The sequence below is a fragment of the Rhizobium leguminosarum bv. trifolii WSM2297 genome (genome assembly GCF_000271845.1).
The window spans coordinates 238,945-295,467 of record NZ_JH719392.1 but is presented as its reverse complement, the minus strand read 5'-3'; the positions used below and the strand labels follow the sequence as shown (position 1 = coordinate 295,467).

51 protein-coding genes (1 of these 51 only partly in view) are annotated in these 56,523 nt (G+C 62.1%); 29 read left to right on the top strand and 22 right to left on the bottom strand.

Translation table 11 applies throughout. From position 1 onward, the window contains the following. Nucleotides 1–91: the 3' portion of a carboxymuconolactone decarboxylase family protein gene (locus RLEG4DRAFT_RS01310; RefSeq protein ID WP_003574763.1), read on the top strand. The gene continues 368 nt to the left of window position 1, outside the view; the window shows 91 of its 459 coding nt (coding positions 369–459); its start codon lies beyond the left edge, outside the window; the stop codon is at nt 89–91. 65 nt (nt 92–156) lie between these two features. Here RLEG4DRAFT_RS01310 and rhaI read toward each other — a convergent pair whose 3' ends face one another. Both rhaI and RLEG4DRAFT_RS01300 read right to left on the bottom strand, forming a co-directional pair. Continuing rightward, nucleotides 157–1,449 (bottom strand): L-rhamnose catabolism isomerase, encoded by a 1,293-nt coding sequence (gene rhaI / locus RLEG4DRAFT_RS01305; RefSeq protein ID WP_003574761.1) that lies wholly within the window; start codon nt 1,447–1,449, stop codon nt 157–159. Between the two features lie 215 nt (nt 1,450–1,664). After that, entirely contained in the window at nt 1,665–3,761 is a 2,097-nt protein-coding gene (locus tag RLEG4DRAFT_RS01300) for a bifunctional rhamnulose-1-phosphate aldolase/short-chain dehydrogenase (protein WP_003574759.1), read from the bottom strand. A gap of 197 nt (nt 3,762–3,958) precedes the next feature. Between RLEG4DRAFT_RS01300 and RLEG4DRAFT_RS01295 the strand changes: the two genes are divergently transcribed. From RLEG4DRAFT_RS01295 to RLEG4DRAFT_RS01255, 9 genes are all read left to right on the top strand, one after another. After that, nucleotides 3,959–4,768, top strand: coding sequence for a DeoR/GlpR family DNA-binding transcription regulator (locus tag RLEG4DRAFT_RS01295; RefSeq protein WP_003574757.1), 810 nt, complete (start codon nt 3,959–3,961; stop codon nt 4,766–4,768). A gap of 46 nt (nt 4,769–4,814) precedes the next feature. After that, nucleotides 4,815–5,810, top strand: a complete 996-nt coding sequence (gene rhaS / locus RLEG4DRAFT_RS01290) for a rhamnose ABC transporter substrate-binding protein (protein ID WP_003574755.1) — start codon at nt 4,815–4,817, stop codon at nt 5,808–5,810. 74 nt (nt 5,811–5,884) lie between these two features. Beyond that, the gene (locus RLEG4DRAFT_RS01285; protein WP_003574753.1) at nt 5,885–7,420 is read left to right on the top strand and encodes a sugar ABC transporter ATP-binding protein; all 1,536 of its coding nucleotides are present in this window, start codon (nt 5,885–5,887) and stop codon (nt 7,418–7,420) included. Between the two features lie 10 nt (nt 7,421–7,430). Then, a complete protein-coding gene (locus RLEG4DRAFT_RS01280) occupies nt 7,431–8,432 on the top strand; it encodes an ABC transporter permease (RefSeq protein ID WP_003574750.1) in 1,002 nt (333 codons plus the stop codon). Further along, nucleotides 8,429–9,436: an ABC transporter permease gene (locus RLEG4DRAFT_RS01275; protein ID WP_003574749.1), complete on the top strand. Its 1,008-nt coding sequence runs from the start codon at nt 8,429–8,431 to the stop codon at nt 9,434–9,436. Before RLEG4DRAFT_RS01280 ends, RLEG4DRAFT_RS01275 begins: the two co-directional genes overlap by 4 nt. Next, nucleotides 9,433–9,753 (top strand): L-rhamnose mutarotase, encoded by a 321-nt coding sequence (gene rhaM, locus RLEG4DRAFT_RS01270; RefSeq protein ID WP_003574747.1) that lies wholly within the window; start codon nt 9,433–9,435, stop codon nt 9,751–9,753. The genes RLEG4DRAFT_RS01275 and rhaM overlap by 4 nt, the downstream gene beginning before the upstream one ends. Beyond that, nucleotides 9,750–11,129 carry an FGGY-family carbohydrate kinase gene (locus tag RLEG4DRAFT_RS01265; RefSeq protein ID WP_003574745.1) on the top strand — a complete coding sequence of 460 codons (1,380 nt, stop codon included), beginning with the start codon at nt 9,750–9,752 and terminating at the stop codon, nt 11,127–11,129. Before rhaM ends, RLEG4DRAFT_RS01265 begins: the two co-directional genes overlap by 4 nt. A 78-nt stretch (nt 11,130–11,207) precedes the next feature. Beyond that, nucleotides 11,208–11,966, top strand: coding sequence for a fumarylacetoacetate hydrolase family protein (locus tag RLEG4DRAFT_RS01260; protein ID WP_003574743.1), 759 nt, complete (start codon nt 11,208–11,210; stop codon nt 11,964–11,966). Nucleotides 11,967–12,121: 155 nt separating this feature from the next. Further along, nucleotides 12,122–12,901, top strand: coding sequence for an ABC transporter ATP-binding protein (locus RLEG4DRAFT_RS01255; protein ID WP_003574741.1), 780 nt, complete (start codon nt 12,122–12,124; stop codon nt 12,899–12,901). Between the two features lie 8 nt (nt 12,902–12,909). On the opposite strand, the gene mmsB is transcribed toward RLEG4DRAFT_RS01255, so the two are convergent. The 7 genes from mmsB to RLEG4DRAFT_RS01220 all read right to left on the bottom strand — a co-directional run bounded on the left by mmsB (nt 12,910) and on the right by RLEG4DRAFT_RS01220 (nt 20,104). Next, entirely contained in the window at nt 12,910–13,791 is an 882-nt protein-coding gene (gene mmsB / locus RLEG4DRAFT_RS01250; RefSeq protein WP_003574739.1) for a 3-hydroxyisobutyrate dehydrogenase, read from the bottom strand. Between the two features lie 9 nt (nt 13,792–13,800). Next, nucleotides 13,801–15,396 carry a GMC family oxidoreductase gene (locus tag RLEG4DRAFT_RS01245; protein WP_003574738.1) on the bottom strand — a complete coding sequence of 532 codons (1,596 nt, stop codon included), beginning with the start codon at nt 15,394–15,396 and terminating at the stop codon, nt 13,801–13,803. A gap of 130 nt (nt 15,397–15,526) precedes the next feature. Further along, nucleotides 15,527–16,516, bottom strand: a complete 990-nt coding sequence (locus tag RLEG4DRAFT_RS01240) for a branched-chain amino acid ABC transporter permease (RefSeq protein ID WP_003574736.1) — start codon at nt 16,514–16,516, stop codon at nt 15,527–15,529. A 1-nt stretch (nt 16,517) separates the two neighbouring features. Continuing rightward, complete coding sequence (locus RLEG4DRAFT_RS01235; RefSeq protein ID WP_003574735.1) at nt 16,518–17,405, bottom strand: branched-chain amino acid ABC transporter permease; 888 nt, start codon at nt 17,403–17,405, stop codon at nt 16,518–16,520. A gap of 4 nt (nt 17,406–17,409) precedes the next feature. Then, the gene (locus RLEG4DRAFT_RS01230) at nt 17,410–18,111 is read right to left on the bottom strand and encodes an ABC transporter ATP-binding protein (RefSeq protein WP_003574733.1); all 702 of its coding nucleotides are present in this window, start codon (nt 18,109–18,111) and stop codon (nt 17,410–17,412) included. Beyond that, entirely contained in the window at nt 18,111–18,893 is a 783-nt protein-coding gene (locus tag RLEG4DRAFT_RS01225) for an ABC transporter ATP-binding protein (protein ID WP_003574731.1), read from the bottom strand. The genes RLEG4DRAFT_RS01230 and RLEG4DRAFT_RS01225 overlap by 1 nt, the downstream gene beginning before the upstream one ends. 5 nt (nt 18,894–18,898) lie before the next feature. After that, entirely contained in the window at nt 18,899–20,104 is a 1,206-nt protein-coding gene (locus tag RLEG4DRAFT_RS01220; protein WP_003574729.1) for an ABC transporter substrate-binding protein, read from the bottom strand. A 175-nt stretch (nt 20,105–20,279) separates the two neighbouring features. On the opposite strand from RLEG4DRAFT_RS01220, the gene RLEG4DRAFT_RS01215 reads away from it, so the two are divergent. Next, complete coding sequence (locus RLEG4DRAFT_RS01215; protein ID WP_003574728.1) at nt 20,280–21,242, top strand: LysR family transcriptional regulator; 963 nt, start codon at nt 20,280–20,282, stop codon at nt 21,240–21,242. Here RLEG4DRAFT_RS01215 and RLEG4DRAFT_RS01210 read toward each other — a convergent pair. Continuing rightward, nucleotides 21,235–21,573, bottom strand: a complete 339-nt coding sequence (locus RLEG4DRAFT_RS01210; RefSeq protein WP_003574726.1) for a cupin domain-containing protein — start codon at nt 21,571–21,573, stop codon at nt 21,235–21,237. The two genes, RLEG4DRAFT_RS01215 and RLEG4DRAFT_RS01210, sit on opposite strands and share 8 nt — an antisense overlap. Before the next feature lie 173 nt (nt 21,574–21,746). Here RLEG4DRAFT_RS01210 and RLEG4DRAFT_RS01205 point away from each other — a divergent pair, with 173 nt between their 5' ends. The 4 genes from RLEG4DRAFT_RS01205 to RLEG4DRAFT_RS01190 all read left to right on the top strand — a co-directional run bounded on the left by RLEG4DRAFT_RS01205 (nt 21,747) and on the right by RLEG4DRAFT_RS01190 (nt 25,460). Then, entirely contained in the window at nt 21,747–22,934 is a 1,188-nt protein-coding gene (locus RLEG4DRAFT_RS01205) for an acyl-CoA dehydrogenase (RefSeq protein WP_003574724.1), read from the top strand. 92 nt (nt 22,935–23,026) lie between these two features. Then, entirely contained in the window at nt 23,027–23,488 is a 462-nt protein-coding gene (locus tag RLEG4DRAFT_RS01200; protein WP_003574723.1) for a DUF4126 family protein, read from the top strand. Further along, entirely contained in the window at nt 23,485–24,846 is a 1,362-nt protein-coding gene (locus tag RLEG4DRAFT_RS01195; RefSeq protein ID WP_003574722.1) for an FAD-containing oxidoreductase, read from the top strand. Before RLEG4DRAFT_RS01200 ends, RLEG4DRAFT_RS01195 begins: the two co-directional genes overlap by 4 nt. Before the next feature lie 41 nt (nt 24,847–24,887). After that, nucleotides 24,888–25,460: a DedA family protein gene (locus RLEG4DRAFT_RS01190; protein WP_003574720.1), complete on the top strand. Its 573-nt coding sequence runs from the start codon at nt 24,888–24,890 to the stop codon at nt 25,458–25,460. A 13-nt stretch (nt 25,461–25,473) separates the two neighbouring features. Here RLEG4DRAFT_RS01190 and RLEG4DRAFT_RS01185 read toward each other — a convergent pair whose 3' ends face one another. Next, entirely contained in the window at nt 25,474–26,517 is a 1,044-nt protein-coding gene (locus RLEG4DRAFT_RS01185) for an NAD(P)-dependent alcohol dehydrogenase (protein ID WP_003574718.1), read from the bottom strand. A gap of 500 nt (nt 26,518–27,017) precedes the next feature. Here RLEG4DRAFT_RS01185 and RLEG4DRAFT_RS01175 point away from each other — a divergent pair, with 500 nt between their 5' ends. The 8 genes from RLEG4DRAFT_RS01175 to RLEG4DRAFT_RS01140 all read left to right on the top strand — a co-directional run bounded on the left by RLEG4DRAFT_RS01175 (nt 27,018) and on the right by RLEG4DRAFT_RS01140 (nt 36,431). After that, nucleotides 27,018–27,380, top strand: a complete 363-nt coding sequence (locus RLEG4DRAFT_RS01175) for a copper resistance CopC family protein (RefSeq protein WP_003574717.1) — start codon at nt 27,018–27,020, stop codon at nt 27,378–27,380. A gap of 309 nt (nt 27,381–27,689) precedes the next feature. Then, entirely contained in the window at nt 27,690–27,779 is a 90-nt protein-coding gene (locus RLEG4DRAFT_RS01170) for a K(+)-transporting ATPase subunit F (RefSeq protein WP_003547774.1), read from the top strand. Nucleotides 27,780–27,848: 69 nt separating this feature from the next. Further along, nucleotides 27,849–29,552, top strand: coding sequence for a potassium-transporting ATPase subunit KdpA (gene kdpA / locus RLEG4DRAFT_RS01165; RefSeq protein ID WP_003574715.1), 1,704 nt, complete (start codon nt 27,849–27,851; stop codon nt 29,550–29,552). Between the two features lie 58 nt (nt 29,553–29,610). Beyond that, on the top strand, nt 29,611–31,671 hold the full coding sequence (gene kdpB, locus RLEG4DRAFT_RS01160) for a potassium-transporting ATPase subunit KdpB (RefSeq protein ID WP_003574713.1): 2,061 nt from the start codon (nt 29,611–29,613) through the stop codon (nt 31,669–31,671). Between the two features lie 49 nt (nt 31,672–31,720). Beyond that, complete coding sequence (gene kdpC / locus RLEG4DRAFT_RS01155) at nt 31,721–32,290, top strand: potassium-transporting ATPase subunit KdpC (RefSeq protein WP_003574711.1); 570 nt, start codon at nt 31,721–31,723, stop codon at nt 32,288–32,290. A gap of 202 nt (nt 32,291–32,492) precedes the next feature. Next, nucleotides 32,493–35,195, top strand: a complete 2,703-nt coding sequence (locus tag RLEG4DRAFT_RS01150; RefSeq protein WP_037093135.1) for a sensor histidine kinase — start codon at nt 32,493–32,495, stop codon at nt 35,193–35,195. Nucleotide 35,196: 1 nt separating this feature from the next. Next, nucleotides 35,197–35,889 carry a response regulator transcription factor gene (locus RLEG4DRAFT_RS01145; protein ID WP_003574708.1) on the top strand — a complete coding sequence of 231 codons (693 nt, stop codon included), beginning with the start codon at nt 35,197–35,199 and terminating at the stop codon, nt 35,887–35,889. 86 nt (nt 35,890–35,975) lie between these two features. After that, nucleotides 35,976–36,431 carry a PTS sugar transporter subunit IIA gene (locus tag RLEG4DRAFT_RS01140; RefSeq protein ID WP_003574706.1) on the top strand — a complete coding sequence of 152 codons (456 nt, stop codon included), beginning with the start codon at nt 35,976–35,978 and terminating at the stop codon, nt 36,429–36,431. Nucleotides 36,432–36,490: 59 nt separating this feature from the next. Here RLEG4DRAFT_RS01140 and RLEG4DRAFT_RS01135 read toward each other — a convergent pair whose 3' ends face one another. Further along, complete coding sequence (locus RLEG4DRAFT_RS01135; RefSeq protein WP_003574704.1) at nt 36,491–37,507, bottom strand: porin; 1,017 nt, start codon at nt 37,505–37,507, stop codon at nt 36,491–36,493. Nucleotides 37,508–37,865: 358 nt separating this feature from the next. Between RLEG4DRAFT_RS01135 and RLEG4DRAFT_RS01130 the strand changes: the two genes are divergently transcribed. The 5 genes from RLEG4DRAFT_RS01130 (at nt 37,866) to RLEG4DRAFT_RS01110 (ending at nt 42,671) form a co-directional block, all read left to right on the top strand. Continuing rightward, the gene (locus tag RLEG4DRAFT_RS01130; protein ID WP_003574702.1) at nt 37,866–38,891 is read left to right on the top strand and encodes a sulfate ABC transporter substrate-binding protein; all 1,026 of its coding nucleotides are present in this window, start codon (nt 37,866–37,868) and stop codon (nt 38,889–38,891) included. A gap of 8 nt (nt 38,892–38,899) precedes the next feature. Beyond that, entirely contained in the window at nt 38,900–39,757 is an 858-nt protein-coding gene (cysT, locus tag RLEG4DRAFT_RS01125) for a sulfate ABC transporter permease subunit CysT (RefSeq protein ID WP_003574700.1), read from the top strand. Further along, the gene (cysW, locus tag RLEG4DRAFT_RS01120; protein ID WP_003574699.1) at nt 39,747–40,619 is read left to right on the top strand and encodes a sulfate ABC transporter permease subunit CysW; all 873 of its coding nucleotides are present in this window, start codon (nt 39,747–39,749) and stop codon (nt 40,617–40,619) included. The genes cysT and cysW overlap by 11 nt, the downstream gene beginning before the upstream one ends. Before the next feature lie 10 nt (nt 40,620–40,629). Beyond that, nucleotides 40,630–41,670 carry a sulfate/molybdate ABC transporter ATP-binding protein gene (locus RLEG4DRAFT_RS01115; protein WP_003574697.1) on the top strand — a complete coding sequence of 347 codons (1,041 nt, stop codon included), beginning with the start codon at nt 40,630–40,632 and terminating at the stop codon, nt 41,668–41,670. A gap of 158 nt (nt 41,671–41,828) precedes the next feature. Further along, entirely contained in the window at nt 41,829–42,671 is an 843-nt protein-coding gene (locus RLEG4DRAFT_RS01110) for a cell wall hydrolase (RefSeq protein WP_003574695.1), read from the top strand. A 38-nt stretch (nt 42,672–42,709) separates the two neighbouring features. Here RLEG4DRAFT_RS01110 and pepT read toward each other — a convergent pair whose 3' ends face one another. From pepT to RLEG4DRAFT_RS01065, 9 genes are all read right to left on the bottom strand, one after another. After that, nucleotides 42,710–43,942 carry a peptidase T gene (gene pepT, locus RLEG4DRAFT_RS01105; protein WP_003574693.1) on the bottom strand — a complete coding sequence of 411 codons (1,233 nt, stop codon included), beginning with the start codon at nt 43,940–43,942 and terminating at the stop codon, nt 42,710–42,712. A gap of 111 nt (nt 43,943–44,053) precedes the next feature. After that, the gene (locus tag RLEG4DRAFT_RS01100) at nt 44,054–44,797 is read right to left on the bottom strand and encodes a metallophosphoesterase (RefSeq protein WP_003574691.1); all 744 of its coding nucleotides are present in this window, start codon (nt 44,795–44,797) and stop codon (nt 44,054–44,056) included. A gap of 71 nt (nt 44,798–44,868) precedes the next feature. Then, the gene (locus RLEG4DRAFT_RS01095) at nt 44,869–45,927 is read right to left on the bottom strand and encodes an ABC transporter ATP-binding protein (protein WP_003574689.1); all 1,059 of its coding nucleotides are present in this window, start codon (nt 45,925–45,927) and stop codon (nt 44,869–44,871) included. A 4-nt stretch (nt 45,928–45,931) separates the two neighbouring features. Further along, nucleotides 45,932–46,762, bottom strand: coding sequence for a carbohydrate ABC transporter permease (locus tag RLEG4DRAFT_RS01090; RefSeq protein WP_003574687.1), 831 nt, complete (start codon nt 46,760–46,762; stop codon nt 45,932–45,934). 4 nt (nt 46,763–46,766) lie between these two features. Further along, the gene (locus tag RLEG4DRAFT_RS01085; RefSeq protein ID WP_003574686.1) at nt 46,767–47,702 is read right to left on the bottom strand and encodes a carbohydrate ABC transporter permease; all 936 of its coding nucleotides are present in this window, start codon (nt 47,700–47,702) and stop codon (nt 46,767–46,769) included. Nucleotides 47,703–47,946: 244 nt separating this feature from the next. Further along, nucleotides 47,947–49,206 carry an ABC transporter substrate-binding protein gene (locus RLEG4DRAFT_RS01080; RefSeq protein WP_003574684.1) on the bottom strand — a complete coding sequence of 420 codons (1,260 nt, stop codon included), beginning with the start codon at nt 49,204–49,206 and terminating at the stop codon, nt 47,947–47,949. Nucleotides 49,207–49,240: 34 nt separating this feature from the next. Next, entirely contained in the window at nt 49,241–50,413 is a 1,173-nt protein-coding gene (locus RLEG4DRAFT_RS01075; protein WP_003574683.1) for a PLP-dependent transferase, read from the bottom strand. Next, nucleotides 50,410–51,132, bottom strand: a complete 723-nt coding sequence (locus tag RLEG4DRAFT_RS01070) for a FadR/GntR family transcriptional regulator (RefSeq protein ID WP_003574681.1) — start codon at nt 51,130–51,132, stop codon at nt 50,410–50,412. The genes RLEG4DRAFT_RS01075 and RLEG4DRAFT_RS01070 overlap by 4 nt, the downstream gene beginning before the upstream one ends. A 177-nt stretch (nt 51,133–51,309) precedes the next feature. Further along, nucleotides 51,310–52,140, bottom strand: coding sequence for an SDR family oxidoreductase (locus RLEG4DRAFT_RS01065; protein WP_003574680.1), 831 nt, complete (start codon nt 52,138–52,140; stop codon nt 51,310–51,312). 109 nt (nt 52,141–52,249) lie between these two features. Here RLEG4DRAFT_RS01065 and RLEG4DRAFT_RS01060 point away from each other — a divergent pair, with 109 nt between their 5' ends. Further along, the gene (locus RLEG4DRAFT_RS01060) at nt 52,250–53,158 is read left to right on the top strand and encodes a LysR family transcriptional regulator (RefSeq protein ID WP_003574679.1); all 909 of its coding nucleotides are present in this window, start codon (nt 52,250–52,252) and stop codon (nt 53,156–53,158) included. Between the two features lie 1,070 nt (nt 53,159–54,228). Here RLEG4DRAFT_RS01060 and RLEG4DRAFT_RS01050 read toward each other — a convergent pair. Further along, nucleotides 54,229–56,523 (bottom strand): BID domain-containing protein (locus tag RLEG4DRAFT_RS01050; RefSeq protein WP_003574677.1); only part of this gene is annotated, 2,295 nt, incomplete at its 5' end.

The following is a 56,523-nucleotide window of genomic DNA, read 5'->3' as shown; positions in this document are numbered from 1 at the left end:
TGCCGCCCTCGTCATCGCCATCGCCAATATCAACGTCTGGAACCGGCTGAACATCGCCACCCGGCAGATCGCCGGCGCCTGGAAGCCGTAAACGGCGATTGCCGGCAGTGCATCACCCCTGCCCTGCCGGCAACCCTACTTAGTTTACGCAGAAGCTCAGATGATACCGCCGCCACCGGCAGCCGAAGCCGGGCGCTCGGCCGCCACCTTGTTGCGGTAGCCGCTGGCCCGGTAAGCGGCGATCGGATCGATCGCACCGCCGGCCCTGCGCCGGGCTTCCGCCAGGATCGGCTCGACATCGGCGCGGTAGGCGCACTTCAGAGTTTCCGACGCCATCAGCGCGTCATTGTCGTCCTGGTAGCCGGAAAGCGCCTTGCGGTCGACGATCAGCGCCTGCGCATAGGCGCGGCGGATTTCGTTGGCGCTGTTGATCAGGCTTTCGATCGGGTCGGTGACATTGTGCGACTGGTCGATCATATGAGCCGGATTGAAATCGTTGACGCCGCGCTGTTCGGCATCGACCAGTTCGTTGAAGACGAGGAACAGCCGGTAGGGATCGATGACCCCGGCGTCGAGATCGTCGTCACCATATTTCGAATCGTTGAAGTGGAAGCCGCCGAGCTTGCCGAAGTGGATGAGGCGGGCGACGATCATCTCGATATTGGTATTCGGCGCATGATGGCCGAGATCGACGAGGCAATAGGCCTTGGGGCCAAGCGTCTGGGCGATCAGGTAGTTGGTGCCCCAATCCTGCACGATCGTCGAATAGAAGGCCGGCTCGTACATTTTGTGCTCGGAGAACAGCTTCCAATCGTCGGGCAGCGCCTTGTAAATGTCAGCCATCGAAGCGAGGTAACGCTCGAACGCCTTGGTGAAATTGCTCTGGCCGGGGAAGTTCGAGCCGTCGCCGATCCAGACCGTCAGCGCCTTGGAGCCGATCGCCTTGCCGATTTCGATGCATTCGAGATTGTGTTCGACCGCCTGCGCCCGCGTTGCCGCATCGGTATGGCTGAGCGAGCCGTATTTGTAGGAATGGGCTTGTCCCGGCGCATCGGAGAAGGTGTTCGAATTCATCGCATCGAAACCGAGGCCGAGCGCATCGCCCTTGGCCTTCAATTCCTTGGCATCCGCCTTGTCCCAGGGGATATGCAGTGAGACATTCGGGGTTGCCCGCGTCAGCTGGTTGATCACGGCGCAATCGTCGAGCTTGTCGAAGATACCGCGCGGCTCGCCGGTGCCCGGGAAACGGGCAAAGCGCGTGCCACCGGTGCCGACGCCCCAGGAGGGAACGGCGACGAAGAATTCCGCTACCTTGCGGGTAATCGTCTCGATATCGATGCCGCGGCGCGCAAGTGTTGCACCCAGCGCCTCGTAATCGGCTTTCAGCGCCGCTGCCCGCTTGTCGTTGTCGCTCGCGACCAGATCCTGCGCGATCCTGAACTCGGCCATTTTTTCCTCCCGGTTATGCAATGTCTACATTGGGACTGCCGTGCGGCCGCCCCTCATCCGCCTGCCGGCACCTTCTCCCCGTTCAGACGGGGAGAAGGGGATATGCCGCGCCGTCTCCGTCCTTCCCAACATCTCGTTGGGCAAGTCCCCTCTCCCCGTCGCGACGGGGAGAGGGTTAGGGTGAGGGGCAGACACATCCGCCGCCAATCATAAAATTACCGCGTAAAACTCTGCACGTTGCCGGCATCGACGTTGATGATGTTGCCGGTCGATTTTGCCGAAAGGTCCGATGCCAGGAAGTAGATCGCCTCGGCGATATCTTCCGGGAACACGTTGAGCTTCAGCATCGAACGCTTGCGGTAATGTTCCTCGAGATCGTCCACCTCGATCTTCGAGGAGGCGGCGCGCTGTTCGCGCCATTCGCCGCTCCAGATCTTCGAGCCGCGCAGCACCGCATCCGGGTTGACGGTGTTGACGCGGATGCCGGCATCGGCTCCCTCCAGCGCCAGGCAGCGCGCGAGATGGATTTCGGCGGCCTTTGCGGTGCAATAGGCAGAAGCATTCGGCGAAGCCGCAAGTCCGTTTTTCGAGGCGACGAAGACGATGTTGCCGCCGAGCGCCTGACGGCGGAACAGGCGGAAGGCTTCGCGCGACACCAGGAAATAGCCGGTCGCCAGGATGTCGATATTGCGGTTCCACGTCGCAAGCTCGGTGGCTTCGATCGGCGCGGAAGAGGCAATGCCGGCATTCGAGACAAGGATATCGATGCCGCCGAATTCCACCGAAGCTTCCGCGAAGGAAGCGATCACCGCATCCTCCTTGGTGACGTCGAGCCGGACGCTGCGTACGGCGTCGGCGCCGTATTTCTTGACGAAATCGGCTTCGGTGCCTTCGAGTGCGGTCTGGTCGATATCGGCAAGCACTACGCAGGCGCCCTCGCCGACGAGGCGCGCAGCCGTCGCCCGGCCGATGCCGCCGGCGCCGCCGGTGACGAAGGCCACGCGGCCGGCAAGGCTCTTCGGCTTCGGCATGCGCTGCAGCTTGGCCTCTTCGAGCAGCCAGTATTCGATATCGAAGGCTTCCTGCTCCGGCAGGCCCTGATATTCCGAAACCGTCGAAGCGCCGCGCATGACGTTGATGGCGTTGACGTAAAATTCGCTGGCGATGCGGGCCGTCGCCTTGTCGCGGGCAAACGACAGCATGCCGACGCCGGGAACGAGGAAGATGACGGGATTGGCGTCGCGCATGGCGGGCGAATTGTCATGCTTGCAGTCGTTGTAATAACGGGCGTAATCGGCGCGGTAATCCTCCAGCGCCTGGTCGAGACCGGCAACGATCGCATCGACATCCGGCCGGGCCGGGTCGAAATCGACGATCAGCGGACGGATTTTGGTGCGCAGGAAATGATCCGGGCAGCTGGTGCCGAGCGCGCCCAGCGGACGCAGATCATTGGAGTTGACGAATTCGAGCACGGCGTCCTGATCGTCGAAATGGCCGAGCTTGCGCTCCTGTTTGCCGATGCGGCCGCGGATCTCCGGCATCAGCCGGGCGGCGATGGCGCGGCGCTCGGTGACGGGCAGGCTCTGCGTCAGCGCGCCGCCGAAAATCGTCTTGCCTTCGGTCTTTTCGGCAAACCAGACGATTGCCTTGTTGATGATCTCGAGCGTCAGCTCGTAGCAGGCCTTGGCATCATCAGCCCAGGTGAAGAGGCCATGGCTTTCGAGCACGACGCCCTTGGCATGCGGGTTGGCCTTGACGAAGGCTTCGAGATCGAGACCGAGCTGGAAGCCCGGACGGCGCCAGGGCAGCCAGCCGATCGCATCGCCGAAGATCTGCTGCGTCAGTTCCCGGGAGTTCTTCGAGGCGGCGATCGCGATGATCGCATCGGGATGCATGTGATCGACATGGGTGAACGGCACGAAACCATGCAGCGGCGTGTCGATCGAGGCAGCGCGGGCGTTGAGATTGAAGGTGCAGTGCGGCAGGTAGCCGACCATGCGGTCCTCGTCCTCGACACCCTTGTAGATGCCCTTCAGCGCTTCCAGCTTGTCCTGGTAGAGCGTGGCGAAACCGTCGAGCTTAATGGTGCCGACATCGCCGCCCGAGCCCTTGACCCAGAGGACGTTGACCTTGCTGCCATCAAGCGGGTCGGTTTCCATCACCTTCGCCGAGGTGTTGCCGCCGCCGTAATTGGTGATGCGCTTGTCGGCGCCGAGCAGATTAGAGCGATAGAGAAGCTTGCCGGGCTCGTCGAGGCCTGCCGCGTAGCCATCATCCCACCGGTTCTCCAGAAGCCGGACGTTCGCCGCCATGTCATCCTCCCATACAGGCTTGTGAGGCGCAGCGATCAGCGCGCCCTTTCGCTCACGGTATCGCGCATCAAAAGTGTGCTTGTCAATCGAAAACGATCAAATTCGATTATGCTGCATCGCAATATGAAAATTTATGATCGTTTGTGATTGACAGTGTTTAACGGATACGAAATAAATACGACAAGAGGAGGAGCCCAATGCACGAACGCGAACGCCATCGCATTATTCTAAGCGCCGTTCAGGAAAAGTCCGTGGTAACGATCCAGGACATTTCCGAGCTGACGGAAGCTTCCGAAGCGACAATTCGGCGCGACATTGCGGCTCTTCATGTGCAGGGCAAGATCCGTCGTGTCCGTGGCGGTGCGGAAGCGGTGCATCCGCCGCAGCTCGGCAATCTTGCCGGCCGGCCCTTTCGAGTTTCAGAATCAGTCAACATCGATAAAAAACGCGCAATTGCGCGGGCGGCCGTCGACCTCTGCGAGGCGGGCGATGCCATTATCATCAATGGCGGCACGACGACCTTCCAGATGGTGCATTACATGGCCGGCCACCGCATGCAGGTCATGACCAACTCTTTCGCGATCGCCGAACATCTGGTGAAGCATTCCAAAAATTCGGTGACGGTACCGGGCGGCGCGATCTATCGCGAGCAAAGCCTGATCCTGTCGCCCTTCGACAATGACGCGATCCGCAATTTTTATGCGCGGCGCATGTTCATCGGCGCGCAGGGTGTCGGCCCGCTCGGCATCATGGAGGCGGACGCCCTCATCATCCAGAGCGAGCAGAAACTGATGCACCAGGCCGACGAACTCGTCGTCATGGTCGATTCAAGCAAATTCAGTCGCCGGTCGAGCCTCATTCTCTGCGCGCTCGACCGCGTTTCTGTGGTCATCACCGATGACGGGATTTCGGAAGAGGCCGCTCGCATGATCGAGAGTGCCGGCGTCCGGCTCGTCGTTGCGAGCCCGGTGGCCCAGGTGAAGGAGGATTCCTCGTCGGTCGCATGAGGCGCCGCCGAGGTGTGGAAGTCTAATCTTAATGGGAGGAAGTAACATGAAACTTGCAAAGTCACTTGCGCTCGGCGTAGCGCTCGCTGTCGCCATGATGGCCGGCACCGCCAGCGCCAAGGACATCAAGATCGGCCTGGTCGTGAAGTCGCTCGGCAACGGCTTCTTCGACGCCGCCAACAAGGGCGCCCAGGAAGCGGCCAAGGAACTCGGCGGCGTTGAAGTGATCTACACCGGTCCGACGTCGACAACGGCCGAAGGCCAGATCGAAGTCATCAACTCGCTGATCGCCCAGGGCGTCGATGCCATCGCCGTCTCGGCCAACGATCCCGACGCGCTCGTTCCGGCGCTGAAGAAGGCTGCACAGCGCGGCATCAAGGTCATCTCCTGGGATTCCGGCGTCGCACCCGAAGGCCGTATCCTGCAGCTCAACCCGTCGTCCAACGAGCTGATCGGCAAGATGTGCCTGACGCTCGTCAAGGACCACCTCGACGGCGGCAAGGGTGATTTCGCCATCCTGTCGGCAACGACCACCTCGACCAACCAGAACATCTGGATCGACCAGATGAAGAAGCAGCTCAAGGATTTCCCGGGCCTCAACCTCGTCACCACGGTTTACGGCGACGACCTCTCGGACAAGTCCTATCGTGAAGCCGAAGGCCTGCTGAAGTCGAACCCGAACGTCAAGGTCATCGTCGCTCCGACAACGGTCGGCGTTCTCGCCGCTTCGAAGGTCGTCGAAGACAAGGGCCTTGTCGGCAAGGTCTACGTCACCGGTCTCGGCCTGCCGTCCGAAATGGCCGGCGCGATCAAGTCGGGCGCGACCAAGGAATTCGCCATCTGGAACCCGATCGACCTCGGCTATTCCGCAACCCAGATCGCCTATCACCTGGCAAAGGGTGATACCGACGGCAAGCCGGGCAGCGAAATCGAAGCCGGCCGCATGGGCAAGATCAAGATTGGCGACAACGGCGAAGCCGCCATGGCCGACCCCTTCGTCTACAATGCTTCGAACATCGACCAGTTCTCCAAGGTCTTCTGATCCGGAGCAACAACAGAAAAGCCCGGCGGTCCGATGGCCGCCGGGATTTCCCATTCGACACTGGTAGAAATCTGATGAACGCCGCCTTTCAACAAACCGCCACGGATAGCAAAACCGGCGATGCGACCGCCATTCTGGAAATGCGCGGCATCTCCCAGATCTTTCCGGGCGTGAAGGCGCTCGACAATGTCAGCATCGCGCTGCACCCCGGCACGGTAACCGCGCTGATCGGCGAAAACGGCGCCGGCAAGTCAACGCTCGTCAAGATCCTGACCGGCATCTACCGCCCGAACGAAGGCGAGATCCTGGTCGATGGCCGGCCGGTGACCTTTGCCAGCGCCCAGGCCGCGATCGATGCCGGCGTCACCGCCATCCATCAGGAAACCGTGCTTTTCGATGAGCTGACGGTTGCCGAAAACATCTTCCTCGGCCATGCGCCGCGCACACGGTGGCGCACCATCGACTGGCAGGCGATGAACAGCCGCGCCAGGGCGCTGCTGACCGCGCTCGAAAGCAATATCGATCCGACGATCCGGCTCAAAGACCTCTCCATTGCGCAGCGCCATCTGGTGGCGATCGCCCGCGCTCTGTCGATCGAGGCCCGCATCGTCATCATGGACGAGCCGACGGCCGCCCTTTCCCGCAAGGAAATCGACGATCTCTTCCGCATCGTCCGCGGCCTGAAGGAACAGGGCAAGGCGATCCTCTTCATCAGCCACAAGTTCGACGAGGTCTACGAGATCGCCGACGATTTCGTCGTCTTCCGCGACGGCCGCGCCATCGGCCAGGGCCGGCTCAAGGAAACGCCGCAGGACGAAATCGTCCGCATGATGGTCGGCCGCGATGTCGAGAACGCCTTTCCGAAGATCGATGTCGCCATCGGCGGCCCGGTGCTGGAGATCCGCAACTACAGCCACCGCACCGAATTCCGCGACATATCCTTCACGCTGCGCCAGGGCGAGATTCTCGGCATTTACGGCCTGATCGGCGCCGGCCGCTCGGAACTCTCGCAATCGCTCTTCGGCATCACCCGGCCGCTCTCCGGCACGATGATGCTCGACGGCCGCGAAATCACTATCCACTCGCCGCAGGATGCGATCCGCGCCGGCATCGTCTATGTGCCGGAGGAACGCGGCCGCCACGGCCTGGCGCTGCCGATGCCGATCTTCCAGAACATGACGCTGCCCTCGCTGACGCGCACCTCGCGCCGCGGTTTTCTCAGGGCAGCAGAAGAATTCGCGCTCGCCCGCAAATATGCCGAACGGCTGGATCTGCGCGCCGCAGCCCTTTCCGTGCCGGTCGGCACGCTCTCCGGCGGCAACCAGCAGAAGGTCGTCATCGGCAAATGGCTGGCGACGGCGCCGAAGGTCATCATCCTCGATGAACCCACAAAGGGCATCGACATCGGCTCGAAGGCGGCCGTGCACGGCTTCATCAGCGAACTCGCCGCCGAAGGCCTGTCGATCATCATGGTCTCCTCCGAACTGCCCGAGATCATCGGCATGTCGGACCGTGTCCTGGTGATGAAGGAAGGCCTGTCCGCTGGGCTTTTCGAACGCGCCGAACTGTCGCCGGAAGCGCTGGTGCGCGCCGCGACCGGCAATGCATGAGGTTAAGAGCATGGCAAGACTGATCAGAAAACGCGAAACCCTGCTGTTCCTCATTATCGTCGTGATGATCGCGATCTTTTCGACGCGGGCGGCCGATTTCGCCACGCCGGACAATCTCGCCGGCATCTTCAACGACACTTCTATCCTTATCATCCTGGCGCTGGCGCAGATGACGGTCATCCTGACGAAATCGATCGACCTCTCCGTCGCCGCCAACCTCGCCTTCACCGGCATGGCGATCGCGATGATGAATGCCGCCCATCCCGATCTGCCGCTCGTCGTGCTGATCCTGATGGCAATCGTCATCGGCGCCTGTCTCGGCGCCATCAACGGCTTTCTCGTCTGGGCGCTGGAAATCCCGCCGATCGTCGTTACCCTCGGCACGCTGACCATCTATCGCGGCATGGCCTTCGTGCTTTCGGGCGGCGCCTGGGTCAATGCCCATCAGATGACCCCGATCTTCCTGTCGGTGCCGCGCACGCCGATCCTCGGCCTGCCGGTTCTCGGCTGGGTCGGTATCGTCATCGTGCTCCTGATGTATGTACTGCTTAGATATACTCAGTTCGGCCGCTCGGCCTATGCGACCGGTGGCAATCCGACCGCCGCCGTCTATGCCGGCATCGATACGGGCTGGACGAAGTTCCTCGCCTTCGTCCTGTCCGGCGCGCTCGCCGGCCTGGCGAGCTATCTCTGGGTGTCGCGTTATGCCGTCGCGTATGTCGATATCGCCAACGGCTTTGAACTCGACAGCGTCGCGGCCTGCGTCATCGGTGGCATCTCGATTGCCGGCGGCGTCGGTTCGGTCGCCGGCACCGTGCTCGGCGCGCTCTTCCTCGGCGTCATCAAGAATGCGCTGCCGGTCATCGGCATTTCACCGTTCACCCAGATGGCGATCTCCGGAACCGTCATCATTCTCGCCGTCGCCTTCAATGCCCGGCGCGAGCGCAACCGCGGCCGTATCATCCTGCGCGACCGCGCCGCAGCCGAGATCAGAACGGAGGCCGCAGCATGAGCACCATATCCACGCCCGAAAAGCGGGTCATCCCAGACCGGCTTGGCACGCCTTTCCGCCGCATCGCCGCGAGCTGGGAAGTGCTGCTCTTTGCCGTCGCCATCCTGATCTTCATCTTCAATTCCCTGGCCTCACCCTATTTCCTCGATGCCTGGAACCTCTCGGACGCCACCTTCAACTTCACCGAAAAGGCGATGATCGCCTTCGCCATGGCGCTGCTCGTCATTTCAGGCGAGATCGACCTCTCGGTCGCCGCGATCATCGCGCTCGCCTCAACGGCGATGGGGGCGGCAGCGCAGCTTGGCGTCGGCACACCGGGCCTGGTGCTGATCGGTATCGGTACCGGCCTTACCTGCGGCATCTTCAACGGCGTCCTGGTCTCGGTGCTGAAACTGCCGTCGATCGTCGTCACCATCGGCACGATGAGCCTTTTCCGCGGCATTTCCTATATCGTGCTCGGCGATCAGGCTTACGGCAAATATCCCGCCGACTTTGCCTATTTCGGCCAGGGCTATGTCGTCTGGGTGTTCTCCTTCGAATTCGTGCTGTTCATCGTGCTGGCGATCGCCTTTGCCGTGCTGCTGCATGCGACGAATTTCGGCCGGCAGGTCTATGCGATCGGCAACAATGATTTTGCCGCCCGCTTCTCCGGCATCCCGGTCGAGCGCGTCAAATTCATCCTGTTCCTGCTGACCGGCGTCATGAGCGGTGTCGCCGCCGTCTGCCTGACCTCGCGGCTCGGCTCGACCCGGCCGTCGATCGCCCAAGGCTGGGAACTCGAGGTCGTCACCATGGTCGTGCTCGGCGGCATTTCGATCCTCGGTGGCTCGGGCACGATCGGCGGCGTCGTCATCGCTGCCTTCGTCATGGGCCTCGTCACTTTCGGTCTCGGCCTGCTGAACGTGCCCGGCATCGTCATGTCGATCTTCATCGGACTGCTGCTGATCATCACCATCGCCATTCCGATCATCGCCCGCCGCATCAAGCTCATGAGCTCCCGATGACCTTAGAAAAACACGCCTTCAAGATGCAGCTTCATCCCGGCATGGAGGCCGAATACCGCAAGCGGCACGACGAGATCTGGCCGGAACTGGTCGATCTGCTGCATCAGTCGGGCGCCAGCGACTATTCCATCCATCTCGACCGCGACACCAACACGCTATTCGGCGTGTTGACGCGGCCCGCCGACCACACGATGGCAAGCCTGCCGGAACATCCGGTCATGAAGAAATGGTGGGCGCATATGGCCGATATCATGGCGACAAATCCGGACAAATCGCCGGTGCAAAGCGACCTCGTCACCCTCTTCCATATGCCATGAACGCCAGCTCCTATCGCCGCATCGCCGTTCTCGATATCGGCAAAACCAATGCCAAGGTCGTCGTGCTCGACAGCGAAACGGGCGCCGAGATCGCCGTCGTGAAACGGCCGAACATTACGATCAAGACCGGTCCCTACCCGCATTACGACATCGAGGCGCTCTGGTCGTTTGCGCTCGATGCGCTGAAGCGCCTGGCGGCGGAAACAGGCTTCGACGCCATTTCGATCACCACCCATGGCGCCGCCGCCGCGCTGCTCGGTCGGGACGGCACGCTCGCCATGCCGGTGATCGACTACGAACACGAATATCCCGAGGCGATCCGCGAAGCCTATACGGCCTTGCGTCCCTCCTTTGACGAAACCTTCTCGCCGCGCCTGGCGATGGGCCTCAACGTCGGCGCGCAGCTGCATTACCAGAAGAGCGCCTTTCCCGAAGAATTCGCTCAGGTGGCGACCATCCTCACCTATGCGCAATATTGGACGGCGCGGCTGACCGGTGTCGCCGCCAATGAGCTGACCTCGCTCGGCTGCCACACCGATCTCTGGAACCCGAAAACTTCAAGCTATTCCTCGCTCGTCGACAAGTTGGGCATCCGGGATCTGATGGCGCCGATCCGTTCCGCCTTCGATGCACTCGGCCCGGTCCTGCCCGAGATCGCCGCCGAGATCGGCCTTGCCGCACCCGTGCCGGTCTATTGCGGCATTCACGATTCCAATGCCTCGCTGCTGCCGCATCTGGTCCATCGGGAAGCACCCTTCGCCGTCGTCTCCACAGGCACATGGGTCATCAATTTCGGCGTCGGCGGTGATCTCGATCATCTCGACCCGAGCCGCGATGCGCTTGCCAATGTCGATGCCTATGGCCGGGCCGTCCCCTCCTCGCGTTTCATGGGCGGCCGGGAATTCGAGCATCTTTCGGCCGAAATCGGTCCTGTCGACGAAGAAGCCGCCCGGGCGGCAATCGGCCCTGCCGTCGAAATGGGCATGATGCTGCTGCCGAACCTCGCCCCCGGCTCCGGCCCCTTTCCCGGAAAGGTCAGCCGTTGGATCGGCACTGAGGCGGCAAGCCGCGAGGAGCGTTTTGCCGCCGCCTGCCTCTATCTCGCTTTGATGACCGATGCCTGCCTCGGTCTGATCGGTGCCAAAGGCCCCATTGTCGTCGAAGGGCCTTTTGCCCTGAACGAGACCTATCTCAGGCTGCTCGCCGCCCTTGCCGGCCGCGAGGTCATGGCCCTCCCCGGCTCGACCGGCACCAGCCAGGGTGCGGCCCTTCTCACCGGCATCCGGCCGGTGTCCGGCGCCGAGACCCATGTTCCGCCGACCGAGATCGCGGGACTGGCCGCCTATCGCGATCGCTGGTACGCGGCGATGGAATAAGAGCTTTTCCAATAACCCTCTTGTTCGTCCCTGCCTTGCCGTTAGTGTGCGCCTCGAAAATCAGCTCGAGGAAACAGCATGACAGAGACATTCGATCCGCGCGCCCTTGCCGCCCGGCTTCACAGCCTGCGCCAGGCCGGCCGACAGGAGGAAACCGGCACTTTCACACTGCCGGCCGATCTCCAACAGGCGATGGAGGCGCAGAATTTCTTCGCCGCGGCCGATGGCATCTCCAGCAACGCCTGGAAAGTGACGGTCTCGCCGCAGGGCCAAGCGGTTACCGCTCCGCTGCATCCCTATGCCGAGGCCGTCTCGGGCGCTGACATTCCCTGGTATCCGGGCATGAAGTTCGAAACCGAGATTGCCGTGCGCCTCGGCAAGGACCTGCCGGTCCGTACCGGCACGCCCTACAGCCGCGCCGAAGTGGTCGAAGCGATCTCCACCGTCCATCTCGGCGCCGAGCTACTGGTCAGCGCGGTAAAGGAAAGCGGCGGCGTCTCCTTTCTGCTGTTCGTCGCCGACCGCCTCGGCAACAGCGGTTATGTGCTCGGCCCGACGCTCGACAAAAGCGTTGTCGATACCGCCGGCAGGACGCCGCTGAAGGTTACCCATGCCGGCCGCACGATCTATGATGGCCCGGCGGAGCATCCGAAGGGCGACGTTCTTACCTGGCTTGTCGATTACGCCAATGACGGCTTGCGTCCCGAAACATCGCTGAAGGCAGGTGCACTGACCACGACAGGTACCTTGAGCGGCGCGATCGTGCTGAGCGAACCCGGCGAGATCGACATCCTGTTCGGGGATGCCAGACTGAATTTCTCGGTGTCGAAGGGTTGATTTGACGCGGGTTCTCCAGCGGCTGTTTTCGACGAGGCATCCAGTCCGCGTGCCGAATGGAAATCAATAAGTTGACAATCCGAGTTTAGTTTTGCAGGGAAAGGGAGGGCTCGCCCCTCCCGAGCCCGTTCGCAGCGCCGAACCTGGAGCAGATCATGCCTTCGCCTTTCCTTGCCCTGTCCGCAATCGACCATGCCATCGGGCCGAAATCCATCCTGCATGGCATCGACCTGACGCTCGAGCAGGGCCGCATTTACGGCCTGGTAGGGCCGAACGGTTCCGGCAAGAGCACGCTTTTGAAGATCGTCGCCCGCCAGGTCGCGCCGAAATCCGGCGCCATCGCCGTCAACGGCAAGCCGGCGGCTGAGTGGGGTGCCCGCGAATTTGCCCGGCACGTCGCCTATATGCCGCAATTCACGCCGGCGACCGACGGGATGACTGTGCGGGAACTGGTGGCGCTCGGCCGTTTTCCCTGGCATGGCACGCTCGGCCGCTTCACCGCGACGGATCACGATATGGTCGAGGAGGCGATCGCCCGCACCGAACTCGAGGATTTTGCCGATCGTCTCGTCGCCAACATGTCCGGCGGCGAGCGCCAGCGCGCCTGGATCGCTATGATGCTAGCCCAGAACGCCCGCTGCCTGCTGCTCGACGAGCCGACATCGGCGCTCGACCTCGCCCATCAATCGAGCGTCCTCTCGCTGGTGCAGGAGCTCAGCCACGAACGCGGGCTGACCGTCGTCATCGTGCTGCACGACATCAACCTCGCCGCACGTTATTGCGACGCGATCATCGCGCTCAATCGCGGCCGCATCACCGCCGAAGGCACGCCTACTGAGATCATGCAGGCTGAAAAGCTGCAGTCGATTTTCGGCGTCGGCATGGGCGTCTTCCCGCATCCGGTACGAAACGAGCCGGTGAGCTATCTCTTGTAGGACTTCGCCTATACCTTGCCGCGGAACATCTCGATGATGGCAGAGAAATCCCGTCCGCCATTGCCCTGCTTTTCGAAGAGCGCAAAAAGCTGGGCTGCTTCCGCACCGAGCGGCGTCGAGGCACCGCTTGCGAGCGCCGCCTCCTGCGCAAGCCTGAGATCCTTCAGCATTAGTGCTGCGGCAAAGCCCGGCTTATAGTCATTGTTGGCCGGCGAGGTCGGCACCGGTCCGGGCACCGGGCAATAGGTATTGATCGACCAGCACTGACCTGATGAGGTCGAGGCGACATCGAACAGCGCCTGGTGGGACAGGCCGAGCTTTTCGGCGAGCACGAAGCCTTCGCAGACGCCGACCATAGAAATGCCGAGGATCATGTTGTTGCAGATCTTTGCCGCCTGGCCGGCGCCGGCCTCGCCGCAATGGACGATCTTCTTGCCCATGGCCTCAAGGATCGGCTTCGCCCTGGCGAAGGCCTCGTCCGAGCCGCCTGCCATGAAGGTCAGCGTGCCGGCGGTCGCCCCGCCGGTGCCGCCGGACACGGGCGCGTCGAGCGACAGGCAGCTTGCGGCCTTGGCCATCTCATGCGCCTTACGGCTGCTTTCGACGTCGATGGTGGAGCAATCGATGACCAACGTTCCCTGGGCCGTGGTCTGCAGGATATCGGTCCAGGCCGTCAGCACGTGTCTGCCCTGCGGCAGCATCGATATGACGATCTCCGCGTCCTTGACCGCCTGGCTGACATGGCTTGCCGGTTTGACGCCGCTCGCCTCGGCCGCTTTCAGGACGGAGGCCGCGAGATCGAAGCCGAGAACCTCGTGACCCGATTTGACGAGATTGGCCGCCATCGGCCCGCCCATATTGCCAAGCCCGATGAATGCGATCCTTGCCATGGTCTTCTCCTACCTGTTGTCTTCGAGGATCATCGCCGCCGCCTTTTCGGCGATCATGATCGTCGGCGAATTGGTGTTGCCCGAGGTGATCGACGGCATCACCGAGGCGTCGGCGATCCTGAGCTTGCCGAGCGCCCGGAATTTCAGCCGCGGATCGACGACGCTGTCCCGGTCGGCGCCCATGCGGCAGGTGCCAACGGGATGGAAGATCGTCGTGCCGATCTCGCCCGCCGCCCGCTCCAGATCGGCCTCGGTCTGATAGCTCGGGCCCGGCTTGAATTCCTCCGGCCTGAAACGGGCAAACGAAGGCTGCGCGACGATCTTGCGCGTCAGGCGTATTGAACGGACAGCTATGTCACGATCGCGCTGCGTCGAGAGGTATTTCGGGCTGATCGTCGGCTGGGCGGCAAAATCCGGGCTCGACAGATGCACCGAGCCGCGGCTTTCCGGCCTCAGATTGCAGACGCTTGCGGTGATTGCCGGGAAAGGATGGACGGGATCGCCGAACTTCTCCAGCGAGACCGGCTGCACGTGATATTGCAGGTCAGGCGTTTCCCGGTCCGGACCGGAGCGGGTGAAGATGCCGAGTTGGCTTGGCGCCATCGCCATCGGCCCGGAGCGGCGGACGAGATATTCGAGCCCGATCGCCGCCTTGCCGATCAGCTTCGTCGCCTTCTCGTTCAGCGTCGGAACGCCGGTCACCTTATAGGCCAGGCGCAATTGCAGATGGTCCTGCAGGTTCTCGCCGACACCCTTCACCTCGGTGACGACATCGACGCCCGCTTGGCTCAGAACCTCGCCCCTGCCGATGCCCGACAGTTCCAGAATATGCGGCGAACCGATAGAGCCGGCCGACAGGATGGTTTCCTTCGCCGCATAGGCGCGTTTCGCCACACCGCCATGCTGGAATTCGACGCCGGCAACGGCGCCCTCTTCCACCAGCAGCCGTCGAACCTGCGCCTTGGTCAGCACGGTGAGGTTGGAACGCTTCATCGCCGGGCGCAGGAAGGCCTTCGAGGTGTTCCAGCGGATGCCGGAACGCTGGTTGACGTCGAAATAGCCGGAACCTTCGTTACTGCCGCGGTTGAAATCCGCGGTTTCCGGAATGCCCGCTTCTCTTGCCGCCTGCTGGAAGGCATCGAGCACGGCCCAGCGCACGCGCGCCTTCTCGATGCGCCATTCGCCGCCGGCCCCATGCATCTCGTCTTCGCCGCGATAAAAATCCTCGGACTTGCGGAAGTAGGACAGAACATCGTCCCAGCCCCAGCCGGTGCAGCCCATCTGCCGCCAGAGATCGTAATCGCGCGCCTGACCGCGCATGTAGATCATGCCGTTGATCGACGAGCAGCCGCCGAGCACCTTGCCGCGCGGATAACTCAGCGCCCGGCCGTTCAATCCGGCCTCCGGCGCCGTGGTGAAACACCAGTCGGTGCGCGGGTTATTGATGCAGTAGAGATAACCGACCGGGATATGGATCCAGTGGTAATTGTCGCTGCCGCCGGCTTCCAGCAGCAGCACCCGGCTCCTGCCGTCGGCCGACAGCCGGTTGGCAAGCACGCAGCCGGCGCTGCCCGCTCCGATGATGATATAGTCGTAACGATCCATTTGCCCTGCACGAACTCCAAATGCTTCCGTCCCTCTCCCCGCGGTGCGGGGAGAGGGAAGTCGCAGCGCCGCCGCCCGTCTCTTTTCCAGGGGGAAAAGGATTTTCCCTGGAAAAGAGAGGTCCGCCCGTTCAGCGGCGATAGACGAAGCCCAGTTTCCGCCCCAGCCGCGAAGCATAGAATTCGCCGATAATGCCGCGGCGGAAGATCAGCACGCAGACCATAAAGACGATGCCGGTGATGATCGTCACCGGGAATTCCGAGGTGGCGAGGTAGTTTTCCAGCGCCACCACCAGCCCGGCGCCGAAGAGCGGGCCGATCAGCGTGCCGATGCCGCCGAGCAGCGTCATCAGGATCACTTCGCCCGACATCTGCCAGGCGACGTCGGTCAAGGTCGCGAACTGAAAGACGATCGACTTTACTGCGCCGGCCAGCCCGGCAAGGGCTGCCGACATGACGAAGGCGCCGAGCTTATAGCGCGCCACGGAATAACCGAGCGAGATTGCTCGGCTCTCGTTTTCGCGGATCGATTTCAGGATCATGCCGAAGGGCGAATTGATGAAACGCCAGATGATCAGCACGCCGATGATGAAAACAGCGAGCACGAAATAATACATGTTGGTCGAACTGTTCAGATCGATGAAACCGAAGAGGTGACCGCGCGGCACCGACTGGATGCCGTCCTCGCCTTCGGTGAATTTCGCCTGCAGGCAGAAGAAGAAGAACATCTGCGACAGCGCCAGCGTGATCATCGCGAAATAGATGCCTTGGCGGCGGATGGCGAAGAAACCCATGACGAGTCCGAGAAACGCCGCACCCGCCACGCCGATCAGGATGCCGAGTTCCGGCGGCAGGCCCCATGCCTTCACCGTATAGGCGGTGAAATAGGCGGCACCGCCGAAGAAGGTCGCATGGCCGAAGGAAAGCAGGCCGGTATAACCGAGCAGCAGGTTGAAGGCGCAGGCAAAGAGCGCGAAGCAGAGCAGCTTCATCAGGAAGATCGGATAGAAGAAAAACGGCGCCAGCAGCAGGAGCAGCAATCCGACGGCGAGGAAGCCTGCCTGCACCGAAACGGCGGTGCGGCTTCTGTCCGTTCGAATGGTGTCGGTGATGTCGGTCATGTCAGGCATCCCGGCCGAAGAGGCCCGCGGGCCTGATGAGAAGCACGATCGCCATGATGACGAAAATGACGATGTTGGAGGCCTCGGGGTAGAAGACCTTGGTCAGGCCCTCGGCAATGCCAAGCACATAACCGGTGATGATCGCGCCCATGATCGATCCCATGCCGCCGACCACGACGACGGCGAAGACGACGATGATCATGTTCGAGCCCATCAGCGGCGAGACCTGGTAGATCGGCGCCGCCAGCACGCCGGCAAAGGCGGCGAGGCCGGCGCCGAGCGCGTAGGTCAGCGTCAAGAGCACCGGCACGTTGACGCCGAAGACCTGCACCAGCACGGCATTTTCGGTGGCGGCCCTGAGATAGGCGCCGAGCTTGGTCTTCTCGATCAGCAGCCATGTGCCGAGGCAGACGACCAGCGAGACGACGACCACCCAGCCGCGATAGATCGGCAGGAACATGAAGCCGAGATTGGCGCCGCCGGCAAGGGCCGGCGGCGTCGCATAGGGCTGGCCGGAAGAACCGTAGAGATAGCGGAAGGTGCCTTCGACGGCGAGCGCCAGGCCGAAGGTGAAGAGCAGGCCATAGAGCGGATCGAGATCATAGAGCCGACGCAGGAACAGCCGCTCGATGATCGCACCGGCAAACCCGACAATGACGGGCGCCAGGATCAGCGACGGCCAGTAGCCGATGCCGGCATAGGTGAGCAGCAAATAAGCGACGAAGGCGCCGAGCATATATTGGGCGCCATGGGCGAAGTTGATCACCCGGAGCAGACCGAAAATGATGGCAAGGCCAAGGCTGAGCAGTGCATAGAAGGAGCCGTTGATCAGTCCGATCAGCAGCTGGCCGAGCAGCGCCTGCAGGGGAATGCCGAAGATCATCGTCATCTGGTCACACTCCCAGAACCTTGTGCAGCGTATCCATGCGCTGCGGCAGTTCACCGACCGGGAATTCCGACACCATCTGCCCATGATCCATCAGATAGAAGCGATCGGCAATACGGCTTGCGAAACGGAAATTCTGCTCGACGAGCAGGATGGTCATGCCGCGTCCCTTCAGCGTCTGCAGCACTTCGCCGATGCGCTGGACGATCACCGGGGCAAGTCCCTCGGTGGGTTCGTCGAGAATGAGCAGCTTGACGCCGGTGCGCAGGATCCGGGCGATCGCCAGCATCTGCTGCTCGCCGCCGGAAAGCTTGGTACCTGGGCTGGCGCGGCGCTCGTAAAGATTGGGGAAGAGCTCGTAGATCTCGTCGAGCGTCATGCCGCCCTTCGCCACCACAGGCGGCAGCAGCAGGTTTTCCGAAACGGTGAGCGTCGAGAAGATGCCGCGCTCCTCCGGCACGAAGCCGATGCCGCGATGCGCCGTCTTGTGCAGCGGCACCTGCATCATGTCGCTGCCGGCGAAGCTGATCCTGCCCTTACGGGCACGCACGATGCCGGTGATGGTGCGCAGCGTCGTCGTCTTGCCGACGCCGTTGCGGCCGAGAATGGTGATCGTTTCGCCCTCGCCGACGCGCATGTCGATACCGTGCAATATGTGGCTTTCGCCGTACCAGGCGTTCAGTCCCTGGACTTCGAGGAGGGCGGCCATCAATGCTCCTCCGTGCCCATATAAGCGACGCGCACACGCTCGTCCTGGCTGACTGTCGCATAATCGCCCTCGGCGAGGATCTCGCCGCGCTGCAGCACGGTGACATGCTGGCAGATATTGGCGACGACCGAGAGATTGTGCTCGACCATCAGCACCGCCCGGTCGCGGGCGACATCGCGGATGATCGCAGAGACGACGCCGACATCCTCCAGCCCCATGCCGGCCATCGGCTCGTCGAGCAGCAGCACCTTGGGATCCAGCGCCAGCGTGGTGGCGATCTCCAGCACGCGCTTGCGGCCATAGGAAAGATCGGCGGCGATATGATCGCGCTCCTTGGAAAGCCCGACGCTGGCGAGCAATTGCTCGGCGCGCTCGTTCAGCCGGTCGAGCGCCGACAGAGGCCGCCAGAACTGCGTGGACAGATTGTTCGGTCGCTGCAGCGCCACGCGCACATTGTCGAGAACGCTCAGATGCGGGAACACCGCCGAGATCTGGAAGGAGCGCACCAGCCCCATGCGCGCCACCCTGTCGGGCGGCGTCCTGGTGATATCGGTGCCCATCAGCGTGATCGTGCCCGCCGTCGGCTGCAGGAATTTGGTCAAAAGGTTGAAGACCGTGGTCTTGCCGGCGCCGTTCGGGCCGATTAGCGCATGCACGCTGGCGTCATGCACATCGAGATCGACATTCTTGACGGCCGTGAAGCCGCCGAAATCGCGGCGCAGGCCGCGGGCGGACAGGACCACCCGCGGCTTTACCTGAGTTTCAATCGCGGAAACCGCCATCGTGCTTACTTCACCAGATCGCAGCCGCTCTTGGCTGGATCGATATAGGCCTCCTTGCCGGGAATGGTGGCGAGAACGTTGAAGTAATCCCACGGCTCCTTGCTGTCAGCCGGCTTCTTGACCTGCAGCAGGTACATGTCGTGGATCATGCGGCCATTGGCGCCAACCGTGCCGCCGCGGCCGAAGACGTCGTCGACCGGCATTTCATGCAACTCCTTGGCGACGGCTTCGGTTTCGTCGGTGCCGGCCTTCTGCACCGCCTTCAGATATTGCGTCACCGCCGAATAGGTGCCGGTATGGATCATGTTCGGCATCTTGTTGGTGCGCGCAAAGAACTTCTTGGCGAAAGCGCGGCTTTCGTCGTCGCGGTTCCAGTAATAGCCTTCGGTCAGGGTCAGTCCCTGCGCTGCCTCGAGGCCGAGACCATGGACTTCGGCGAGCGTGAAGAGCAGCGCCGCCAGATGCTGGCCGCCTTGGGTGATGCCGAATTCGGCCGCCTGCTTGATGGCATTCGAGGTATCGAGGCCGGCATTCGCCAAGCCGATCACCTTGGCGCCGGATGATTGCGCCTGCAGCAGGAACGACGAGAAGTCCTGGGTCGACAACGGATGACGGACGGCGCCGACGACCTTACCGCCGCTCGCCTTGACGTAGTCGCTGGTCTGCTGCTCCAGCGAATAGCCGAAGGCATAGTCGGCGGTCAGGAAGAACCAGCTGTCGCCGCCCTGCTTGACGAGCGCGCCGCCGGTGCCGACGGCCAGCGCGTGCGTGTCGTAGGCCCAATGGAAGCCGTAAGGCGAGCAGGCCTTGCCGGTCAGGTCCGTCGTCGCCGCACCGGTGACGATGTCGATCTTCTTCTTTTCCTTGGCGATCGCCTGCACGGCGAGCGCCACCGACGAGGTCGTCAGCTCCATAATCGCATCCACCTGCTCGGTGTCATACCACTGGCGGGCGATGTTGGAGGCGATATCGGGCTTGTTCTGGTGGTCGGCATCGACGATCTCGACCGGAACGCCGAGCACCTTGCCGCCGAAATCCTCGACCGCCATCTTGGCGGCCTCGACGGAAGACTTTCCGCCGAAGTCGGCATAGACCCCCGACTGGTCGTTCAGGATGCCGATCTTCACCTTGCCGTCGGTCGCGCTCTGCGCGAGCACCGCTGTGCTGCTCGCCAGCAGAAATGCAACTGATGTAATGAGATTCTTACGCATATTCTCTCCTCCCAGAGATGAGCCAAATTGCGGATCTGTTCAGATTTGGCCAGCCGCACTCCTCAGAACGGCGGACCCTCGCCTTACGATCACGGAAATTCCTCGTTGAAGCAACGGGTGGTTTACAACTAATTCCAAACAGTATCTGTTCGTTTTTGAACAGATCGGGATCGCGATGAACAATCCACCGCAGTTTACTTGGGACGATCTTCAGTTTTTTCTAGCCGTCGCCCGCACCGGACAGCTGTCGACGGCGGCCCGCCAGCTGCGTTCCAGCCATGCCACCGTTTCACGGCGCATCGACCGGCTGGAGTTCACCCTCAAGGTCAAGCTGTTCGAGCGCAATCCGCGCGGCTATGTGCTGACTGCCATGGGCACGCGCTTCGTCGAGACGGCCGAAAAGATGGAGCAGGAGACCGAGCGGCTGCGCGCCGATCTTGCCGACGGCTCGATGGCGCAGCGCGGCCTCGTGCGCCTCAGCGCGCCGGAGGGCTTTGCCAATTTTTTCTTCGCCACCGTGCTGCCGCGGTTTGCCGCCCAGCATCCGCATCTCTCGCTCGAGCTGGTAACGATCCAGCAGATCATGTCGCTGTCGCGCAAGGAGGCCGATCTTTCCGTCGTGCTCGACGAGCCGAAGGGCGGGCCGTATTTTGCCGAGAAGCTGACCGACTACCATCTGCAGATCTACGGCTCGCGCGACTATCTGGCGAAAGCACCTGACATCACCTGCCGCGAAGACCTGCTTGAGCATCCCTTCGTCAGCTATATCGAGGAGATGATTTTCGCGCCGGGCCTGGATTACCTCAGCGATGTGCACCCGCGCATCAAGCCGCAATTCCAGAGTTCCAGCATCTTCGCGCAGCTCACCGCCACCCGAAACGGTCTCGGCCTCTGCATCCTGCCCTATTTCTTCGCCAGCCGTTATCCCGAACTCGTGCGCGTGCTGCCCGAGGAGATCGACCTCAAGCGCCACTACTGGATCACCTGCCATCGCGACCTGAAACAGGCGCCGCGCGTGCGCGCCGTCATCGACTTCCTGCGCGAGGCCGTGCGCGGCGAGGATGCGCGCTTCGTGCCGCCCTATGTCACCGCCGCGGGCTTGCCGCGCCGGCCAGACGCCGAGACCTCACCTATTTGAGAAACTCGGCCCGGTGCGGCGTGAAGCTATCGATCAGCCGGCCCTTTTCCAGCGCCTTGACACCGTGGACGAGATTGGGGGGCACGATGAAGCTGCCGCCCTGCTGCAGCACCTCGGTGCGGCCATCGATCGTCACTTCGAAACTGCCCTCGGCGACATAACTTGCCTGAATATGCGGATGCGAATGAGCAGCACCGACGGCACCGCTTTCGAAGGCCACTTCCACCATCATCATCTCCGGCAGATAGGTCATGATACGCCTGACGACGCCGGGCTCGGGATTGACCCATTCGGCGCCTTCGGCCGATACGAACAGATCGCTTGACGACATTTCCGTCTCCTCGTTCCAGAATCGATCGCGGGCAAAGTGGATCATGCCGACGCATTTGAAAAGTGGCCCGCCCGGTCTTTTCGATAGCATCGCCTTCTGTTGACGCGCTCGGCTGGCGGGTCTATCGACCTTTGATCTGGCAAGCCTGAATGCAAGGGTGAGGAGACGCCGACATGCAGCATACGCGCGAGGTTTTCGACTGGACCGATCCGTTCCGGCTGGTGGAGCAGCTGACCGACGAAGAGCGCATGGTGCAGGATACGGCCCACGCCTATGCGCAGGAGAAGCTGGCACCGCGGGTTCTCGACGCGTTCCGCAATGAAAAGACCGACCCCGAGATCTTCCGCGAAATGGGCGAACTCGGGCTGCTCGGCCCGACGATCCCCCCCGATTACGGCGGCGCCGGTCTCGGTTACACCGCCTACGGCCTGATCGCCCGTGAGGTCGAACGGGTCGACAGCGGCTATCGTTCGATGATGAGTGTGCAGTCCTCGCTGGTCATGGTGCCGATCGAAACCTTCGGGTCTGAGGCGCAGAAGCTAAAGTACCTGCCGAAACTTGCGATCGGCGAATGGATCGGCTGCTTTGGCCTGACCGAACCCGATCACGGCTCCGATCCCGGCTCGATGGCGACACGTGCCAGGAAGGTCGACGGCGGCTACAGCCTCACCGGCTCGAAGACCTGGATCTCCAACGCGCCGATCGCCGATGTCTTCGTCGTCTGGGCAAAGACCGAGGACGGCCTCATCCGCGGCTTCATCCTCGAAAAGGGCTGGAAGGGACTTTCGGCCCCCGCCATCCACGGCAAGGTCGGCTTGCGCGCCTCGATCACAGGCGAAGTGGTGATGGACGCGGTCTTCGTGCCGGACGAAAATCTTCTGCCCGACGTCACCGGCCTCAAGGGACCGTTCACCTGCCTCAACTCGGCCCGCTTCGGCATTGCCTGGGGCGCGCTGGGTGCTGCCGAGGATTGTTATGCCCGAGCACGGCAATATACGCTCGATCGCAAGCAGTTCGGCCGGCCGCTGGCCGCCAACCAGCTGATCCAGAAGAAACTCGCCGACATGGCGGCGGAGATCTCGCTCGGCCTTCAGGGCTGCCTGCGGCTCGGCCGCATGAAGGAGGAAGGCCATCCGCCGGTGGAGCTGACCTCGATCCTCAAGCGCAACAGCTGCGGCAAGGCACTGGAGATCGCACGCGCCGCCCGCGACATGCTCGGCGGCAACGGCATCTCCGACGAATTCGGCATCGCCCGCCATCTGGTCAACCTCGAAGTGGTCAACACCTATGAGGGCACGCACGACATCCACGCGCTGATCATCGGCCGGGCGATCACCGGCATCGCCGCTTTCTCGAACTAAATCACCCGCGAGGCAAGGCGAATTGCCACGCGCCTGACAATGTGCAACCTTCCCGGCTGCGGCGCGAAAGCCGGCAATGAGGGGGATCGCGCATGTTTCTGCTTCTTGCATTGCTGATTGGTGTCATATCGGGCCTTCGCACCATGACGGCGCCCGCCGCCGTCGCCTGGGGCGCAGCACTCGGCTGGTTCGATGTCTCGCAGACGCCGCTTGCCTTCATGGGCTATCGCTGGACGCCGTGGATCTTCACGATCCTTGCCGTCATCGAGCTGATCGCCGACCAGCTGCCATCGACGCCGTCGCGCAAGGTGCCGATGCAGTTCGCTGCCCGCATCGTCTCGGGGGCGCTCTCGGGCGCGACGATCGGCGCCGCCAGCAGCCTGCTGTTCGGCGGGCTGATCGCCGGCGTGATCGGCGCCGTCATCGGCACCTATGGTGGGGCTGCCGCCCGCAGCCGGCTTGCCGCCTCATTCGGAAAGGACCTGCCGGCCGCCCTCATCGAAGATGCCGTCGCCGTCATCGGCGCGGTGCTGATTGTGGGGGCTGTGTCATGAAGAGCTTCGACGCCATCGTCATTGGCGCCGGCCAGGCCGGTCCATCGCTTGCCGCCCGCCTGGTCGAAAAGGGCATGAAGGTAGCGCTGATCGAGCGAAAGTTCCTTGGCGGCACCTGCGTCAATGCCGGCTGCATGCCGACGAAGACGCTGGTCGCCAGCGCCCGCGCCGCCCATGTCGCCAGAACCGGCGCCGCCTATGGCGTCAACATCCCCGGCGAGATCGCCATCGACATGAAGGTGGTGAGAGCCCGGGCGGAAACGGTGACGATGAATGCCCGCAACGGCCTCATCGGTTGGCTGACCGGCATGGACGGCATGAACGTGATCTATGGGCACGCCCGTTTCGAGGGCCCGAAGACCGTCGGCGTCAACGGCGAAACGCTGACCGCGCCGCGCATCTTCCTCAATGTCGGGGCGCGGCCCGTCATTCCCGAACTACCTGGTATCAACGATATCGATTACCTCACCAGCACCTCGATCATCCATCTCGACACGCTGCCGCGGCATCTCGCCGTCATCGGCGGCAGCTATATCGGGCTGGAATTCGCCCAGATGTATCGTCGCTTCGGCGCCGAGGTCAGCGCCATCGAGCACGGGCCGAAGCTCGCATCGCGCGAGGACGAGGATATATCGGACGCGATCGCCGACATCCTGCGCGCCGAAGGCATCGGCGTCCACACCGATGCCGGCAATATCGCCTTTGCGCGCAATGGCAGCGGAGTGAGCGTCACCGCCGGTTCGGCGAAGATCGATGCGAGCCATGTGCTGATCGCCACCGGCCGCAAGCCCAACACCGACGATCTCGGCCTCGATGCCGCCGGCGTTGTCACCGATAAACGGGGGTTCATCACCGTCGACGACCGGCTCGCCACCAATGTCGAGGGCATCTTTGCGCTCGGCGACTGCAACGGCCACGGCGCCTTCACCCACACCTCCTACAATGATTTCGAGATCGCCGCCGCCAACCTGATCGACGGCGAAGACCGCAGGCTGTCGAGCCGTATCCCGGCCTATGCGCTCTACATCGATCCGCCACTCGGCCGCGTCGGCATGACCGAGAAGCAGGCGCGCGCCACCGACCGCAAGATCATGGTCTCGACCCGGCCGATGAGCCGCGTCGGCCGCGCCAACGAGCGCGGCGAGACCAAGGGCTTCATGAAGGTGATTGCCGACGCCGAGACCAAGGAAATCCTCGGCGCGGCGATCCTCGGCATCGAAGGCGACGAGGTGATCCATGGCTTCATCGACGCGATGAATGCAGGAACGACCTATCCCGCGCTCAAATGGTCGGTGCCGATCCATCCGACGGTGTCGGAGCTGATACCGACGCTGCTTGGGGATTTGAAGCCGGTTTAATTGCGCATTGACGCTTCAAGAGTCGGGGCCGGAGACTGCTAGTGTCTATCGAACTGCTGATCGAGAATTACGGCCTGCTGGCGATCTTTCTGGGCGCCGCCTTCGAGGGCGAAACGGCCGCCTTCCTCGGCGGCGTGATTGCCCATCGCGGGCTGCAGACCTATTGGTCCGCATCGCTGGCGGCAACTGCAGGATCCTTTGCCGGCGACCAGATGTGGTTCTTTGCCGGCCGTTATGCCGCGCAATGGGGCTTTGTCCGCCGGCTGATGGAAAAGCCGGCGCTGGCACGCGTAACCCACCTTCTGGAAAAATATCCCACAGGCTTCATCCTGGCGTTTCGGTTTCTGGTGGGGCTGCGGACAATCAGCCCTGTTGTCATCGGGACGACGCGCATACCGACCGGAAAATTCGTCGTCTTGAATGCCGTTGCCGCGCTGGTCTGGGGGCAATTATTCACGGCGCTCGGCTATCTGTTCGGGCACGGCATCCAGCAGACATTGGGCCACCTTCCCCTTCACCGCCATCTGCTCATCGCAATCGGAGCCGCGGCTGTCGTCGCAGGCGCGGCTCTTGCCTTTCGCAAAATGATGAAACCGAGTGCCGGGCCCTCCTAGAGCCAAGCAGCCGTTATTCCATCACGATCTGCAGCTTAACATCGCTCGGCCGCGCTTCGACGGCGCGATCGAACGCCTGGATCGATTCTTCGAATCTAAAGGTCTCCGATATCAGCGGCTTCAGGTCGACGCGACCCGAAGCCAAGAGCGCGATCGAGCGCTCATACTGGTGCGCATAGCGGAACACCGTCTCGATACGGATCTCCTTGGTGGAGGCCGTCGAGACGTCGAAGCCGATCGGGTTGACCGGCAGGCCGACGACGACGATAACGCCGCCTGGGCGCGGCAGCGCCATGATCGTTTCCCAGGCTTTCGGCGACCCGGAGCATTCGAAGACGACATCGGCACCCCAGCCGTCGGTCAGCCGGCCGACCTCTTCGCTCAGGTTCTTCTCGCGGATATTGACCGGAATGACGCCCTGGTATTGCGCAGCGATATCGAGCTTCGGCTGGGCGAGATCGGCAACGATCGCGCGGGCGCAGCCGCCGGCAAGGGCGGCGATCGCCACCATCGTGCCGATCGGCCCGGCCCCGAGGACGACGGCGGTGTCACCCGGCGTTATCTTCGCCTTGGTCGCGGCCTGCATGCCGACGGCGAAAGGTTCGACCATGGCGCCTTCGGCGAAGCTGACATTATCGGGCAGCTTGAAGGTATAGTTGGCCGGATGCACGACCTCCGGCGTCAGCACGCCGTGGATCGGCGGGGTCGCCCAGAAGGTGACGTCAGGATCGATATTGTACAGGCCGAGCCGGCTTGCCTTGGAATTCGGATCGGGAATGCCGGGTTCCATGCAGACGCGGTCGCCGACTTTCAGATGCGTGACGCCGGCCCCGACTTCGACCACCGTGCCCGCCGCCTCATGGCCGAGCACCATCGGCGCGTTGACGACAAAGGGGCCGATCTTGCCATGCGTGTAATAATGCACGTCGGAACCGCAGACACCGACCGTGTGGATCCTGATTTTCACCGCGCCGGGGCCGGTTTCGAGCGGCAGATCGATATCGCGAAGGGCTAGCTCATGCTGGCGCTCCAGCACCAGCGCACGGACTTTGGTCATGATCGGTTTCCTTCCCTATGGCGCCGCGGATGGATCGGGCGTCGTTGCTGTGACTATAAGACCGTAAGGGGCGGCAATTCAATCGCCTCGCGCCAAGCTTCTGCTCAGCATGTGATGAAATGCCCATTTTCCATAATCCAAAAGATTCCCGATCCAAGACCTCTGTATGATTTCAGCCGACGCCGTCGGGGAGTACATTCTTAGTGCGAGATCCCCGCCGTGAGGACAGGTAAAAGAGATGAAGAAGGATCGTGACGATGTCGGCAGAAATCGGTCCTACCGCGCGACGATAGCAAGGTCATTCCGGGACCTCTGGCAGCGGCTTGTAGATACGATCACCGCGCTCAGCGAGGGCCGCCAGCCGAGGCCGGCGCGTGTCGTTATACGGACGAGGGATCGAAATCACCCCAAGCAGCGTTAATAGCCATGCGCCGGCATGGCGTTTCGGAAGCATGGCGGCACCGGGCACCATGCGGATCGGCAAGATAAGGAAGACTATCATGAAGTCGATCGTGTCGTTCTGCCTGTTCGCATCCCTTCTCTTCGCGGCAAACGAAGCGTCTGCGGCCGTCGAACTAGCATCGCTCCCGCCGCATCAGCAGGCAGAAAAGCTGGTGCCGGCCAATCTGGAACTCACCTTCCCCGGCCCTGTCGATCTTGCCCGCTCGACGGCTATCCTGCTGGATGCCGAGGGGACGGCGCTGCCCACAGGCAAGCCATTTCTCTCCGGCCATGAAGGATCCGTGTTCAAGATCCCACTCGATCCCTCTATGGCGCCCGGTCTCTATACCCTCGACTGGCGCGTCCACTCGATGGACGGCCGTAGCGCCGAGGGCCAGTACCAGTTCCGGGTCGATCCTTAGGCGGATCTCCCGCCTCGCATAACCGCATTTATAAGATTTTTATATTGATGGCGGCTCGCCCGTCTCGAACCTTTATGCGCTTCGGTTCCATATTGACCTCCGAGAGATCGACAAGATCATCTCCACGCCAGAAAGCATGAACGGCGACACCTCAGCAGGGTGCGCGCCCTTTGTCTTGTCTGACTCCCAGAAAACAACCGGAGTCACGATCATGATGGATATCATTCTACTCGGCACCGCGATCATATTTTTCGCGCTGTGCTTTGCCTACACCCGCGTTTGCGACAGGCTTTGACAGAGGAACCGACGATGACCCTCGATTATGTCTTGAGCGGTGCCGTGACCGTGTTTCTCACCGTCTACCTCACTTACGCGCTCCTGCGTCCAGAACGTTTCTGAACAGAACTGGCGCTTTTGAGGTCACGCATGCGCGACCGGGAAGCGGCCGGGTATTGAAAGTTACCCCAAATGACCCTCAATGGATGGCTTCAGATCCTGCTTTACTGCGGGATCATCCTCGCGCTCGTCAAACCGCTCGGCGGTTACATGACGCGTGTCTATAGCGGCGAACGCACGTTCCTCTCACCGGTTCTCGTTCCGATCGAACGGGGACTTTACGCCATTGCCGGCACCAGCGAGCGCGAGGACCAGCACTGGACCTCCTATGCCTTCGCCATGCTGATGTTCAACCTGCTGGGTGTGCTCGTCCTCTACGCGCTGTTGCGCCTGCAGAGCATCCTGCCCTATAATCCGGCCGGCATGGCGGCCGTCCCGCCGGAGCTTGCCTTCAACACCGCCGTCAGCTTCCCGACCAACACCAACTGGCAGAATTACGGTGGTGAAAGCACCATGTCGTATCTCTCCCAGATGGCCGGCTTTACGGTGCAGAACTTCCTGTCGGCCGCAACCGGCATGGCCATCGCCGTCGTCTTCATCCGTGCCTTCGCGCGTGCATCCGGCAAAGCGATCGGCAATTTCTGGGTCGATATGATCCGCGGCACGCTTTATATCCTGCTGCCGATCTGCCTCGTACTGACGCTGGTCTTCGTCTATCTAGGCGTGCCGCAGACGCTTGGACCCTATGTCAATGCAACGACGCTTGAGGGCGCGCAGCAGACCATCGCCGTCGGCCCCGTCGCCTCGCAGCTTGCCATCAAGATGCTCGGCACTAATGGCGGCGGCTTCTTCAACGCCAACTCCGCCCATCCCTTCGAAAATCCGGATTCAATCTCCAACCTGATCCAGATGGTCTCGATCTTTGCGATCGGCGCGGCGCTGACCAATGTCTTCGGCCGCATGGTCGGCAACCAGCGCCAGGGCTGGGCGATCCTCGCCACGATGGGCGTGCTGTTTCTCGCCGGCGTCATCGTCACCTACTGGGCCGAAGCCGCCGGCAATCCGCTGATGCATGCCTTCGGTCTTGGCGGCGGCAATATGGAAGGCAAGGAGGTCCGCTTCGGCGTCGCCCTCTCCTCGCTGTTTGCGGTCATCACCACGGCGGCCTCCTGCGGCGCGGTCAATGCGATGCACGGCTCGTTCACGGCGCTTGGCGGCCTGATCCCGCTGATCAACATGCAGCTCGGCGAAATCATCGTCGGCGGTGTCGGCGCCGGCTTTTACGGCATCCTGCTGTTCATCATCGTCGCCGTCTTCGTTGCCGGCCTGATGGTCGGCCGCACCCCGGAATATCTCGGCAAGAAGATCGAGGCGAAAGAAATGAAGATGGCCGTTCTCGCCATCCTCTGCCTGCCGCTCGCCATGCTAGTTTTCACCGCCATGGCCTCGGTTCTGCCCTCTGCCGTCGCCTCGATCGGCACTTCAGGCCCGCACGGCTTCTCCGAAATCCTCTATGCCTATACGTCGGCTGCGGCCAACAACGGCTCGGCTTTCGGCGGCCTGACGGGCAATACGCCCTGGTACAATGTGACGCTCGGCATCGGCATGCTGATCGGCCGGTTCCTGGTCATCATCCCGGCACTGGCGATCGCCGGCTCGCTGATTTCCAAGAAAACGGTTCCGGCCTCGGCAGGCACCTTCCCGACGGACGGCCCGCTCTTCGTCGGCCTGCTCGTCGGCACCATCCTGATCGTCGGCGGCCTGACCTTCTTCCCGGCCCTGGCGCTCGGCCCCATTGTCGAGCACCTGGTGATGATCGCCGGTCAGACCTTCTGAGGCGACGCCTCCGTCACAAGTTTCGTTCGCCATCCTCGTTTCCAAGCTGGAGTCTCTTATGAGCCAGGCAAAATCCGCGAGTATCATCGATAGTCGCATCCTCATTCCGGCCGTGGGCGCCGCCTTCAAGAAGCTGGACCCACGTGCGCTTGCCAGAAACCCGGTCATGTTCGTCGTGGCCACGGTCTCGGTGCTGACCACTGTGCTTTTCCTGCGCGACCTCGTGGTCGGCAACGGCAATCTCGGCTTCTCATTCCAGGTCAATCTCTGGCTCTGGTTCACCGTGCTCTTTGCCAATTTTGCCGAAGCCGTCGCCGAAGGCCGCGGCAAGGCGCAGGCGGATTCGCTGCGCAAGGCGCGCACAGAAACCCAGGCGAAGCTGCTGACGGCCAATAATGGCAGCGACTACCGCATGGTGCCGGGCACCAGCCTCAAGGTCGGTGATCTGGTGCTGGTCGAAGCCGGCGACATCATCCCGTCGGACGGCGAGGTCATCGAAGGGGTCGCCTCCGTCAACGAAGCGGCAATCACCGGCGAATCTGCCCCTGTCATCCGCGAATCCGGCGGCGACCGCTCGGCGGTAACCGGCGGCACACAGGTGCTGTCCGACTGGATCCGCGTGCGCATCACCGCGGCTGCCGGCTCGACCTTCCTCGACCGGATGATCGCCCTTGTCGAAGGTGCCGAACGCCAGAAGACGCCGAACGAGATCGCGCTCAACATCCTGCTTGCCGGCATGACGCTGATCTTCGTTCTCGCCACCGCGACGATCCCGAGCTTTGCCATCTATGCCGGCGGCTCGATCCCGATCATCGTGCTCGTCGCCCTCTTCGTCACGCTGATCCCGACGACGATCGGCGCGCTGCTGTCGGCGATCGGCATTGCCGGCATGGACCGCCTCGTCCGCTTCAACGTGCTTGCCATGTCCGGCCGCGCCGTCGAAGCCGCCGGCGACGTCGACACGCTGCTGCTCGACAAAACAGGCACGATTACCCTCGGCAATCGCCAGGCGACCAGCTTCCGTCCGGTTCGCGGCGTTTCCGAGCAGGATCTCGCCGATGCTGCCCAGCTCGCCTCGCTTCCCGACGAAACGCCGGAAGGCCGCTCCATCGTCGTGCTCGCCAAGGAGAAATACGCCATCCGCGGCCGCGACATGGCGAGCCTCAAGGCGACCTTCGTACCCTTCACCGCCCAGACCCGCATGAGCGGCGTCGATCTCGAAGGCGCCTCCATCCGCAAGGGCGCAGTCGATGCGATGCTCGCCCATGTCAACGGTAACGCGTCGTCGAAGAACGGCAGCGAGATCGTGCGCGAACTGCAGTCGATATCAGATGAGGTCGCCAAATCGGGCGGCACGCCGCTGGCGGTTGCCCGCGACGGCAGGCTGCTCGGCATCATCCAGCTGAAGGACATCGTCAAGGGCGGCATCCGCGAGCGCTTCACCGAACTCCGCCGAATGGGCATCCGCACCGTGATGATCACAGGCGACAATCCGCTGACGGCCGCGGCGATCGCCGCCGAAGCCGGCGTCGACGATTTCCTTGCCCAGGCCACGCCGGAGATGAAGCTGGCGCTGATGCGCGAGGAACAGGCCAAGGGCAAACTCGTCGCCATGTGCGGCGACGGCACCAACGATGCGCCCGCACTCGCCCAGGCCGATGTCGGCGTCGCCATGAACACCGGCACGGTCGCCGCCCGCGAGGCCGGCAACATGGTCGATCTCGACTCGGACCCGACGAAGCTCATCGAGATCGTCGAGATCGGCAAGCAGCTGCTGATGACGCGCGGCGCGCTGACGACCTTTTCGATCGCCAACGATATCGCCAAATACTTCGCCATCATCCCGGCGATGTTCCTGACCTTCTACCCGCAGCTTGGCATCCTGAACATCATGGGACTTTCGACGCCGCAAAGCGCCATCCTCTCGGCGATCATCTTCAACGCGCTCATCATCATCGCGCTGATCCCGCTATCGCTGAGGGGGGTGCGCTACCGCCCGATCGGCGCCGGCGCGCTTTTATCGCGCAACCTGCTGATCTATGGCCTCGGCGGCATCATCGTTCCCTTCGTCGGCATCAAGGCGATCGACATGGCCGTCGCAGCCCTCGGCCTCGCTTAGCGGAGAACCGGTTCCGGTTCCCGCGGAAACACGTCAAGGAGTAAGAACAATGTTGAAAGAACTTCGTCCGGCTGTCGTCATGATCGTTGCCACCACCGCCATAACAGGCCTTCTCTATCCGCTGGCCATGACCGGTGCTGCCCAGGCCCTCTTTCCTGCCCAAGCGAACGGCAGCCTGGTCGAGAAGAATGGCCAGGTGATCGGCTCGGCGCTGATTGGTCAGGCCTTTACCAGCGACACCTATTTCCACGGCCGTCCTTCGGATGCCGGCGACGGCTACAATGCGGCCGCCTCCGGCGGCTTCAATCTCGGCCCGACCAGCCAGAAGCTCATCGATCGCGTCAAGGGCGACTACAACGCCGCCAAGGCAGCAAACCCGAATGCGGAGGTGCCGGCCGACCTCGTCACCGCGTCGGGCAGCGGTCTCGATCCCGATATTTCGCCGGAGGCCGCCTATTTCCAGGTACCGCGCGTCGCCAAGGCACGAGGTGTGGATGAGGCCAAGGTCAAGGCGTTGGTCGACGGCGCCGTTCACGACCGCGAACTCGGCATTCTCGGCGAGCCGACCGTCAATGTTCTGGCGTTGAATCAGAGCCTTGATGCTTCTATGACTGAGTGAATTTGGCGGGTTCAATGTGGGTTTGGCGATGAGGCCAACCCCACTCGCCGTCATCCTCGGGCTTGACCCGAGGATCCATGCCACAGCTACCAGTGGATGCGGTTTGGATGCTCGGCTCAAGCCCGCTCAAGCCCGAGCATGACGGAGGGTGGGGCGGACGCAACGCATTCTCAGTGGCTTCATTCGCAGAAAGACGATGCGCATGCCAGACGACAATCGCGACCAGCCCGGCAGGCCCTCGCCCGATGCGCTTCTCGAAAAGGCCCGCGCCGAAACCCGCGGCCGTCTGAAAATCTTTCTGGGGGCCGCCCCCGGCGTCGGCAAGACCTATGAAATGCTGATCTCCGGCCGCGCCAAGATCGCCGACGGTCTCGATGTCGTCATCGGCGTCGTCGAGACCCACGGCCGCAAGGAGACCGAGGCGCTGCTCGCCGGCTTCGAGATCATCCCGCGCGTCGAAATCAGCTACAAGGGTCGGCCGCTCGAGGAGATGGACCTCGACGACATCCTCGCCCGCCGGCCCGATCTGGTGTTAGTCGACGAACTCGCCCACACCAATGTCGAGGGCAGCCGCCATCCGAAGCGCTATCTCGACGTCAAGGAATTGCTCGATCGCGGCATCGACGTCTATACGACGCTGAACATCCAGCATGTCGAGAGCCTGAATGACGTCGTCTCGCAGATTACCCGCATACGCGTGCGCGAGACGGTGCCGGACTCGATCATCGACCTTGCCGACGACGTCGAGATCATCGACCTGACGCCGGATGATCTGATCAAACGGCTGCATGACGGCAAGGTCTATATGGCGCGCACCGCCGAGCGGGCACTGACCAACTATTTCACGCCGGGCAACCTGACGGCATTGCGAGAGCTTGCGCTGCGCAAGACCGCCCAGCGGGTCGACGACCAGCTGCTCACCCACATGCAGGCCCACGCGATCTCCGGCCCCTGGGCGGCGAGCGAACGCGTCCTTGTCTCGGTCGACCAACATCCGCGCTCCGCCTCGCTGGTGCGTTATGCCGCCCGCATGGCCTCGCGGCTGCGCGCGCCCTGGGCCGCCGTCTATATCGAGACCAACCGCTCGATCAATCTGACCGAAACCGAGCGCGATACGGTCGCCGCAACGCTGCGCCTGGCCGAACAGCTCGGCGGCGAGGCGATCACCATTCCCGGCCGCGAAGTGGCCGAAGAGCTCGTCCGCCACGCCGCCGCCAACAACGTCACCCATATCGTCATCGGCGCCCCGAAGAAGCCGACCTGGCGCGACTGGTGGGATCGCTCGATCACCGATGAGCTGATCCGCAAGGCCGGCGAGATCAGCGTCCATGTCATCTCGGGCAGCGAGAAGGACGGCACGACCTCACGCGGCGTCAAGACCGTGGCCACCGCGCCGGCATTCGATTTGCGCGCCTACCTGCTGGCGACAGGCTATGTCGCCGTCGCGCTTGGCGTCAGCGTCGTTCTCGATCAGGTGCTTGACGTGCGCAACCTTGCCCTCGTCTTCCTGATGGCGGTGCTGACCTCTGCAGTCCTCCACGGCTTACGCCCTGCCCTTTACAGCTGCATCCTCAGCGCGCTCTCCTTCAACTTCTTCTTCCTGCCGCCACGCTACACGCTGACGATCAGCGATCCGGAAAGCGTGCTTGCGCTTTTCTTCTTCCTCGGTGTTGCGATCATCGCCAGCAATTTGACCGCGACCGTGCAGCGCCAAGCCGCCGCTGCCCGGCAGCGGGCGCGCACGACCGAGGATCTCTATCTCTTCTCCAAGAAGCTCGCCGGCACCGGCACACTCGACGACGTGCTCTGGGCGACCGCCTTCCAACTCGCCTCAATGCTGAAGGTTCGGGTCGTGCTGCTGCTGCCGGAAGAAGACCGCATCGCCGTCAAGGCCGGCTACCCACCGGACGACACGCTCGACGATGCCGATATCGCCGCCGCCCGCTGGGCCTGGGAGCACAATCACGCCGCCGGCCGTGGCGCCGATACCCTGCCCGGCGCCAAACGTCTCTATGTGCCGCTCAGAACCGGGCGCACCGCTGTCGGCGTCATCGGCCTCGACAGCGACCGCCGCGACGGGCCGCTGCTGACGCCAGAGCAGCAGCGGCTGCTCGACGCGCTGGCCGACCAGGCGGCGCTTGCCATCGAGCGCGTCCAGCTCGTCGCCGATGTCGACCGGGCAAGGCTTGCGGCCGAAGCCGACCGGCTGCGCTCGGCGCTGCTGACGTCGATCTCGCACGACCTGAAGACACCGCTTGCCGCCATCCTCGGCGCCGCCGGCACGCTGCGCGACTATTTCGCCTCGATGCCGGAGGAGGACCGCACCGACCTGCTCGCAACCGTCGTCGACGAGTCCGAGCGTCTCAACCGCTTCATCGCCAACCTGCTCGACATGACCAAGATCGAATCCGGGGCGATGGAGCCGAACTCTGCGCTGCATTATGCCGGCGACATCCTCGGCAGCGCACTGCGTCGCGCCGCAAAAATCCTAGAGCACCACAAGACCGAGATGCGCATTCCCGCCGACCTGCCGATGGTGCGCGTCGATCCGGTGCTGTTCGAGCAGGTAATCTTCAACCTCTTCGACAACGCGGCGAAATATGCGCCCGAGGGCTCGGTAATCCACATCGAGGGCTGGTCCGATGCCGACCACGTCGTCCTGCAGGTCTCAGACGAAGGCCCGGGCATCCCGCCGGCCGATCTTACCCGCGTCTTCGACACCTTCTACCGCGTGCGCAAGGGCGACCAGGTGCGCGCCGGCACAGGCCTTGGACTTTCCATCTGCCGCGGCTTCATCGAGGCGATGGGCGGCAAGATCACCGCTGGCAACCGGACAGGCCGCCCCGGCGCCGTCTTCACCATCCGCCTGCCGAAACCCACCGACATTCCGAAACTGGATGATTGAGATGACCGGTTCAGCCGTCAAAATCCTCGTCGTCGACGACGAACCGCCGATCCGCAAGCTGCTCCGCGTCGGCCTGACCGCGCAGGGCTATGAGGTGCAGGAGGCGCCGAACGCTGCAAGCGCCCGTCAGTCGGTCGCCGAGGCCATGCCCGACCTCGTCGTGCTCGACCTCGGCCTGCCCGACACATCCGGCCATGACCTGTTGCAGGAGTGGCGCGAGGAAGGTCTTTCCATGCCCATCGTCATCCTCTCCAGCCGTACCGACGAAGCCGGCATCGTCAAGGCGCTGGAAAGCGGCGCCGACGACTACGTCACCAAACCTTTCGGCGTCAACGAACTCGGCGCCCGCATCCGCGTGGCGCTTCGCCACCGGCTGCAGCAGCAGGGCGAAAAAGCGATCTTCCAGACCGGCGGCCTGTCGATCGATCTCGTCAAGCGCATCGTCAAGGTCGATGGCCAGGACATAAAATTATCGCCAAAGGAATACGACATCCTGCGCGTGCTCGCCCAGCACGCCGGCAAAGTGCTGACACACCAGTTTCTTTTGAAGCAGGTATGGGGACCGGCGGCGGATGTGCAATATCTGCGGGTCTACATCAGGCAGCTGCGGCAAAAAGTCGAACAGATTCCAGACCAGCCGCACTATATCACCACCGAGACCGGCGTCGGCTACCGGCTCAGGGAACCGGATTGACCTTCGTTGCCGCCTGCGCCCGAGCCGTATCGTGCCCAAATCGTATCGAGACCAATCGTATCGAGCCCAATCGTATCGAGAATGACATGAACCTTCCCAACATCATCCGGCCGGAGCACACCTTCATCGGCGTGTCGGTCCCGACGAAATGGCGCGCGCTGCAGACCATAGCAGACAGAGCCGCCAAGGCTTTCTCCATCGATGCGCAGATCATCCTGAACGCGCTCGAAGCGCGCGAGAAACTCGGCTCCACGGGTATCGGCAACGGCATCGCCATTCCGCATGCGGCGATCGACGGCATGACCAGCCCGCGCGGGTTGCTCCTCCGCTTCGCCCGGCCGTTGGATTTCGAGGCGATCGACGATATCCCGACCGATATCGCCTTCGTGCTGCTCTTCGGGGAGAACAATCGCGGCGAATATCTGAACGTGCTTTCCGCCATCGCCCGGCGGCTGCAATCGGACGGCACCCTTGTCGCCATGCGCAAGGCAAGGACGGTCGACGAATTCTATTCCGATTTCATCGCCGATTCTCGGGTGTAGAAAACATAAAAAAGGGCGGGGCCCGAAGGCCGCGCCCGCCCGTCTGTAATCAGACGATCTTAGAAATCGCGCTGGAAGCGCAGGAAGCCGAACACTTCGTCGTCGCCTTCGTCCTCATCGTGATATTGCACGCTGAGCTTCGAACGCAGGTCTTCGACGATCTGGTAGTCGATCGTCACACCAGTCGTGTAGGCGCTGCCGCCGGTGAAGCCGTTGCCGTCAGCTTCGAGAGCGATGTTTTCAAAGTACTGGAAGCCGGGGGTGATCTTCCACTTGTCGTTGATCTTCAAGGCGTACTCTGCTGCGATCGTCCATTCGGACTCTTCGTAGTAATAGTTGGCGCCGCTTGCCCAAACGCCGGCGATGCCGAGCGTGCCCGGGCCGATGTCGGCATAGACGATACCACGGACAGCGACTTCGCTGGTGTCGGTGTCATAACCGGCAAGCAGGTAAGCGCTGATGGCGCCGGCCTTGTAAGAGACCTGGCCTGCGACACCAAAGTTGTTCGGGCCGTCGCCCGGCTTGGTGGCGTAGTCTTCTTCCAGTTCGTCGACCGAGATGCCGGCCGCAAAAGCGCCGGACTCGTACTGATAACGGATCGAGTTGTGGGTCGTCTCGTTGCTGGCGAGCGTATCGGTCTCGCCGCTCATGTCGTCATCCCACCAGCTGTAGAGCTTACCGACGCGGAAGCCGGCAATGTCGATATAGCCTTCGTCCAGCAGAGCTTCCTGATCGGAGGCATTGTCGGCATTGTAACGCAGCGTGATGACGCCGGTGAGCGTGCCGTACTCGGTGTCGTTCTTGGTCTGGAAGGTGACCTGACCGCGAGTCCAGAAGTTTACGTCGGAATCGCCGGAGATCTGGTCACCGAAGCGCACTTCGGTACGGATGTAACCGCCGATCGAAAGGCATGTTTCCGTGCCTGGAATATAAAAATAGCCGGTACCGTAGGCGTCGCAAACGCGAACATATTCCACGGGCTCGGGTTCCGCCGCCACGATGGCGTCGGCAGCGCGGGCTCCGGATGCCGCGGCAAGGGCGGCAACGGAGGCAAAAAGGATAGTTCTGATATTCATTTTAAATGGCCCTTAACAGGTTTGGAATGCGAGGCGCACTTCAAGGGTTGCCCCCGCGAGCGGTCGGCGAATACGGCCGCACCGACGCCATATAGGAATCCGCAAGTGTCATCGTGGCAAAAACCCGGCAAAAATCCGCATGACCGTGTCTCTTTCGTGGAGGAACTGTGGCCAAAAGAACACGACCCTTGCGCAGGAGGCGAGCTCCCCGATTGGCCGCGGCCAACTCCGGGTCGTCCATTTCAAGATGAGCCATCAAATGGAATGACATTCTAAGGGTACGGCCAGAACCGGAACAAACTTCGTTTCATTATACGACTGAGTTGATAGAGTTAAGACAGACAACAGGAGGGTTCCCATGCAGACACAACGGCTAACCCGGCTCTTCGCGGCCGCGGTCATGGCAGGCAGCTTCGCGATCGGGAGCATTGCTCCTGCATTCGCGGATCAGGCGTTGCTCAACGTATCCTATGATCCGACCCGCGAATTGTACAAGGATTTCAATGCCGCCTTTGCCGCCAAGTGGCAGAAGGACAATGGTGAAACCGTGACGATCCAGGCATCGCATGGTGGTTCCGGTGCCCAGGCCCGCTCGGTCATCGACGGCCTCGACGCCGACGTTGTCACGCTTGCGCTCGAAGGCGATATCGACGCCATCGCCAAGGCGACCGGCAAGATCCCGGCTGACTGGAAATCCAAGCTGCCGAACAATTCGACGCCATATACGTCGACGATCGTCTTCCTCGTCCGCAAGGGCAATCCGAAGGGCATCAAGGATTGGGGCGACCTGATCAAGGACGACGTGCAGGTCATCACGCCGAACCCGAAGACATCGGGCGGCGCCCGCTGGAACTTCCTTGCCGCCTGGGCATGGGCCAAGCAGGCCAATGGCGGCGACGACGCGAAGGCGCAGGACTATGTGGCCAAACTGCTCCAGCACGTTCCGGTTCTCGACACCGGTGCGCGCGGCGCGACGACCACCTTCGTCCAGCGCGGCCTCGGCGACGTGCTGCTGGCCTGGGAAAACGAAGCCTATCTTTCGCTTGAAGAGCTCGGCCCCGACCAGTTCGAGATCGTGACGCCGAGCTTCTCGATCCGCGCCGACCCGCCGGTCGCCGTCGTCGACGGCAACGTCGACAAAAAGGGCACGCGCAAGGTCGCCGAGGCCTATCTCAACTACCTCTATTCGGACGAAGGCCAGAAGATCGCCGCCAAGCACTACTACCGGCCGATCAAGCCGGAAGTCGCCGATCCGGCCGACATCGCCCGCTTCCCGAAGCTGACGCTTGCGACCATCGACGACTTCGGCGGCTGGAAGACCGCACAGCCGAAATTCTTCGGCGACGGCGGGGTATTTGACCAAATCTACAAGCCGGCCCAATAATACGCTTCATGAAAGCACATAGCCCCACGCGGTGGCGGTTCAAGAGGCCGAGCGTCATTCCAGGTTTCGGAATGGCGCTCGGCCTTACCTTGACCTGGCTCACCCTTCTGATTCTCATCCCGCTCTCCGGTCTTGCCGTCCGGTCGAGCGCGCTCGGCTGGGAGAAATTCTGGTCGATCGCGCTCGATCCGCGTACGCTGAATGCGTTGCGCATCAGCTTCGGCACCGCTTTTATCGCTGCGATCGTCAATGTCGTCTTCGGCATCATTCTCGCCTGGGTCTTGGTACGCTACCGCTTCCCCGGCAAGCGCATCATCGACGCCATGGTCGATCTGCCGTTCGCGCTGCCGACCGCCGTCGCCGGCATCGCCCTGACGACGCTTTACGCGCCGAACGGCTGGATCGGCCAGTTCCTGACGCCGCTCGGCATCAAGATCGCCTTTACGCCGGCCGGCATCGTCGTGGCGCTGATCTTCGTCGGCCTGCCCTTCGTCGTTCGCACCGTGCAGCCGATCATGGAGGAAATCGACAAGGAAGTGGAAGAGGCCGCGGCAACGCTCGGCGCCAACCGCTTCCAGACGATTTTCCGCGTGCTGCTGCCGGGGCTGGCGCCTGCCGTGCTGACCGGTTTCGCGCTTGCCTTTGCCCGTGGTGTCGGCGAATACGGCTCGGTCATCTTCATCGCCGGCAACCTGCCGTTCAAATCGGAAATCGCACCGCTGCTGATCGTCATCAAACTCGAAGAGTATAATTACGCGGCAGCGACCGCCATTGCGGCGATCATGCTGGTCCTCTCGTTCGCTATGCTGCTCGTCATCAATCTCATCCAGAGCTGGAGCAGGCGGAGGTATGGCTATGGCGCTTGATGCAACCGTTCAACCCGTAAAGCTGCGTTCGGTGACCACCGAAAACAGGGTCGCGCGCTTCACGCTGATCATCATCTCGCTGGTCTTCCTGCTGCTGATCCTGCTCTTGCCGCTGGCCGCGGTCTTCGTCGAGGCCTTCCGCAAGGGACCCGGCACCTTCATCAAGGCGCTCGGGGATCTCGAAACCTTCTCGGCGATCCGCCTGACCCTGATCGTCGCCGGCGTCAGCGTGCCGCTCAACCTCGCCTTTGGGGTCGCTGCCGCCTGGGCGATCGCCAAGTTCGAGTTCAAGGGCAAGGCCTTTCTGACGACGCTGATCGACCTGCCTTTCTCCGTTTCGCCCGTCATCTCCGGTCTTGTCTTCGTGCTGCTGTTCGGCGCCAATACCTGGCTCGGCCATTGGCTCAGCGCCAACGACATCAAGATCCTGTTCGCCGTGCCGGGGCTGATCCTCGCAACGATGTTCGTCACCTTCCCCTTCGTCGCCCGCGAACTGATCCCGCTGATGCAGGAACAGGGAACTGCCGACGAGGAGGCAGCCCTTTCGCTCGGCGCCAGCGGCTGGCAGACCTTCTGGTACGTGACTCTGCCGAACATCAAATGGGGTCTGCTCTACGGCGTGCTGCTCTGCAACGCCCGCGCCATGGGCGAATTCGGCGCCGTCTCGGTCGTCTCCGGCCACATTCGTGGCCAGACGAATACCATGCCGTTGCAGGTAGAGATCCTCTATAACGAATATAATTTCACCGGTGCCTTTGCCGTCGCCACGCTTTTGGCCTTGCTTGCACTCGTGACTCTTGTTTTGAAGACGCTGCTGGAAATGCGTTACAGCGCGGAGATCTCCGCCAGCCGGCGGCACTGAAGGATTTGGAATGGAAGTACGCGTTCAAAACATTCGCAAGGAATTCGATCGTTTTCCGGCCCTGCACGATGTCTCGCTCGACATCCGCACCGGCGAACTTATCGCACTGCTCGGCCCTTCGGGCTCCGGCAAGACGACATTGCTGCGCCTGATCGCCGGCTTGGAAAGCCCGACCGAGGGGCAGATCTTCTTCGGTGACGAAGATGCTTCGAGGAAGACCGTCCAGCAGCGCAATATCGGCTTCGTCTTCCAGCATTATGCTCTCTTCCGATACATGACGGTGCTCGATAACGTCTCCTTCGGCCTGAGGGTCAGAAAGAGTGCCCGGCGTCCCCAGAAGGCTGACATCCGCCGGCGGGCGCTGGAACTGCTCGACCTCGTCCAGCTTTCCGGTCTCGAAAAACGCTATCCGGCCCAGCTTTCTGGCGGCCAACGCCAGCGCGTGGCGCTTGCCCGCGCCATGGCTGTCGAGCCAAACGTGCTGCTGCTCGACGAACCCTTCGGCGCCCTCGACGCCCAGGTCCGCAAGGACCTGCGCAGATGGCTGCGCGAAATCCACGACCGCACCGGACACACCACCGTCTTCGTCACCCACGACCAGGACGAGGCCTTGGAGCTCGCCGACCGCGTCGTCGTCATGAGCCAGGGAGCGATCGAACAGGTCGGCACGCCGGATGAGGTCTATGATAATCCGAACTCGCCCTTCGTCTTCGGTTTCATCGGCCAGTCGAACTGCCTGGAGGTCGAAATCTCAGGCGGCGACATCCGCTTCGAAGGCCGGTCGCTCGGCCTCAATGCCGAGGGCGAGCCGGACGGCACGGCGCAGCTCTACTTCCGCCCGCACGACGTCAGGCTCTGCGAATCAGCTGAAAACTGCATCGCCGGCCAGCCGGTCTCCAGCCGCCGCGTCGCCGGCACCCGCCATATCGAACTGGATATCGGCAACAACCGCCCGCATATCGAGATCGAGTTGCCGCCGAGCGAGGCCGACAGGCTCGACCGGAACCGCGTGGCCTTCAAGCCGACCCGCTGGAAGCTGTTCCGCAGCTAATGGAGAATGCGCGTTACGAGGACCATTTGACCGGAATCGCAGATGGCGAGAGTCCCTCACGCGTTTTGTTATCTATGGTTGTTTGTATTTCAATCATATGACGAGTAAAAGATTTTCGCGGTAATAAGTAGGACTAATACCACAGGAGGCACCTTGCGTTGAGGGCGGAGATTTCCTTTGGAAAATCCCTGATCGGGATTTTGTTCGTAGGGCTGGCGGCCGCAGGCTGCACGACGACATCGAAACCGGCGGCAACGGCGGCGAAGACAAAGCAGGTTCAACCGGCGAAAGTTACCTTCAACTATACGAAAAAGGACCGCGACTGCCTGCAGCGCGCGATGTATTTCGAGTCGCAGCACTCGGATGAGGACGGCTACCTGGCCGTAGGCACGGTCATCATGAATAGGCTCACGTCCGGCGCCTATCCTCCATCGATCTGCGGCGTCGTCGCCCAGGAGAAGCAGTTTGCGCCGGGCGTGATGACGCGCGAAGTCAAGCCGCAAGCCGAAACCGAGCTTGCGACGGCTGCTGATGCGATCCTGCTGAAGGGCGCACGCCATCCTGCGGTTAAGGATGCGATGTTCTTCCACACCGACGGGCTGAAATTCCCCTATAACAACATGCATTATGTGGCAGTCGCCGGCGGCAACGCCTTCTATGAGAAGCGCGACGCCAATGGCATGCTCCAAACCCCGCCGCCGCTGCCCGCCTATGAGGTCGCGATGAACTATGTGCCGGGCGAAAGCATGCTGCCGCCGCAATTCGAGGCGCTGATCCCCTCGGCCGTTCCGGTTCCTCTGCCGGCTCCGGACCCGATGGCGACGGCGAGCACGGCGCAGATGCAGATCACAACGCCAGTCACTCTGCCAGAGACAGCGCCGGTGACCTCACCGGCCCCCTCGATCGAGCCCGAACCGGGAATGCCGATCGCGATCCCCATCCCCCGCCCCGCCTATGACAGTGTGATGCTGCGCGGGAGCATGCAGGCGGATGGCGGCTAACGCCGCCGTTTCGGTTTGCATGAGGTAAAAGCGCGGCCTTAAGCGCGCTCTTCCCAGACCCTTGCAAGCTCCACGATCGTCTGGGCGGCCTTTTCCATATCCTGGCGGCTCACCCATTCGAGCGGCGAGTGGAAGGCATGGCCGCCGGCGAAGATGTTCGGGCATGGCAGACCCATGAAGGAGAGGCGCGAGCCGTCCGTGCCGCCGCGGATGCTGCCGCGCACTGGCGTCATGCCGGCGCGCCGCACGGCTTCGATGGCGTTGTCGACGATCTCCGGGTGCCGATCGAGCACCACCTTCATGTTGCGATACTGCTCCTTGACCTGGAAATGATAGGTCGAGCCGGGATAGCCAGCCATAACGTCCTTGACGATGGCTTCGAGCATCGTTTCCTTCTCCACCAGCCCCTCGTCGGTGAAATCGCGGATGATCAAGCTCAGCGAAGCCTTCTCCATCGAGCCGGAGACCCCGACCGGATGGATGAAGCCCTGCTTGCCCTCGGTGGTCTCCGGCGCAACATCCCGCGGCAGCCGGTCGATGATGGCGCCGGCGATCTTGATGGCATTTTCCATGCGGTCCTTGGCAAAGCCCGGATGGATCGCCACGCCTGAGATGGCAATCTCGACGCCATCCGCCGAAAAAGTCTCGTCCTCGATATGACCTGATGTCTCGCCGTCCATCGTATAGGCGAAGTCGGCGCCGAGTTTTTTCAGGTCGACCTTGTTGACGCCGCGCCCGACTTCCTCGTCGGGGGTAAACAGTATCTTGATCGTACCGTGCTTGATCTCGGGATTGGCGACGAGGATCTGGGCCGCGGTCATGATTTCCGCCAGTCCCGCCTTATCGTCAGCGCCGAGCAACGTCGTTCCATCGGTGGTTACGATCTCGTTGCCGATCTGGTTGTTCAACTCGGGATGCTCGGCAACACGGATCACCCGGCTCGGATCGCCGACAAGTTTGATATCCCCGCCGGCATAATTCGCAACGATCTGCGGCTTGACGCTGGTGCCGCTGAAATCGGGTGCCGTATCCATATGCGAGCAGAAGCAGATGACCGGCACGACCTTGTCGCTGTTTCCGGGAATGGTCGCATAGACATAACCATGTTCATCGAGATGCGCATCCGCAAGACCGATCTTCAGCAGTTCGTCAACCAGTACCCGTCCGAGATCCTTTTGCTTTTCGGTGGTCGGCTGCGTCGGCGAGGAGGGATCGGATTGGGTGTCGATAACGACATAACGGAGAAAGCGGTCGAGTACAGTGTCGGTCATGGCATCCACTCCAGCAAGATCACGCAGGGGATATAACCCTTGCGGGCGATGCGGCAAAAGTTTTTTCCGCTCGCGGCACGTGAGGTTTCACCGTTCAACCTGTCTCTTGTTCTAAGCGGGCGCAGCAATCGATACTATATGCGAAATGAGCCTCCCGTCGCTGACGTCATGCACGAGGAAGGATGGCGCGTCGATAATAGGAAGATCGTCGCGGCCCTCGAGCAGAAGCGGATTGGGCGGGCAGAGCGAGCCGCAGGTCCGGACGGGGATTGACCCCAGCCGTCCAGATATAGGTCGGTGGACATGACCGCAGAGAATCGCCAGCGGCTGCCTGTCCATTCCCTCCAGGGCGCCGAGAAGCGCATGACCGTTCCTGCATCCGACCTGGTCCAACACCTCTATACCGATCCTGAATGGCGGCTGATGCATGAACAGAAGGACCGGCGTCGTCACCGCCGCGAGCGCACTCGTCAGCCACGGCAGATGAGGCAAGAGATCGCCGTAGCTCTGACCGGCTACGGTCACATCGACACCGAACAGGGTAAGATCATCGACGGCTACCCGGAAATGCAGCGGTCCCGGTGCACCGAGCCATGTGCCGATAGCGGCAAATTCGGAGCGCATCAACTGCACATCATCGCCGTTGCCTGGCAATAGATGCACGGGGCAGTCCAGCGCGTGCAGGCTTTCGGCGATTAGACGATAACCCTCCCGCCAGGCATCATCCACCAGGTCTCCGGTGACAACAAGCGCATCCGGCCGAAACACACGCAGCCACCCTATCGCTCTCCCCAGCGTCCGAAGCGAAGAAAGGTCCGGGCGTGCATGGATATCGGATATCTGCGCAATAAGCATACCGTACCTCCGGGCTACTGGCGAAGAGAGGATGCCGAAACCGACGGTGACGAGCTACCTTTCTCAACTGCTCAATCGATGCGTTTTCCCTCGTCGTCGAACACATGCAGATATTGCGCCGGGAAGGCCACATTGACCTTCGGACCGGCCTTCAGGGCCTCGCGGTCCAGCGTGAAGATCTTGAACGGCAGGCCGTGCAGAGCAAGATGCAGGATGATGCCAAAACCTGTGGGTTCGACCAGTTCCGCATCCGTGGGAAGGCCTGCGCCGTCGGTCGTCATCACCACATGCTCCGGCCGGATGCCGAGAGTCACCTTTGCGCCGTCGGAAAGCGGCAGCGGCTTTGCCAGCGGCACGATCGTGCCGTCCTTCAACTTCACCCCGCCTGGGACATAGCTCGCCTCGAGGAAATTCATCCCCGGCGAGCCGATGAAGCCGGCGACGAAGAGGTTGGCCGGGCGGTCGTAGAGTTCCAGAGGACTGCCGACCTGCTGGACCACCCCGCCATGCATGGCGACGATCCGGTCCGCCAGCGTCATCGCCTCAATCTGGTCGTGAGTGACATAGATCGAAGTCGCCTTTAGGTCGCCGTGCAGTTTCTTGATTTCGGCGCGCATCTGTTCGCGCAGGCGCGCGTCGAGATTGGACAGCGGTTCATCGAACAGGAAGGCTTTCGGCTGGCGCACGATGGCGCGGCCCATGGCGACACGCTGGCGTTGGCCGCCGGAAAGCGCCTTCGGCCGCCGTTCGAGCAGCGGATCGAGCCCGAGCTTGGCGGCGGCAGCGGAGACAGCACTTGCAATTTTCTCCTTGGCCGTCTTCCGAAGTTTCAGGCTGTAGCTCATATTGCCGGCGACGTTCATATGCGGATAGAGCGCGTAGGACTGAAACACCATGGCGATGTCGCGGTCCTTAGGGTGCAGCTCGTTCACTCTGGCGCCGGCAATGCGGATCTCGCCTGATGTGACTTCCTCCAACCCGGCGATCATCCGCAGCAGCGTGGACTTGCCGCAGCCGGACGGACCGACGAGCACGACGAATTCACCATCCTGGATTTCGAGGTCGACGCCGTGCAGCACCTGCACATGGCCATAGGCTTTGCGGATATTCTGGATATCGATCGATGCCATTTGTTTAACCCTTGACCGCGCCGGCCGTCAGGCCCTGGACGAGATAACGCTGGATGAGCAGAAAGAAGAGGCCGGCCGGAATGAGCGCCATGACGCCTGCCGCCATCATCTGCCCGAAATCCACCGAGAATTTCGAAACGAAGGTGAGAAGTCCGACCGGGAAGGTCGCCGCGTCATTGCCGTTGATCAGCATCAGCGCGAAAAGCAACTCGCTCCAGGCCGCCGTGAAGACAAAGCCGAGCGTGGCGGCGATGCCGGGCAGCGTCAGCGGCAGTATGATCTGGCGAAATGCCGTGAACTGCGTCGCCCCGTCGATCATCGCCGCCTCTTCGAGATCCCTCGGGATACCGTCGAAGAAGGACTGCATCAGGAAGGTGGCGAAGGGCACGTTGAAGGCGGTGTAGACGATGACCAGCCCGGTCAGGCTGTTGGTCAGATGTAGGGGTGACAGGATCTTGAAGATCGGTGCCACCAGCATGACCAGCGGAAACATCTGGGTCAGCAGCATTAGCGCGACGATCCAGTATTTTGCCCGGAAATTGAAGCGCGACAACGCATAGCCGGAGAGCGAGGCGCAGATCGTGACCGTCACCGCGGTCGAGGCCGAGACGATCAGGCTGTTCTTGAAAAAGGTCGGAAAGGCGCTGTGCCGCAGCACGAAGGCATAATGATCCCAGGTCGTGCGCGACGGCCACATGCGCACGCCTTCGCTATAGAGCAGGTCGTTCGGCGTCACCGAGACCTTGAGCAGCCAGAACAGCGGGAAGAGCGCGAAGGCGATATAGCAGAGGATCGCCAGACGGTGCGCGATCGTTGGCATCACGGATCGTCTCATGGGCTCAATCCTTGTTCAGCAGCGTCTGCCGCAGCAGGATGATCAGCATCGAATAGGCAAGCAGCAGCACCAGCAGCACCAGCGCGATCGCCGAGGCATAACCGAAATCGAGCCGCTTGAAGGCGGTGGTGAAGATGTAGCTCGCAACGATCTGCGTCCGGTCCGCCGGTCCGCCATTGGTCATGACAACGATGAGATCGGCGAAATTTGAGATCCAGACGGTGCGCAGCAGCACGGTGATGGCGATCGTAGGCGCCAGAAACGGCAGGGTGATCGAGCGGAAGCGCTGGAACCAGCCGGCGCCATCGATCGAGGCCGCCTCGTAGAGATCGCGCGGGATCGCTTGCAGCGCGGCAAGAAGCGTGATCGCGAAGAACGGAATGCCCCACCAGACATTGGCGGCGATCGGCCCCCACATCGCATAATTGGGATCCGACAGGATATTGCCCGGCTCATGCATCAGCCCGAGCGCAAAGAGCCAGTGCGGGATCGGCCCGATGACGGGATTGAACAGCCAGGCCCAGTTCAGGCCGGCGAGAAAGGACGGCACGGCCCAGGGCAGGAAAACCAGCGCCTGCGCGATCGCCCGGCCGGGGAATGGCTTATCCAGCAGCAGCGCCAGGATGAGCCCGAAGACGAACTGCAGGACGACGGACGCGCCCGTCCACCAGAGCGTGTTCCTGAGCGCCCCGTAAAAGGCCGCATCCCCGGCAAGCTCGCGGAAATGATCGAGCCCGATGAAGCCGCCGGAAAACGGATTGAGCAGCTGGATATCGCGAAACGCATAGGAAATGCCGACCGTCAATGGCACCAGCATCACCGCGATGATCAGGATCAGCGAGGGCGCGCTGTAGAGATAAGGCTCCGAAGCATCGGCAAGACGACGCAGCCATGGCCTGCGGTCGCGACGCATGTCGAGCGTATCGGCGGAAATGGTCATTGGATTGCAGATTCCATGTGTCTTACCCGGTTGGGAACTTGTGATGCTTCTGAACGGAGAGACCGGAGCCCCCTCATCCGACCCTACGGGCCACCTATGCCTGGGTCGAGCCACTGGTCTCGACCCGTCCTTCGGACCCCCTTGGCGAGAAGGAACGGAGGTGTTGCGGCTATCACCTTCTCCCCTGCGGGGAGAAGGTGGCGGCAGCCGGATGAGGGGACTTCAATCTCAAAGCCCTCAGTCTTTATTTCTTCGACAAGAACTTCTGCTGGGCCTTGGTCAGATAGTCCGCCCACTGATCAGCCAGATCCTTCGCCGAGATATCGCCGAGCAAGGCCTGCTGCGAGGTCTTGATCGCCAACGAATCCTTGAAGAAGGCAAACTCTTCGAGGTAGGTCGGCATGACTGTTGGTACCGTGTTCGGGTCCGCCAGTTCCTCGAACCAGCCCTTGAACTGGTCACCGGCATAGAAGGGATCCTTCTCCGCCGCCGTATAGGCCGGCAGCGCGCCGATGCGCTTGTTCCACTCGATATTGCCTTCCGGCCCTTCGAGGGTGGCGATCAGCTTCCAGGAGAGATCCTTGTTGCCGCTGGTCGAAAACATCGACCAGCCGCCATAACCGATGGTCGGAAAGGACTTGCCGTCGGGACCCTTCGGCAGCGGCATGACACCGAAATCTTCCTTCTTCATGCGTTCGGCAATGGCGATCAGCGCATCCGGATCCTGATCGAGGAAGGCGCAGGTGCCGGAATAGAATCCGGCGACGACCTCGTTGAAGCCCCAGTTGACGCTGTCCTTCGGCGCATAACCCTTCTTGTAGAGATCGACCATCCATTCGATGCCCTTGGCCCAGCCGGGGCTGTTCATCGTCGAAGTGCCGTCTTCCTTGAAGTACTTGTTGTCGCCGGCCATCGAGGCGGCAAAGATCATCCAGCCGTTGAGGCCCCCCGCGCCGCCGCGCATGCAGTAACCGTATTTGCCGGGCAGTTTGGAGACTTTTTCGGACGCGGCGGTGAATTCCTCCAGCGTCTTTGGTGGCGCTGCGACGCCGGCTTCGGAAAGCAGCTTCTTGTTGTAGAACATCGCGCGGAGATAGAAGCCATAGGGCAGCATATAGGCGGTGTTCTTGACGTCGCGGCCAAGTTCGAGGGCGCGCGGCGTCAGCTCCTTGGTGTGCTCCCACTTTGCGAGATAGGGCTCGAGGCTTTCGAGCATGCCGTTATTGGCATAGAGCGACAGCCAGGTATCGGGCATCTCCATCACATCGGGCACGTCGCCGGCCGACACCATCGTCGCGAACTTCTGGAAGGCTTCGTTCCAGGGCAGCGAGATGATGTCGACCTTGGTGCCAGGATTGGCGGCTTCGAATTTGCCGACGATCGATTTCAGCGTTTCGGTCCGCTCCGGGCTGGTGATGACTTCGACAAGCTTGAGCGTCGTATCGGCAAAGGCCGTACCCGCCATCATCGAAGCAAAGAGCGTCGAGATTATTAGCTTTTTCATGCTCAGTTCCCCCTTGTTAGGTTTCTCTCAGGTTTCAGGATTGTGAGGCGGCGGCGAGCGCCTCCTCGAGGTCTCTCCACAGGGCTTCGGTTCCTTCGAGGCCGACATGGAGACGTACGGATCGCGCATGAATGCCGAAGCTTTGCGCGGAATTCGGCTGTGCCTTCTGCTGCAGCACCACCTCGCCCGGTACGATCAGGCTTTCATGTCCACCCCAGCTTACACCCAATTTGAAGAGCTTGAGATGATCGGCAAAGGCGCGGATATCGACGCCTTCGCGGAGGATGAACGAAAACAGGCCCGAGGTGCCGTTGAGCCCGGCAGGCAGACGATTGGCGAGTCCCGGATGGCAGACCGTCTCCACCACGTCGACTTCCTGTAGGCGCCTAGCGATGGTGAGCGCCGATGCCTCGTGGGCCCGCATGCGCAGCGGCAGCGTGCGCAGGCCGCGGATCAAGAGCCAGGCGTCGAACGGCGAAAGCTTGCCGCCGAGATAGGGATAGGCCTCGGCCTTGATGCGGGCGATCATCGCCTTCGAGCCGGCGACGATCCCCGCGACCACATCGCTATGACCGCCGAGATATTTCGATGCCGAGTGGATGACGAGATCGACGCCGAGCGTCAGCGGCCGCTGGAAGAACGGGCTTGCCCAGCTGTTGTCGATCATCGAAATGACGCCGTGCCGCTTTGCGAGGGCTGCGAGCGCACCGACGTCATGCGCCTCCATCACCCAGCTCGTCGGGCTTTCCAAGTACAACAGCTTGGCGCCGGGCAGCGCCCTGGCCACCGCCTCCTCGTCGCGCCCGTCGACATAGGTCACCTCGATCTTCATACGCTTCAGGATGGTACCGAACAGGCGGAAGGCATCGGGATAGACGTGCCTGACGGCGACGATGCGGTCGCCCGGTTCGACGAAGCTTAGCACGGAAGACGAAATCGCCGCCATGCCGCTCGCAAAACCCAGCGCGTCCTCGGCACATTCGAGCTTGGCCAGCATTTCCTCGAAGGCACGCACCGTCGGGTTCAGCCCGCGCGTATAGGTCGGCCGCACCTTCTCGCCGCGATAGACGGTGATCATCTCGTCATAATCGGAAAAAGTGAAAAGCGAGGTCTGGAAAATCGGCGGCACGACGGCGTCGGCGAAGTTGCCGTCGTCGTGGGCAGTGATGAGGGAAGCAAGATCGAACGGGTCTGCGCCGTTGCTCATTTGGACATTTCCTTGATGTCTTCCTCGACGATGCCGAGAATTTTCAGCGTTTCCGCGCGCGCCGCCTCGGCATCCCCGGCAGCGATCGCGTTGAAAAGAGTGCGGTGAAAGGGAAAGGAGCGGCGGGCAAAATCCTGCCGCTCGAACGGATGCTCCCAGAAACGCTCAAAGGTCTCGCGCATCTGCTCGAGGAGCTGGCGAAACAGTGGATTGTGAGTGGCGTCGTAAATGGCGAGGTGAAAGGCCAGATCCTCGGGCCCGGATGTGCCTTTCTCCAGGTGCACCCGCTCCATCGCGTTCAACTTTTCCTCGATGACGACAAGATCCTTCACCGTGCGCCGCCGCGCCGCCACCATGCCCGCCTCGCATTCGATGCCGCGGCGAACCTCCAGCGTCTGTAAGAGCACGTCGCGCAGGTGAGCGGTGTCGAACGACAGCGGCATATGGATCGTCGCCCTGGACACCGGCTTCAAGAGATAGGTGCCGCTGCCCTTGCGCGTCTCGATGACGCCGAGTGCCTGGAAATGGCGGATCGCTTCGCGAATGGTCGAGCGGCCGACGGCAAGTGCCGCCATCAGCTCACGCTCTGCCGGCAGCCGATCGCCCGCCTGCAACCTGGCTTCCTCGACATAATCCGCCAGCGCATCGGTCACCTGACGCGCGCGGTCCATGACCGGAAGCGGCCGGATTACCGGCCTGTCACGACGATTTGCCTTCATGGTTCCCCATTTTCTTATCAGGCAGCCCGCAGAATTGGTCTGACATCTTAGCATTTCTGAAAGAGGAAAGGGCGTCAAGCGGTGTTTACGATGGTACCGAAAATTTCGCCCTCGAACCGAATAGTCTACGACCCGCTCCGCCGATGGGTCATGATGATGATCGGCCGCTGCTCTCGGTCATGCATCGACATCCATCGATATCGTGACGTCCTTGAAAGCGTCGAGATTGGCCAACCGCTCGACCAGCGCCTTGCGGATCGCAGTGTAGCTGCCGGCGCCGAGTGCTAGTCTCTTCGGCGCGAGGTTTTGTCCGGCGACATCGATCATCGCCTGCACCATTTTGACCGGATCGCCCTTGGCTTCGAACGTGCCTTCGGCGATGGCGCGCCGGATTTCGCCCGCCGGTGTGGCTTCATAGGCTTCCATCGGCTTGGGCGCCACGAGGCCACGCCCGAAATCAGTGCGTGCCGGGCCTGGCTCGGCGATGATGAAGTCGATGCCGAAGGGTGCGACCTCCTGTGAAACGGCTTCGATGAAGCCTTCGATCCCCCATTTGGTCGCGTGGTAGAGGCTGAAATTCGGATAGGCGATCTGTCCGCCTTCCGAAGATACTTGCAGGATGCGGCCGCCGCGCTGCGCCCGCATATGCGGCAGTGCTGCCCGGATCACCTGAATCGAGCCGATCAGGTTGGTATCGATCTGATGGCGGATCTGTTCGTCACTGACCTCCTCGGCAGCGCCGAACAGGCCGTAACCGGCATTACTGACGACGATGTCGATCCGGCCCATTGCCTCGAAAGCAGTGCCGACGACCTGACGGACCGCCTCGTCATTGGTGACGTCGAGCGTGGCGATCCAGAGGTTCTCGCCGTGACGCGCCTTCAACTCGTCGAGCGCTTCCGGCTTGCGCACGGTTGCCGCGACGCGATCGCCTCGCGCCAGCAGGTTCTCGGTCATGATCCGTCCGAAGCCGGAAGAAGCACCTGTGATCATCCATGTCTTTGTCATCGTCTTGCCTTTCATGCCGCGGGATTGCGGCTGCTCTTGAAGGCAGAGATAGATCGATTTACTGCTGTTTTAATCCGTTGAATTCTGCACGAGCTGGTGAATTTCACCCATGAATTACAAGCCGACCTTTGCCGAGCTGACCGCGTTTTCAGCAATCATGACCCATCGTAGCTTCCGCAAGGCCGCCGATGAACTCGGCCTGTCGCCTTCAACGCTCAGCCATATGATGCGCGCACTCGAAGCCAATATCGGCGTACGCCTCCTCAATCGTACGACCCGAAGCGTCGCCGCCACGGAAGCCGGCGAGCGTCTCGTCTCTCGGCTGGCGCCGTTACTTCGGGATTTTGACTTGGCGCTTGAGGAGGTCAACGAGTTCCGCAGCCGACCCAGCGGCCGGCTGCGGATCAATACGAGCGAGATCGCGGCGCGGGTGCTACTCGATGCCGCCGTTCCCACGTTCTTCGGTCGCTATCCCGACATGTCGGTCGATCTCGTCACCGACAACCGGCTCGTCGATATCGTGGCCGAGGGTTTCGACGCCGGTATCCGGTTGCGCGAGGCCGTGCCCCTTGACATGATCGCGGTGGATTTCGGCGGCGACACCCGCTTCGTTGCCGTCGCTTCGCCAGCCTATCTCGCGAAACATTCGTCGCCGCAGACACCGGACGAACTCAAAGCTCACGCATGCATCCGCTTCCGGCTGCCTAGCGGCAAGCTATTCCGCTGGGAGTTCGAGAGGCATGGCCACGAACTTGCGGTCGACGTTGCCGGTGCACTGACGCTCGACCATGTCGACCTGATGGCGCAGGCCGCCGCGAAAGGGCTCGGCATCGCCTACGTCTCGGATCGCACAGCGCGACCTTTTCTTGAAAGCGGCGCGCTTGTCACTGTGCTTGACGACTGGTGCCCGGCCATACCCGGCCTCTGCCTCTATTATGCCGGCCATCGGCATGTGCCGCAGGGCCTCAGGGCATTTATAGAAGTGTTGACCGAGATGGAGCCGCGGCACGGGCGATAGGCTCAGGCTATTTCGACCCCGAACCGGATACGGCGGACGATGAGCGAGGCTGCGCGCGACCAGCCAGTAGCCGCCGTGAGGAATGGCGAGGTCGAAGTGGCGAATCAGCCGACCGGCCCTGATCCCATCAGAGCTATGCCCTGCCCCCGCAAGCGGTCGGATCACTAGGCCTGTCGCTGCTATTTGCCTTCGTAGTTCCCCATTTTCTAGGGTCACTCCTCGTTTAGGCAGCTACCGGAGCTGTCAGGCGGTAAATCAACCTTGCAGCCTCTTTAGACGTCATCGCACCGCGACGAGCCAAGCTGAACAAAAAGGTAGCCGTTTGCGACTTCGAACTTCTTGAGAAGATCCGCCCCAACTTCATCTCGCGTAACCGCTTTAAAGTGTCGCCACTTGTGTTTCCTGGCATTCGCGGGGACAGGCGCTCCCTCCCGCAAAAAGAGCGTCAAGTCAGGTTCATCGTCTGATTTGTAGATGGAAATCCTCATCAGGTTGGCCCTTTCTCGCAGTGCAAAATATTGTGCACCGCAAAACAGGGAATGGCAAATTATCTTTCGCCGGGTAAGCTAAAATTACGGTCTCGCAAGCGATGATCAGTGTATACCAAATGCCGATCAGCATTTGGGAGACGACGTGCCGCCTGAAGTGCGCGGCATAATCAAATTCCAATGTAGAGGTGATAACGGCGGAGGGCTTAGCGGCGCTCCAACGATCACCGGTAAGGAAGCACCCCAGATACGGCCACGAGAGGTGCGGATACCGAGGCCAGATTGACGACGTCCATCTTCGTCAGGGTAGCAAATCCGATCCCAGCGCCGATCGAGAAGCCCAGGCGAGAGAACGATAGCGCCAGACGGAGGGCCCCGCGACGGCAATCTAGCGCTCGGTTCACAGCCGGACTTTTTTTGCGCCCGTCGTCTGGCTGGCGGATAGTTTGCAGGTCGGAATCTTGTTTTCGGAAATTTGCGCGGGTTACAAAAAGCGATGCCTGGCAATAACAATGGCTTATCAGACAAAGTACCGGCAATCTTGTCCTGCTCATTCCCGCTTCGGTAGCGAGTTTAAGTCTCTCACATACGAATGCCGCGCCCACGGCTCACAGCCCGCTGGCGCCGTTCCGCAATAATCTCCTCACTGCTTTCATGGCGAACCGTCTGCTGCAGGACCTTCAGCCTCTCCTGCATTGCCGCAAAGGCCCCACGTTGCGCCGGCGACACGTGATTGATGAGCTCCTTGTCACCGCGGATGAGGGCATTGCGCCCGAAGCGCTGGTCGAGTGCCTTGCTGACATCAGTAAACTCCCGACGGATGTTTGCATCGAGAGGTGCAGCCGGAATATTCAGCTTGCGACCATTCTTTCGCTGCGCCACCCGTTGCGCGAGCGCCTCCTCTGCCCCTCTCGACAGGCCGGGAATGGCAACCGCCATGCGCTGCCGCTCTGCCGTAATGCTCCGTCGTTCTGCGTCAAGCAGATTGACATAGGACGACCCGAGCGTGCGCAGGCGGACGGCGGCTTCCGGCACCGCCTGCGCCGCCTCTTTCCGCTCCCGGCCAGAGGCCAGCATCTTATCCATCAGGCGGTCGGAACCGCGCAGTGCACCGTAAGCGGCTGGATCATTGGACACCGCGGCGGCGATGCGATCGGCAGCAAAACCTTTCAGGATCAGCTCCTCGATCATGCTGACGGCCCCGGCCGGATCGCGCCAGATCGTCCTTGCAGTATTCGCCAGTGCCGCACGCTGCTGGTGATAGAGAGGAGCTGCGAGCACACGCGATCGCGCCTCCTCGTCGACCGGCGTCTTGAACTCGGTGACGGCGGCAAGCATCGGCAGCACGGTGACATTCTCCTTCGCTGGCTTCTTGCCTGGCCCCGCCTCTGGCTCCATCGGAACGGCGCTGGCCGCGGCGACGATCTTCGAGCGATCCTGACGCTCGGCAAGATGCTGCTCCGCGGCAAAACGTTTGACGGCTTCGAACAGGTTGGTGAGCTTCTCACGCTGGGCAGCCGCTAGATCGTCCGGCATGCGTTCGGCCACGTTGCGTCCGGCAACCGCATCCGCCTTCGACGTGAAGGCGCTCCAGCCGAAGCGGGTCGTCAACGCCTCGCTGACCGCCTTGATCTCCTGCACGACCGAGCGGTCCTCGGCGGCAAGCGCAAAGGCGCTCTTATAGGCGTCGTCACCGCCTTGGCTGCGTACCGCCTCAATCTCCATAAGCCGCGCCATCGCATGTTCGGAGAGCGCCGGGATCGACAAGGCCATATAGGAGCGCCGCGTCTGCTCGCGCAGTTCGAACCGTTCGGCATTCCTGCGGAACTCGGTTGCGTGGGCCCGTGCGAGCGGCCGCAGTTCGTCCACGGCCGACATTGCGGCGCTGCGCTCCTCACGTGCCGCGCGTCCGTCGACGATCAGTTCGGAACCACGCAAGCGGCCAAGCCGATCAGGGGCTGCGGCAAGATCGTCGGCAAGCTTGCGCGGTTCAATAGCCGCATCCGATGCCAGCGCATTCAGGGCGGCAAGCGCTGCATCCGGATCGCGATAGATCTTCTCCAGCAGCGGTTGAAGGATCGCTTCCCGCTCTGTCCAGGCCGGTGACGAACGCTGCGCCAGCCGCGCATCCTCCTCGACGGTTCTGACGAAGGAACTGGCCGGCGGGATCAGATAGCGTGCTTCGCTGGAGGTCGCTTCGACCATCCTTTCGCTCCGCTCTTCATTGTAGGCGACCCGCCGTTCCCGCTCGATGGCAAAGCCGAGCGCCACGCTTGCCCGCTCCCAGAGCCTTTCCACCTGCTCCCGCTTTGCGGCAATCCACGCAAAGCGCCGGGAGAGGCTTTCCTCCATCTCGACTGCAGCCAACGAAAGATGATCGATGCCGCGGCGCCGGGCGAAGTCTTGCGCCTGGGCGCGATAACCGGCCCCACTTTCAAAATCGAGCGTCGTCGTCTTGGCGCCGGAGCGCGACAATCGCTCGACGAGCTGTTTGAACATATCCGGCCGATGGCTTTCCCGCTCGAGGCGATGCTGGCGCGCTTCGGCGGTTTCGATCTGTCTCGCCGTCCAGACGTTGCGATCGACTTCCCTCTCCTCGTAACGCTTCTGGCCTGTCTCCTCGTCGACGACTGCTATCTGGACCTTGACCCGCTCGACGCCATCCTTGCGCAGGGTGACGGTATCGCCTGCAGAGATGCCCGCCTCCTCGAGCGCCTTCGGCAGGCTGACGCCCCAAAGGCGATGGACGGTTCCGTCCTCCGTCCTGACATCGGCATAGGGACTGTCGTCGGCATCTTCGTCATTCGGCCGGAACTTGGCTTCTCCGGTTTCGACAAGCTCGCCGGTCACACCGGCGGCATGATCGACATGCAGCTT

What these genes read in the sequence shown, in the direction of transcription:
- rhaI (WP_003574761.1), bottom strand. Translation starts at nt 1,449, where the DNA reads ATGGCCGAGTTCAGGATCGCGCAGGATCTGGTCGCGAGCGACAACGAC.
- RLEG4DRAFT_RS01300 (WP_003574759.1), bottom strand. Translation starts at nt 3,761, where the DNA reads ATGGCGGCGAACGTCCGGCTTCTGGAGAACCGGTGGGATGATGGCTAC.
- RLEG4DRAFT_RS01295 (WP_003574757.1), top strand. Translation starts at nt 3,959, where the DNA reads ATGCACGAACGCGAACGCCATCGCATTATTCTAAGCGCCGTTCAGGAA.
- rhaS (WP_003574755.1), top strand. Translation starts at nt 4,815, where the DNA reads ATGAAACTTGCAAAGTCACTTGCGCTCGGCGTAGCGCTCGCTGTCGCC.
- RLEG4DRAFT_RS01285 (WP_003574753.1), top strand. Translation starts at nt 5,885, where the DNA reads ATGAACGCCGCCTTTCAACAAACCGCCACGGATAGCAAAACCGGCGAT.
- RLEG4DRAFT_RS01280 (WP_003574750.1), top strand. Translation starts at nt 7,431, where the DNA reads ATGGCAAGACTGATCAGAAAACGCGAAACCCTGCTGTTCCTCATTATC.
- RLEG4DRAFT_RS01275 (WP_003574749.1), top strand. Translation starts at nt 8,429, where the DNA reads ATGAGCACCATATCCACGCCCGAAAAGCGGGTCATCCCAGACCGGCTT.
- rhaM (WP_003574747.1), top strand. Translation starts at nt 9,433, where the DNA reads ATGACCTTAGAAAAACACGCCTTCAAGATGCAGCTTCATCCCGGCATG.
- RLEG4DRAFT_RS01265 (WP_003574745.1), top strand. Translation starts at nt 9,750, where the DNA reads ATGAACGCCAGCTCCTATCGCCGCATCGCCGTTCTCGATATCGGCAAA.
- RLEG4DRAFT_RS01260 (WP_003574743.1), top strand. Translation starts at nt 11,208, where the DNA reads ATGACAGAGACATTCGATCCGCGCGCCCTTGCCGCCCGGCTTCACAGC.
- RLEG4DRAFT_RS01255 (WP_003574741.1), top strand. Translation starts at nt 12,122, where the DNA reads ATGCCTTCGCCTTTCCTTGCCCTGTCCGCAATCGACCATGCCATCGGG.
- mmsB (WP_003574739.1), bottom strand. Translation starts at nt 13,791, where the DNA reads ATGGCAAGGATCGCATTCATCGGGCTTGGCAATATGGGCGGGCCGATG.
- RLEG4DRAFT_RS01245 (WP_003574738.1), bottom strand. Translation starts at nt 15,396, where the DNA reads ATGGATCGTTACGACTATATCATCATCGGAGCGGGCAGCGCCGGCTGC.
- RLEG4DRAFT_RS01240 (WP_003574736.1), bottom strand. Translation starts at nt 16,516, where the DNA reads ATGACCGACATCACCGACACCATTCGAACGGACAGAAGCCGCACCGCC.
- RLEG4DRAFT_RS01235 (WP_003574735.1), bottom strand. Translation starts at nt 17,405, where the DNA reads ATGACGATGATCTTCGGCATTCCCCTGCAGGCGCTGCTCGGCCAGCTG.
- RLEG4DRAFT_RS01230 (WP_003574733.1), bottom strand. Translation starts at nt 18,111, where the DNA reads ATGGCCGCCCTCCTCGAAGTCCAGGGACTGAACGCCTGGTACGGCGAA.
- RLEG4DRAFT_RS01225 (WP_003574731.1), bottom strand. Translation starts at nt 18,893, where the DNA reads ATGGCGGTTTCCGCGATTGAAACTCAGGTAAAGCCGCGGGTGGTCCTG.
- RLEG4DRAFT_RS01220 (WP_003574729.1), bottom strand. Translation starts at nt 20,104, where the DNA reads ATGCGTAAGAATCTCATTACATCAGTTGCATTTCTGCTGGCGAGCAGC.
- RLEG4DRAFT_RS01215 (WP_003574728.1), top strand. Translation starts at nt 20,280, where the DNA reads ATGAACAATCCACCGCAGTTTACTTGGGACGATCTTCAGTTTTTTCTA.
- RLEG4DRAFT_RS01210 (WP_003574726.1), bottom strand. Translation starts at nt 21,573, where the DNA reads ATGTCGTCAAGCGATCTGTTCGTATCGGCCGAAGGCGCCGAATGGGTC.
- RLEG4DRAFT_RS01205 (WP_003574724.1), top strand. Translation starts at nt 21,747, where the DNA reads ATGCAGCATACGCGCGAGGTTTTCGACTGGACCGATCCGTTCCGGCTG.
- RLEG4DRAFT_RS01200 (WP_003574723.1), top strand. Translation starts at nt 23,027, where the DNA reads ATGTTTCTGCTTCTTGCATTGCTGATTGGTGTCATATCGGGCCTTCGC.
- RLEG4DRAFT_RS01195 (WP_003574722.1), top strand. Translation starts at nt 23,485, where the DNA reads ATGAAGAGCTTCGACGCCATCGTCATTGGCGCCGGCCAGGCCGGTCCA.
- RLEG4DRAFT_RS01185 (WP_003574718.1), bottom strand. Translation starts at nt 26,517, where the DNA reads ATGACCAAAGTCCGTGCGCTGGTGCTGGAGCGCCAGCATGAGCTAGCC.
- RLEG4DRAFT_RS01175 (WP_003574717.1), top strand. Translation starts at nt 27,018, where the DNA reads ATGAAGTCGATCGTGTCGTTCTGCCTGTTCGCATCCCTTCTCTTCGCG.
- RLEG4DRAFT_RS01170 (WP_003547774.1), top strand. Translation starts at nt 27,690, where the DNA reads ATGACCCTCGATTATGTCTTGAGCGGTGCCGTGACCGTGTTTCTCACC.
- kdpA (WP_003574715.1), top strand. Translation starts at nt 27,849, where the DNA reads ATGACCCTCAATGGATGGCTTCAGATCCTGCTTTACTGCGGGATCATC.
- kdpB (WP_003574713.1), top strand. Translation starts at nt 29,611, where the DNA reads ATGAGCCAGGCAAAATCCGCGAGTATCATCGATAGTCGCATCCTCATT.
- kdpC (WP_003574711.1), top strand. Translation starts at nt 31,721, where the DNA reads ATGTTGAAAGAACTTCGTCCGGCTGTCGTCATGATCGTTGCCACCACC.
- RLEG4DRAFT_RS01150 (WP_037093135.1), top strand. Translation starts at nt 32,493, where the DNA reads ATGCCAGACGACAATCGCGACCAGCCCGGCAGGCCCTCGCCCGATGCG.
- RLEG4DRAFT_RS01145 (WP_003574708.1), top strand. Translation starts at nt 35,197, where the DNA reads ATGACCGGTTCAGCCGTCAAAATCCTCGTCGTCGACGACGAACCGCCG.
- RLEG4DRAFT_RS01140 (WP_003574706.1), top strand. Translation starts at nt 35,976, where the DNA reads ATGAACCTTCCCAACATCATCCGGCCGGAGCACACCTTCATCGGCGTG.
- RLEG4DRAFT_RS01135 (WP_003574704.1), bottom strand. Translation starts at nt 37,507, where the DNA reads ATGAATATCAGAACTATCCTTTTTGCCTCCGTTGCCGCCCTTGCCGCG.
- RLEG4DRAFT_RS01130 (WP_003574702.1), top strand. Translation starts at nt 37,866, where the DNA reads ATGCAGACACAACGGCTAACCCGGCTCTTCGCGGCCGCGGTCATGGCA.
- cysT (WP_003574700.1), top strand. Translation starts at nt 38,900, where the DNA reads ATGAAAGCACATAGCCCCACGCGGTGGCGGTTCAAGAGGCCGAGCGTC.
- cysW (WP_003574699.1), top strand. Translation starts at nt 39,747, where the DNA reads ATGGCGCTTGATGCAACCGTTCAACCCGTAAAGCTGCGTTCGGTGACC.
- RLEG4DRAFT_RS01115 (WP_003574697.1), top strand. Translation starts at nt 40,630, where the DNA reads ATGGAAGTACGCGTTCAAAACATTCGCAAGGAATTCGATCGTTTTCCG.
- pepT (WP_003574693.1), bottom strand. Translation starts at nt 43,942, where the DNA reads ATGACCGACACTGTACTCGACCGCTTTCTCCGTTATGTCGTTATCGAC.
- RLEG4DRAFT_RS01100 (WP_003574691.1), bottom strand. Translation starts at nt 44,797, where the DNA reads ATGCTTATTGCGCAGATATCCGATATCCATGCACGCCCGGACCTTTCT.
- RLEG4DRAFT_RS01095 (WP_003574689.1), bottom strand. Translation starts at nt 45,927, where the DNA reads ATGGCATCGATCGATATCCAGAATATCCGCAAAGCCTATGGCCATGTG.
- RLEG4DRAFT_RS01090 (WP_003574687.1), bottom strand. Translation starts at nt 46,762, where the DNA reads ATGAGACGATCCGTGATGCCAACGATCGCGCACCGTCTGGCGATCCTC.
- RLEG4DRAFT_RS01085 (WP_003574686.1), bottom strand. Translation starts at nt 47,702, where the DNA reads ATGACCATTTCCGCCGATACGCTCGACATGCGTCGCGACCGCAGGCCA.
- RLEG4DRAFT_RS01080 (WP_003574684.1), bottom strand. Translation starts at nt 49,206, where the DNA reads ATGAAAAAGCTAATAATCTCGACGCTCTTTGCTTCGATGATGGCGGGT.
- RLEG4DRAFT_RS01075 (WP_003574683.1), bottom strand. Translation starts at nt 50,413, where the DNA reads ATGAGCAACGGCGCAGACCCGTTCGATCTTGCTTCCCTCATCACTGCC.
- RLEG4DRAFT_RS01070 (WP_003574681.1), bottom strand. Translation starts at nt 51,132, where the DNA reads ATGAAGGCAAATCGTCGTGACAGGCCGGTAATCCGGCCGCTTCCGGTC.
- RLEG4DRAFT_RS01065 (WP_003574680.1), bottom strand. Translation starts at nt 52,140, where the DNA reads ATGACAAAGACATGGATGATCACAGGTGCTTCTTCCGGCTTCGGACGG.
- RLEG4DRAFT_RS01060 (WP_003574679.1), top strand. Translation starts at nt 52,250, where the DNA reads ATGAATTACAAGCCGACCTTTGCCGAGCTGACCGCGTTTTCAGCAATC.